Source organism: Allochromatium warmingii (assembly GCF_900107145.1).
Classification (GTDB): domain Bacteria; phylum Pseudomonadota; class Gammaproteobacteria; order Chromatiales; family Chromatiaceae; genus Thermochromatium; species Thermochromatium warmingii.
In genome coordinates, this window is sequence record NZ_FNOW01000010.1 from 1 (window position 1) to 57,671 (window position 57,671).

Consider the following 57,671-nt stretch of genomic DNA (forward strand, 5'->3'; position numbering starts at 1 on the left):
ATGCTCGGTGCGTTTTTTATTGCGACCGATCCCGTGACCGCCTGCACCACTAAAATCGGTCAGTTGATCTTTGGGGCCAGCATCGGCGTTCTGGTCTACATCATTCGCTCCTGGGGCGGCTATCCCGATGCGGTGGCATTTGCGGTCTTGTTGCTGAACATCGCTGCCCCGACCATTGATTACTACACTCAACCGCGTGTCTTTGGACATGGGAGACGGCGCACATGATCGCCAAAACGCAATCAATTCTGCTCTCCGGTGCCGTGCTTGGCGCGTTTGCTATCGGCGGGGTCACGCTGGTGGCCGTCACACATGGCGCGGTCGATTCACGCATTGCTGATAATCAACGTCAAGCGATGCTCGATCAGCTCAACACGATTTTGCCCGCCGAGCGCATCACTAACGATCCGTTACAAGATAGCCTGCAAGTCAGCGCCAGCGATCTGCTCGGCGCAGATTCCACGCCGGTTTATCGCGCCCGACAGGATGCCGCGCCAGTCGCGCTGGTGCTCGAATCAGTGGTGCCGGATGGCTATGCCGGGCCGATTAAGCTGCTTGTTGCGGTGCTGCACGATGGCACCTTGGGCGGGGTGCGCGTGGTCTCGCATCATGAAACGCCTGGACTGGGCGATAAAATCGAGGTAGCAAAATCCGATTGGGTGCTCGACTTCACCGGCAAATCCTTGACTAATCCGCCGCTGGAAAAATGGGCGGTCAAACGCGATGGCGGTGAGTTCGATCAATTTACTGGCGCGACCATCACGCCGCGTTCCATCGTCAACGCGGTGCGCGATACGCTGCTGTATGTCCAGCAGCAAGGCGAGGCGCTCTATCAGCCATCGCCGACCGCTGCGACGACCTCGGGCACTGGAGCGGGCTGATGTCGGGAACACTGACCTATGCACGCATTGTCCGCGAGGGCGTGTGGAGTAACAATCAATCACTGGTGGCGCTGCTCGGCCTCTGTCCGCTGCTGGCCACCACCACCTCAGCGACTAACGGGCTAGGCATGGGACTGGCCACGCTTGTGGTGATCGTCTGTTCAAACGGCACGGTGTCACTGATTCGGCAGCTCGTGCGCCCCGAAATTCGGATTCCGGTGTTCGTACTGGTGATCGCCTCATTTGTAACGCTGGTCGAGTTGACGATGCAGGCGTTTTTCTTCGATCTGTATCAGGTGCTGGGGCTGTTTATTTCGCTGATTGTCGTCAACTGCATGATTATTGGCCGTGCCGAAGCCTTCGCCTCAAAACAACGGCTCGACCGGGCGCTCGTCGATGGGCTGGCAGTCGGGCTAGGCGCAACGCTGGTGCTGACCGCGCTTGGTGCGCTGCGCGAGTTCGTCGGTCAGGGCACGCTGTTTTATCAGGCTGATTTACTGTTGGGCGATTGGGCAAGGGTGCTGTCGCTGAGTTTGGGCACGGAGTTTCAGGGCGCATTGATCGCCATTCTGCCGCCCGGCGCGTTTATTGGCTTAGGGCTGCTGATCGCGCTGAAAAATCTGTTCGATCAACGCGCCAAAAAAGGTCGCGCTGCGGCACAGGCAGCGGCACGCACGGCTGATCTGACCGCCGCTTGAGCCGACCCCGCAGCACGCCACCACCCGCACCAATACCCACGCCGACCGCCCCGCCAGCGCGGGGCGGTGAGGCGACGAACGGCGCAGGCGATAGCTCGGTTTATGTGTATCCTTGTGTGGATTTCCACAACTCGGATGTCTTGGATATGAGCCAGCACTGTCCGTCCCCGCCGCCGGTGTCGCCGCAACCTGTTGGACAGTTGCGCATCCTGTGGCGTCAGCTTGGTTTGCGCGAACATCTGGCGCTGGCGCTAATTGCTGTGGCATTGCTGCCAGTGCTGATTCTGTACGGCGCCCAACGCTATCAGCTCCAAGCCGATGCGCTCGAACAGACGCATCAGACGCTCAATCTGATTGCCGATGTCCAGCAGCGCCGCATCAATCTCGAACTGCGCCGCCTCGAAGACCTGACGCGCCTGATTGCCAGCCGCACCCAGATGCGCTTGAGTCTGGCCGCCTATGCGCAGGATCAAAACGCGACGCATCTGGAACTGATAACACGCATTCTCACTGATGCCAGCCAAGCACTGCCGGAGCTGCGCGGTATCTGGATTCGGGATCGCGCTGGGCACACGCTCACGCAGGTGGTCACTGCTGGCACCTCGGCACAGGCGCTCGATGCGGCGCAGATTCCCAGCCCCGATGCCGCGCCGATCCTATTGCGCCGCCTCACCACCCAACAGCCGGAACTTTGGCTCAACGGACAGCTCACGCTCAACGAAGCCGTTATCGGCAGTGTGCATCTGCTGGTGCGTCTGGAAAACATTCACGCCCTGCTGGAAGATTTCGACCATCAGTATCCGGGCGGCGAAACGGTGCTGCTGCTATGCAACAGTGCCGCCGCGCCCTTTGCGTGGAGTGCGCGGTCTGGCATCTGGCTACTGCGCACCGCCCCGAACACGCAACTGAATGCGCTGCTTAAACACATGGCATGCGACCCTGTGCCCGCCGCGTTTGTGGACACGCCAGCACCGCACACAGATGCGGCAACGCTGATTCACACCGCCCGCGCCCTCACGCTCGATGGAGCGCAGATTCTCGTCTACACCACCGCCCGCCAGATGACACAGCGGGCGCGGCAGCAGCGCACGCTGCTCGTTTATGTCACGGTGAGTCTACTGCTGCTGGCGCTCGGAGCCGCGATGCTACTGGCGCGGGCCATCGGTAATCCGATCCATAGCCTGACCGAAGGGATGCGCGGCCTGAGTCAGGGCGACTATCACACGCGCATCCGCGAACAGGGTTGGGGCGAACTGTGGCGCTTAACCCATGCTTTTAACGAAACAGCGCAGGCGCTACAACAGGCGATTCAGGCACGACTGCGCTCAGAACGCGAGCTGGTGACGCTGGCTAATACCGACGCGCTGACTGGATTAAGCAATCGCCGTCATTTTATTGAGCGCCTGACGCAGCATCTTGAATACACGCGCCATGCAAACGACAGCGGCGCGTTAATTTATCTCGATCTCGATGGTTTTAAGCCGGTCAATGACCAATACGGCCATGATGCTGGTGATGCGGTTTTGCGCATTGTTGCCGAACGCTTGCGGCGCGTGGTGCGCGAGCAAGATCAGGTCGGGCGATTAGGTGGCGATGAATTTGCGATTCTAGTGGCGCGATTAGATCGCGGATTTGAGCCGGAATCCGTCGCAAAACGGCTGCATGAAACACTGAATCAGCCGATGACGATTCAAGGACATGCGGTGCATGTTGGCTGTAGTTTGGGGATGGTGCATATTACACCTGACAGTCATCCGTCGCAGTTACTCAAAGCAGCGGATGCGGCGATGTATCAGGTGAAAGCCGGAAAAGCGCGGCGCGAAGCATGAATCACAGTCACGTAGCCGGAAATGTTGGGTTGTGTGCCGGTTGGATTGGTGATTGAACATCATTCTGGCGTTTGGCACACAACCTACATGGCTGAAAGCTCCCAACTAACAACATTCATCCTCAATTTGATCGAGCACTGCTAATCCATCCTGATGCCCGTGCTGTTCAAATAGCTCGCGGATATAATTCACCTGACTACCGACAAAAAATAATTCATCCTGCCCCATTTGCGCAATTTCATCGAGCTTACGCGCAAAATAGTCTGTCCAAGCTGCAGGCGCATGTGTTGGCAGAGCGAGGCAATCACGAATATAACGCACCACGCGCTGTGCTTGCTCATCGCATTCAATGCCTTCAAAAGTAATATAACGGTCGGTTTTTGCAGCCACCTGAGACACTGTTTTTTTGACCTCATTGTCAGAGTTGCGACACACCCACTGCGCCGCACTGATCGGCGACAGCGGGTGTTTTAAATACAACGTGGCCGTTGGCGCTCAACACGCGCATCGCACCACGCTTGACCGCTCAGGCTTAAGCAAAAATAACGCCATTATGGAACACGCGCCACCGGGCGCATTTCTTTATCGCACACACCGCCAACACTCACCTCGCGCCGCGTACCGGATTCCTGACAAGTTTCGCCGCGATCTTGAATACGGCAGTGCAATTCAACCGGATCACCGTCATAAAGCCAATTCGGGACTTTGCGATAGCGTCCGGTTCCAGCCGACCGACAGCCGCTCGGAATCCCATAAGGCGGACAGGCTGCCGGTGGTTTGAGTGATACTTTTCGCGCATCGACTAAAAATCCCGAATAACGATCTTCAATGCGCACGACATCACGATCGGGTTCAGCCGTCACGCGAAAAAGCTTAAAGGCATAGCCGCTTCCCGATTTGCTGCCAACTTCAATGCGCGTATTGGCAATTAAAGCAAAGTCATCGTCATTGCGGGCAATGGCGCCGCTCATGTATTCGACGCGATCATGATTGGGAAAACATTGGCCCATCGCCGGTGCATGATAATAATGACGAGTGCTGGTTAAATCGCTCAGGCTATTATCGGGAAAGACCGTTTTTAATCCAGCTTCACCGCCATATAAAATCTGTTCAGCATCGGCGACGCTTTGCGCATACATGGCTTGTAGTTTGGCATAGCGTTCTGTTTCAGCTAAATCTGAGCGCAAATAACAGGCCGTTAAACCGGAAATCTGCGTGAGATATTCGTCCCAGATATTATATTGCGCTGGTGCGGATGCCGCGCCCTGAAAATCTCCGGCAAAATTACAACCTTGACCGCGTTGACATTGCCCGATAGCGCGATTACGAATCGAAAGTGCAATCACATTGCGCTCGCAGGCTCCATAAGCATTACAGCCACGACCTAAATGCCCTTCATAAATCGCCGTGCGCAACACATAATCGAGATGTTTAGCGCGTGCGAGCGTAGCAGTCGTGCCTAAATCACTGCGGCGGGCGCTAAATGTCTCCCAAGCCTGCGCTAAAGCTTGACGGCGGCGGGTGAGCGTTTGATTGACAGCGGCGCATTCATCGGAATGATGAAATTCACGCACAATGCGATCTAATTCACTGTTGCCACTGCTGGCCATTTGGCGATCACTCGGGCGCGGCGGATCAAAAAACGGCGCTTTTTCCAGCGCATAGAGTTCGCGCACATTGATAACGTGGCGCACGCTGGCTGGACAATGATGATTGCGCACCATCAATTCTTGACGTTTGGCGACGGCGCGTTTGAAAACCTCGGTGGCATCGGCGGTAGCGGTACGTGGATCGACGACGACTTCAAAGCCGACATAGGGTGTTCCGGCACTGTCAGTCAGCGGCTCGCCAGCGCGGAGCACGAGACAGGGAATCAGCGAGGTGCCCTGCACTAGCGTTCCAGCGCGTCCAGCGCTGGTGCCGGCGGTGGCGAAACGGTCGGCGTCGTAGTAGGGCACCTCCATCGGGCCGTTGAATTTGTACACGGTCATCACGGGGGTTGCTGGAATCGCGGCCAGCAAATTGCATGACATCAGCAGCGCCAGGGCGCTAAACCAAATACGCATGAGTGGGAACCTATCGAATGTGGATGTGGAGGGATGGGGGGATTCTAGGCGAGCTGACGGCAGAATGGGCGGTTAGCTTCCAGCCGCCTGCTACCAGCAAAACGTTTGCAGGGCGCGGCCTTCAAACTTGAGAACTGCGTTACAATATGCCGTAATGCGCCCCCCGATTTGCGACCGTTGCGAGGCTTCCCATCATGTCAGCAATGCGCCTGTTTTTGCTTAGTGTTCTGTTGCTCGCCTCTGGTCTCACGCTGGCCGCTGACACGCGCCTACAACGTGTGCTTACAGCGCAGACTTTGCGTGTGTGCATTTGGCCCGATTATTACGGCATTTCATTTCGCAATCCCAAAACGCTGCAACTCAGCGGCCTGGATGTCGATTTAGCACACGAATTGGCACGCGATCTCGGCGTCAGCGTGGAGTTTGTCGATAGTTCCTTTGCGACACTCATCGACGATGTGTTGAGCGACCGCTGTGACCTCGCGATGTTTGCCATCGGCATTACGCCGGCGCGTCAAGCACAGTTGCATTTCACGGCGCCGCATCTGGCCAGCGATATTTACGCGATCACCACTCAGACCAATCGACGCATCCGCGATTGGTCAGACATCGATCAACCCGACACTGTGGTCGCGGTTGCCAAAGGCACACTCCACGAGCCGATCATGCGCGAAAAACTCCAGCAGGCTGAACTGCGCGTGCTCGATACGCCGCACGCTCGTGAACAAGAAGTGCAATCGGGTCGCGCTGATGTGTTCATCACCGATTATCCCTACAGTCGGCGGATGCTCGATCATCACGACTGGGCGCGGCTGGTGGCACCGCAGACGCGCTATCACGTCATGCCCTATGGCTGGGCGCTGGCTCCGGGCGATGACAGTCTGCACACACGGGTTGAAACTTTTATCAGCGCGATCAAAGCCGATGGGCGGCTGCTGACAGCAGCGCGGCGGCATGGTCTCGATAGCATCGTTGCGCCCTAGCTGCGCACACAGCCGATGCGGACTGGCGAGATGCAACGCCGCGGCCTGCTGTTGGCCGCACTCATTTTGTTGGCAAGCGGCTGGCTGGCCGCGTTTGGGGTCACGCTCTGGCGGTTGCATGATAAGGCGGTGAGCGATGGCTTTGCGGCGGCGCGGATGTATGCCCGCCATTTTGAAGATTCGCTGACTAAAACTTTGCAAGTGATTGATTTGAGCGTCGGCAATCTGCCGTCGCGTGTCACGCTGGATGATCCAGAGGCGATCACCGCGCATCTACACAGTCTGCTACGGCCCTCGCCGTTTTTGCGCTCGCTCTCTATTCTCAGGCTCGACGGGCAGGTGCTGGCCAGTTCCGATGCCCGCAATCGCGGATTAACCATTGATTTAGCGGGGTTTTATCCGGCCACTGCGCTCGGCGGTACCTCGCCGCGTTTGGGTCAACCCTGGATCGGGCGCGAGCTGGTGAATGCGCGTCCCAGCAGCGGCGCACCACTGCCGCTGCGTGCGTCCACGCTGCTGCCGTTTTTGCGCCGCTTCACCTTCGCCGGGCAGAGCTATTGGTGGCTGGTGGCACTCAATCCCGATGATTTTATTCAGCATTTTGCGCAACTGTTGCCGCCCGAACAGGGGCGGGTGCAACTGCTGCGCTATGACGGATTATTGTTGCTGTCGTCCAGCCCCGAAGACATCCCAGGGCGTCGCGATCAAGCGGGCGCGGTCGCGGCGCAGTTGGCGCAACATGAACTCGGTGAACTCGCGCAGACCTTGCCGGATGCCCGCCGCGTACTGACTGCCTATCGCACGTCGAGCCAGTATCCGGCGGTGATTGCCGTGCATCTGGATCGCAATTATCTCCAGCAACAATGGCTGACCGAAGTGTTGCGGCTGTCGATGATCGTCGTGCCGATCCTGATTGCGCTGTCGGTGACGATTCTGCATCTCTGGTTGCGCCGTCAACGTCTCGAACAACAGCGGGCGGAACTGGAGCGGCAGCGGCAGTTAGTCTCCAGCGTATTTGAAGCCAGCAGCGATGCGATCATGCTCACCACGCCGACGGGGGACATTCTCTCGACCAATCCAGCATTTGAGCGCATCACCGGCTACAGCGATGCCGAAGCGCGGGGCCGCAATCCGCGCTGTTTAGCTTCGGGTCTACATAGCCAGACGTTTTATCGCGATCTATGGGATGCGGTGATTAACCAGGGGCATTGGCGCGGCGAGATCATCAATCAGCGGCGCAGCGGCGAACTGTACACCGGACTCTTGACTATCGACGCGGTGCGTGATGAGCGCGGTCAGGTGCAACATTATGTTGGCGTGACCTCGGATATTACCGAGCGCAAACAGCATGAAGCCGAATTGCTTGCCGCAAAAGAACGCGCCGAAACCGCAGCGCGGGCCAAAACGACCTTTTTGTCCACCATGAGCCACGAACTGCGCACACCGATGCATGGCATTTTGGGCATGACCGAACTGTTGCTCGAATCCGATCTCAGCGAGCGCCAGCGCCGTCAGCTCGATACCGTCAAACGCTCGGCAAGCAATTTGTTAGCGATTCTCGCCGATATTCTCGATTACACGCGATTAGATGCGGAAGAGGTGCCGCTTCAGCCCGTGATCTTTGATCCGCTGCAACGGCTAGAGCAGATTGCCGCGTCATTTCGTGCTCAAGCAGAAAATAAGGGCTTGCATCTGAGCGTTGCGCCGCCCGCTGCGCCAATCGGTCTTATCACCGCCGATGCCCAAGCGATCCAGCACATTCTCAACAAATTGGTCGCCAATGCCATCAAATTCACGCATGAAGGCGAGATTGAGTTGCGCGTGGCGTTGGACACAGATGGGGCACAGTCAGGGACACTGTGGGTTGAAGTGCGCGATACCGGCATCGGCATCGACAGCACGCTGCACGAAGCGATTTTTGAGCCGTTTATCCAAGCCGACGGCTCGCACACGCGCCGCTATGGTGGCACCGGCTTAGGCTTGACGATTGCGCGTCGTTTAGCTGAAGCCTTAGGCGGTCAATTAACGGTAGACAGCGCACCTGAGCAGGGGAGTTGTTTTCGGTTAGCGGTGCCGGTGCAGCGGGGGCGTGCGCCGACACAGACGCTGGTTGCTGGTAGCTGAACGCTGGCGGCTGGCTCACCCCACCCGCGCCAAAACCACCGCTGGTTCGGCGGCCACCGTTGCCGGAGACAAGGATTCGGGATAAGCATCCGTCCAGCGCACCAACTCTAATCGTCCGTCGTGATGCTCAACCAGCGCGGTGCAACTTTCGACCCAATCACCGCAATTACAGTAGGTGACATCGCTCAGTTGGCGCATTTCGGCATGATGAATATGACCGCAAATCATGCCATCAAGCTGGCGCTGCCGCGCTTCACTCGCCACTGCGTGTTCATAATTGCCGATATAGCTCACCGCATCTTTGACGCGCTGTTTGAGATAGCCCGCCAATGACCAATATTTCAGGCCAAATAACGCCCGAATCCGACTAATCAGCCCATTGAGCGCCAATAATTGATCGTAAGCGTGCGAACCGAGCCGCGCTAACCACAGACTGTGCTGCACCACACCATCGAATTTATCGCCGTGTAGCACCAAAAACCGCCGTCCATCCGCCGTTGTGTGGATGACTTCATCACACACCCGCACATCGCCGAATTGCACATCGAGATGCTCGCGGAACAGCGCATCATGATTGCCCGGAATATAGATCACCTCAGTGCCAGTCCGCGCCTTTTCCAGCAGCGCCCGCACCACCTGATTATGTGCGTCCGGCCAATAGAGACCGCCCTTCATCGCCCACAGATCGACGATATCACCGACCAGATAGAGCTGTTTACACTGGGTTGCGTGCAGAAAATCCAGCAGAAACCGCGCCTGACAGCCGCGAAACCCCAGATGCACGTCCGAGATGAAAATGCTGCGATATTTCAGTGGATGCAGGCGCGTGATGTCAGACATAGCGTGTCCAGCCTCAGATGAAACCATTGGCCGCTATGCTCGCCAACATTCGTGACTAGCCGATTGAGGCTTAGTGAAGATGCGGTTAAATCCACGCCTCCCGATCTATATATACTAGCGACTTTGCCCGCAAGGGCGTTTGTTGACGCAATTTGGAGTATGACGATGGCGCACGGCGCAATCAAAAAAGTAGTGTTGGCCTATTCGGGCGGATTGGATACCTCGGTGATCCTCAAATGGCTACAAATAGAGTACGGCTGCGAGGTGGTGACCTTCACCGCCGACATCGGTCAGGGTGAAGAACTCGAGCCAGCACGGACAAAAGCGCAAGCTGCTGGTGTGCAAGAAATTTATATTGACGATCTGCGCGAAGAATTTGTCAGTGATTTCGTTTTTCCGATGTTTCGCGCTAATACGCTCTATGAAGGCGAATATTTACTTGGCACCTCAATTGCCCGCCCGCTGATTGCCAAGCGGTTAATTGAAATAGCTGCCGAAACTGGTGCCGATGCGATTGCGCACGGAGCAACAGGTAAGGGTAACGATCAGGTGCGGTTTGAATTAACCGCCTATGCGCTCAATCCTGAGATTAAAATTATCGCTCCGTGGCGGGAATGGGATTTGCTCTCGCGTGAAAAGCTGATGGCCTATGCTGAACAACATGGCATTGCAGTCGAAATGAAACGCGACGGCACCAAATCGCCCTATTCAATGGATGCCAACCTGCTCCATATTTCCTACGAAGGCTATGATTTAGAAGATCCTTGGGTCGAGCCAGGATCGGATATGTGGCGTTGGTCAGTGGCACCGGAACAGGCACCCGATCAGGCAACGACTATTGAAATTGGCTTCGAGCAAGGTGATCCGGTCGCCATCAACGGCCAGCGTTTCAGTCCAGCGGCTTTGCTTGCAGAACTCAATCGCATCGGCGGTGCAAATGGCATTGGTCGCGCTGATCTTGTCGAAAATCGTTATGTCGGCATGAAATCGCGTGGCTGCTATGAAACCCCCGGCGGTACCATTCTGCTCAAAGCGCATCGGGCGATGGAATCACTCACGCTTGACCGCGAAGCCGCACATTTAAAAGATGAACTCATGCCGCGTTATGCCAGCTTGGTTTATAACGGCTATTGGTTCACCCCTGAACGCAACATGCTGCAAGTGGCGATTGATGAGACGCAGAAAGTTGTTAACGGCGAGGTGCGATTGCGGCTCTATAAAGGCAATGTAATGGTGGTGGGCCGTAAATCAGCAAGCAATAGCTTATTTGATGCCGCGATTGCGACCTTTGAAGAAGATGCGGGCGCGTATAATCAAGCTGATGCAACGGGCTTTATTCGCCTGAATGCACTGCGGTTACGTGTTGCCGGACGTCAGCGGGGTTAATGATATTTAAACCGCACAGGCGCAAAGAACTCAAAGTCTTTTTAAGTATTTTTAAAAAATCTTTGCGCTCTTTGCGCCTTTGCGGTTCACAATTATTTTTGCTTCACAATTCTATAAAACCCTCACACACCCGAGACCCTCATTCAATGCACTTTGATCTGCTTAAACGCGACGGCCTTGCCCGCCGTGGTCGCCTTACTTTTGCACGCGGCACCGTTGAAACTCCAGCTTTTATGCCAGTTGGCACCTATGGCACTGTCAAAACCATGACGCCGGAAGAATTATTAACAGTTGGCGCTGAAATTATCCTCGGCAATACCTTCCATTTAATGCTCCGCCCCGGCACTGAGGTGATTCGTCGTCTCGGTGATTTGCACGGCTTTATGCACTGGGAAAAACCGATTCTCACTGATTCTGGTGGATTTCAAGTCTTTAGCCTCGGTGAATTGCGAAAAATCACTGAAGAGGGCGTTAAATTTAAATCGCCGATTGATGGCAGTCCGGTTTTTCTCAGTCCCGAAATTGCCATGCAGGTGCAGCGTGAATTGGGGTCAGATATTGTGATGATCTTCGATGAATGCACGCCCTATCCGGCCAGCGAAGAACAGGCGCGGCATTCGATGGAATTATCTTTACGCTGGGCTGCTCGTTCACGAGCAGCGCATGATGATAATCCGGCGGCGCTATTTGGAATTGTGCAGGGCGGAATGCACGAACGTCCGCGTGCTGATTCTCTTGCGGGATTGATGCAAATTGGTTTTGATGGCTACGCGATTGGTGGGCTATCAGTCGGTGAGCCGGAAGCAGATCGGTTGCGCGTGCTGGATTTTCTTGCTGATAAAATGCCAGCAGATCATCCACGCTATTTGATGGGCGTTGGCACACCTGAAGATATTGTTGCAGCGGTTGAGCGCGGTATTGATATGTTTGATTGTGTAATGCCAACCCGGAATGCGCGGAACGGTCATTTATTTACGCATCAGGGCGTGGTGCGTATTCGCAATGCCGTGCATCGCGCAGATGAAAACCCGCTCGATCCGCTTTGTGATTGCTATACCTGTCAGCATTACAGCCGCGCTTATTTACATCATCTTGATCGCTGTAAAGAAATTCTCGGTGCGCGGTTAGCAACAATTCATAATTTGCATTATTACCAAACGCTGATGCGTGGTTTACGCGAGTCGATTGCAGCGGGTCAACTAGCAGCCTTTGTCGCAGAATTTAAGCAGCGGCGTCAAATAATTGAATGTGCCTAAGTAGGTTCGGCAGAATCACGATGCTTTAGACGGCGGCTCAATATCAGAGCGATAATCAAACAAATCCGCCAAGCCTTCTAATTCTTCTTGAGCGTGTTTATCTTTAATCTCTTCAGGACTTAGCGCACGCGCAGCAGGCGGATTTGGTTTAATCGGCGCAGGTGTTGATGTTTGTGTTGGTACTGATTTAACCTCCTGCTGTTCTTCCTGTGCTAAGGCTTCAAGCATCGCATCAATATCACTACGCTCAGAATTTTCAGCTTCAAAAGACTCTAAATCAGCATCAGCGGGTATTGCTTGTTCAGCACCTGCTGCAACCGGATTCGATGTGTCTTGTATAGCAGGAGCAGGCGGTGTAGATAAAACAGGTGCTGCCGGTGCGTGTTCTTGTTCGCCGTGCTTAAACGCCGCTGTATATTCATCCATTAACCGTTCGAGTGTTTCTTTAGTGCTGGCTAATTCCAGTGCCAGCCGATCTTTTTCATGCTCTAAACCGGATACTTCATCGGCGCTCATCATGCCGTAGGGCGTCATTTCCGACCAAGGTTTAATCACCTTTGCCAATTCAATCGGCAGTTGCTTCAGCTTAGAGCTATCGCGCTTGAGATATAAATTCAGCATGACATTATAAAATGCCCGCTCACGTCCGATATATTCATCGACTTTCGCTGTGAGTTCATCGCCTTCGATATGATAAGTATGCTCAAAAAGCTGAGTCAGTGCATCACGATGCGAAATTTCATCGGCATCTAATTGACGAATCACCGCTTTAGCTTTCGTCGTCTCATCAAACTCTTGATTGCGTTGGCGCTTGAGCATCCAGAATAAAATGCCCCACGCTAAGATCGCAAACTCGCCGACTAAAATCAGCGCCGCAATATACAATGAGCTACTCACGAGCGCGATGTCCTCTTGCCGGAGCCAGCCGAATTAGCAGCAGTTTTAGCGATCACATCCTGAGCAGCAGGCCGCGCACGCTGCACCATCAGCCACCAGGTTAAACCCAGCGCCACCCCTAATAGCGCATTCCCCCCGAGTAAATACAGTGCGAGCCAGCCCCATGATAGCGGCGCTTCTGGCGTTGCTGATGGCTCAGGTGGTGCATCAAATTCAAAATTCACATTGCAGGGTTCGGGTTGAATTTCGAGCATGTCACCACTAAGTCGATTCGCAATAAAATGACTGGTAACGGTATAATCACCCGGACGCTGAATTGGAATTTTAATTAACAGCGGAAAGCGTTTACCTTTCGGCAATTCGACTACTTCACTCCAACCATTCGGGCCGCGAGCGAGTAAATAGCCCGATACGCTGAGCGTATCCAGGACATCTTGATCGGCAGCGAGTCGCAACAAAATCGCGGCAAAGGGCACAATATCACTTGGTAATTGCTGCTCATAGGTAATCGTCAGCGGTTTATCTTTTATTTTAAGCCGTTGAGTTAATTGACGCTGAAAAGTCCCGCCATCGATCACTAAATCCAGACGATAGACGCCCGGAATAAGCGTTTGTGTTTGCAAGGTAGCCGCAAAACGATTAGTTGCTGGATTAAATGACATCGCGAGCTGAGTGGGAGCTAAACGCGGTGCAGGCGGTTGTTCACCTTCTTCAACCTGCACTGGCGCAGCGGCATTAGCTGGTAATTCAAACTCAGGCGTAAGCGTACAGGTGGCATTGAGTAATTGTAATAAATCTGTGCGTGTAATTGGCTGCCCATGTTCAGTCAACCAACTTTCGAGCGCGACGGTTTCGCCGGGCATTACGGCATTGGGTACGGGCGCGGCTTCAATATTAAGCGCGGTGACAATGACGACGCGATTATCTGGATCTTCAACACCAAGAATCCGCCATTGCCCAGGCTTCGGATTGGCTAATGTTACTAAATCATAGCTGAGTTCAGCGCGCCATTTGACATCTGGTAGCGGCTGATCGGCGCGAATCCGCTCGCCGGTCGGTGTAATGAGTTCAGTTTTACCGCCTTGAGCGCGAAAGGCAAGCAACGTAAATTCGCGAACTTGTTCATCAATAGTAAATTGATTGCCAGCAATCGGCACAGTCGTCGGCGGGGCGCTTTCTTCGAGCATTCGCAAAAACAGGCGCTGTAATGAATCCGCATCCTGCGCAATTTCTAACCAGCCATCAGTTTCTTTCGCTAATTGCCGCATCAATGGCTCGTCGATTTGATTCGATAAGCCAATTGTATGTACCTTGACGCCCTGCGTTTTAAGTGCTGTGATTTGTTCAGATAAAATCCGTTCGCGTGAGGCGGCGCTTTCAGTAGCATCCTTTGAAATATCAACCAAACCATCGGTCAAAATAATTAAATGCCGTTCACCAGCGGCGGGCGCTTGCGTCCAATCAGCCGTTGCAGCACGAATGGCACCTTCAATATCGGTAAAGCGTCCGCGTGAATGAATCCGTGCTAACCGGTCGCGCAACCGCTTTTTCCAATCCGCGTCAACTATTGCTGGTGTCGCTAAAATTTCTTGTTGTTCAGCAAAGAGCCAAACGCCCGCACTGGTGCCGAGTGGAATTAATTCATTAACAATTTGTAATGCTGGTGCGCGTAAATTCTGCGGATCATTTTGGCGCATACTGCCGGAGACATCGATCAATAAGCGCACATCTGCTGGCGCAGCAAATGCAGTGAACGGCATGATTAACGCACCGGATAGCAGTAACCATTGCCAGAGACAGAAGGCGCGTATTAGGGCAACCACAGCTCGAAACAACCTCCGCTGAGTTGATGCGCGTTGTGCAGTTGAATGCGACCGCTGTGTTCACCGTGACGATGTAATTGCGCAATACGGGCGGCAAAATACAATCCTAATTGGGTATGCGTGGCGTCGCTCTTTTCGCGTAGGGCGCTAGGTCGATAATCGCGGAGTGTCGTTAAATAGTCAGGAAACCCAGGGCCGTCATCCTCAACGCGCAACACTAAATACTCAGCTTGACATTCAGCATTGAGCTGAATTTGACGACGTGCATAACGGCGGGCATTGCCGATGGTGCTATCTAAGACACTGCGGATCAATTCAGTATCGAAATAGCCTTCGAGGTCAGGATCACAGACGGCGAGCACTTCAAGATTTAGCGAACGACACACTGAAAGATTTTCGGCAATGAGTTCATTAAAAAACTCACTGACGTTATTGTCACTGATGCGCACTGATAACTGTTGCTGCCCTAATTTATAGAGTGTCAGCAATTGAATCAGACTGCCATTAGCACGACGCACTTCATGCTGTAAAACATTGGCTTGACTGGGATTAGCGATGCGATTGTCGGGATTGGCAATCAAATCATCGAGATTGGTTAAAATCAGTCCGAGCGAATTTTTTATATCATGGACTGATGAGGCGAGAATGTCGGAAAAATCAAGGCTATCCATCGCTTTTTAGCCCTGTCAAAAGTTTACGTAATCGTTTATTTAAATCGGCTAGTCGCCAATCATCTGGCGCTAATCGTTGAATGCGCTCAACATAATGATGCACGGTTTGCACGTCCTCTCGATTGATGCCGCGATGTTCCATATACATAAGCATCGCCATCGCTGCATTGAGATTGATGGTTTTGTTGCCCGGCATCTGTTCCGCCGCTTGACTCAAGAGCTTGATTGCGGCGTCAAACTGTCCTTGTTTAATCAAATGCACGCCTTCATTATTAGTTTTAATTAAGGCTTGCTGAATGGTGCGAATTTCGGTTTCGGCATCATATTTGAGATCCGATTCCTGACACAGGGTTATAATTTGCGCCAAGATTGCTTCATCGTCGTGATTGTTGGCAATCGCTTGCTGCAAAATCGGTGCAGCTTTATCACCCTGCCCGAGTTCAACATAGGTTTTTGCTAATTCGAGCGCGTAATCCGAGGCGTGCGCGGTTTCATTTAATCCAGCAAGCGCCTGTTCAGCAAGCGCGAGTGCGGCGGCGGCGCCTTCGTGATCGCCCTGATTGGCTTTAACCAGCGCATTAGCACTGGCGGCATAAAAGGTTGCTTCGGGTTGATCGGGGAAGGATTTGCGAATATCGCGAGTGACTTTTAAGGCTTCATCATGTTTGCCATTGACCGATTTGCTTTTGGCAAGTCCGGCAAAGATAGCGGGATGATTGAGCACCGAATGCTTGGCTAAGCCGACCGCTTGCGTATAGGCATGTTCGGCGACATCGCTATGACCATTGTTTAATGCTAAATCGGCGAGGGTGTGTTGACGCGGTATATTGCGTGGTGAAATCCGAATTGCTTCGCGCAAGGTGTTTTCGGCGGCGTCAAATTGACGTTGCGCAGTTTGACTTTTAGCGAGCCAATCATAGGCGCTGATAAACGTTGGGTCTTGAGCGATGAGCTGTTTAAAAATGGTTTCGGCTTGATCGAATTGTTTGCGCAAAAATGCGATCTTGCCTAAGCTAAAAACAGCCCAGGGCATTTCGCGCACAGCCAGCACCTGTTTTAAGGTGGCTTCGGCTTCATCGAGCAGATTGGTGTCGATGCAGATTTCGCTTTTGATTTTGAGCAATTCGCCCAGATTGCGCGGTTTATTGGCAATCAGGGCATTGATTTCACGCAATGCGCCGGGCTTATCTTTAGCAACTAAGGCTTTATTGACGGCTGCTAAATCCGCTTTACGTTCAAAGAGTTTCAGCAGTCGGGCTTCGAGCAATTCTTTGGTAAAGGGTTTAGATACATAGCTATCGGGTGCATATTCAACTGCGCCCATCACCATACCGCGTGCGTTTTCGGCGGTAATCATGACAAAGATGACATCAACACCGATCAAGTGTCGCAATCGTGCTTCTTCAAGCACTTGTTGACCATCTTTTCCAGGGCCAAGATTGTAATCACAGAGAATGACATCAAAGCGTTTTTGCTTCATTTTTTGAATGGCATCGAGGCCATCGCGTGCTTGCTCGACTTGGGTACTGCCGAGTGCAACCAGCATCGCTTTGATCGCCGAGCGCATTTCGCCCATATCATCGACGACCAAAAAGCTTTTTGGGGCAAATAGTGGGTTGGTCATAAATAAAGACTACTCGCGCTCAAGCGGGCCAGATGATTCGCGGGCAATGGCGCGATGTCCAATATCACGGCGATAAAACACGCCTGGCCAGTGAATCGTATCGGCAGTTTGATAGGCTAAACGCTGGGCATCGGCGACGCGCTCGCCGAGGGCGGTGACGCAGAGCACGCGCCCGCCCTGAGTCAGGGTGGTGTCGCCGACACGCTGCGTTCCAGCTTGAAAGACTTTAACGGCAGGTGGCGTGGGATTTTCCAGTCCACTGATGACAGCACCAGTTGCATAGTCATCGGGATAGCCGCCAGCGGCCAGAACGACGCCGAGTGCCGGACGTGGATCCCAGTCGGCCTGTGTCTGGTCGAGCTGTCCGGCGAGCGCGGCGAGGCAGAGTTCGACCAGATCCGATTGCAGGCGCATCAGCAGCGGTTGAGTTTCGGGATCGCCGAGGCGACAGTTGAACTCTAAGACGTTGGGTGTGCCGTCGGCGGCGATCATTAATCCGGCATAGAGAAAGCCGAGATAGGGCACACCTTCAGCGGCGAGTCCGGCGACGGTCGGTTCCATCACTTCGCGCATGATGCGGTCGTGAATCTCGGGGGTGACGATGGGCGCGGGGGAATAGGCACCCATGCCGCCAGTATTCGGCCCCTGATCGCCGTCATCACGCGCTTTATGATCCTGCGAGGAGGCCAGTGGCAGGATGTGCCGACCGGCGACCATCGCAATAAAACTGGCTTCTTCGCCGCTGAGAAATTCCTCGATCACCACCCGTGCGCCCGCTTGACCGAAGCGCCCGCCGTCGAGCATCTCGCGCACGGCGGTTTCCGCTGTGGCGAGATCGGCAGCAAGCACGACGCCTTTACCAGCGGCGAGGCCATCGGCTTTGACCACAACCGGCGCACCAAGCTGCTGTAAATAGGCCAGCGCCGGTGCCAGTTCCGTGAACACGCCATACGCTGCGGTCGGGATGCCGTGCCGCTGGAGAAAATCTTTGGCAAAGGCTTTCGAGCCTTCCAACTGTGCGGCCGCTTGACAGGGGCCAAAGCACAGGATGCCAGCGTCTGCAAGCGCATCAGCCAAGCCCAACACCAGCGGCGCTTCGGGGCCGATGATGGTCAGGCCAATCGCTTCACGCTGCGCGAATGCGACCAATCCGGCGATGTCCGTGACCGCAAGCGGGATATTCTCTACACCCGATTCAGTGGCGGTGCCGCCATTGCCCGGAGCAACGAAAACGCGCTCGGCGTGCGGCGATTGGGCGACTTTCCACGCCAAGGCGTGCTCACGGCCGCCACTGCCTACAATCAATATCTTCATAATAAAAAAGCTTTTAATGCTCAGAAGTTAGGTTGAACGCGACATCGCGATACAGCTCGGCTAACGCAAGTTCGATGTCCCAATGATTTAGGGTGATGACGCTATGCCATCCCGTTGATTCCGTGAGCGTCCAGAGCGGTGCGTGACCCTGACGGCTAAACAGTTCGGCGTGCGGGCGCGTTTGATCGAGCAACAGATAATCGGTCAGTTCGGGAATGGTGCGATAGTGCTCAAACTTCAGACCGCGATCATAAGATTCGGTAGACGCCGACAGCACTTCAACGATGAGCTGCGGCGCTTCGACATAGCGCGGCGTGCGGCGTCCGGCTTCGCACAGCACCATCAGGTCGGGATAGCAGAATTTATCCAGCGCCGCGAGATGTAGCTTCATATCGGAGCCATAGACGCGGCATGGGCGTCCGCGCAGCGCCAGACTCAGCGTGCCGAGCGTATTGGCCGCAATCAATGCGTGACTCTCACTGCCGCCGGCCATCGCAAACACGTCGCCGGCGAGATATTCGTAACGCCAGTCGTCGGCTTGCTCTAATTGAAAATAGGCCGCGTGGGTGAGCGGCGCATTCCGATCTGGAGCGGCGGCAGACATGATGCGGTTCTCCAAACGCGCCTTAGTGCCGGAAATGGCGCATTCCGGTAAAGACCATCGCCAAGCCGTGCTCATTGGCAGCAGCAATCACCTCTTCATCACGCATCGACCCACCCGGCTGAATCACCGCCGTGATCCCCGCAGCGGCGGCTTGGTCGATACCATCGCGGAACGGGAAAAAGGCATCGGAGGCCATCACCGATCCGGCGACGGTTAAACCGGCGTGTTCGGCTTTGATCGCGGCGATACGCGCTGAGTTGACGCGGCTCATCTGTCCGGCACCGACGCCGATGGTCATGCACTCGCGGCCATACACAATGGCATTGGATTTCACGAACTTCGCCACGCACCACATAAACAGCAGGTCGGTCAATTCGGCATCAGTTGGCTGGCGCGTGGTGACGGTGCGCAGCGTATCGGTCAGGCGCAAATCGGCCTCTTGCACCAATAAACCGCCGTGAACGCGCTTGAAGTCCAGTCGGGCACTTGGTTCGCTGTTCCAGTCACCGCATTCGAGTAATCGCACATTTGGCTTGGCGGCGACCACAGCGCGGGCATTAGCGGCGACACGCGGCGCAATAATCACCTCGACAAACTGCCGCTCGACAATCGCACGGGCGGTGTCGGCATCGAGTTCACGGTTAAACGCGATGATGCCGCCGAAAGCGGATTCAGGATCGGTCTGATAGGCGCGATTATAGGCATCGAGCAGGGTTGACCCGAACGCGACACCGCAGGGATTGGCGTGTTTGACGATGACACAGGCTGGCGCTTGGTCAAACTGTTTCACGCATTCGAGCGCAGCATCAGTGTCGGCGATGTTGTTATAAGACAGGGCTTTACCCTGAAGCTGAGTCGCGGTCGAGATACCGGCTTCTGTGACCTGATGCTCGACATAAAACGCCGCCTGTTGATGCGGATTTTCGCCATAGCGCATCGACTGCTGGCGCTTAAATTGCAGCGTCAGCGTGCGCGGGAAGTTGGTTTCAGCTCCGGCTTCGGCTTCGGTTTCAGCCTCAGCGCGGCTGGAAAGATAATTAGCAATCGCGCCATCATAACGGGCGGTGTGCTCAAACACCTTCGCCGCCAGATCAAAGCGCGTCGCGGCACTCACGCCGCCGCTGGCTTGGAGTTCCTCGGCGACGCGCTCGTAATCGGCAGCATCGACGATGACGGTGACGCTGGCGTGATTCTTCGCTGCTGCACGGAGCAAGGTCGGGCCGCCGATGTCGATGTTTTCAATCGCTGTGCCCAGATCGCAATTCGGATCAGCGACCGTCTGCTCGAACGGATACAGATTGACTACGACCAGATCAATCGGCGCAATGCCATGCTCGGCCATGATCGCGTCATCCAGACCGCGCCGACCGAGAATGCCGCCGTGAATGCGCGGATGCAGGGTTTTTACGCGCCCGTCCATCATCTCTGGAAAGCCGGTGTGATCGGAGACCTCGATCACGGTCAAGCCGTTGTCGGCAAGCAGGCGGGCGGTGCCGCCGGTTGAGAGAATCTCAACGCCCTGCGCTGCGAGCACGCGCACGAAGTCGAGTAGGCCGGTTTTGTCAGAGACGCTAATCAGAGCACGTTGAATAGGTTGCATCGGGTCGTCCAGGGTTCTCGTAAGCAGATGGATGTGCGAATGCTGCAAATATACTGAAACTGTGGTCGATGGTGGCGGGATTCGTTGCGCAGATACCCATCACGCGATGGCTTGGGCGCGATTGTCCCATTGAGCAATCGCCCACTGCCCTTGACCGGAAGACACTCCGAGTTCAATCGCACGGATCGCAGCGGTCATTGCGGCGATCTCAACCTGCGTGCGCAATCGTTCGAGCAGCAGCGGGGCGAGTTCTTCGATAGTGACATTCCGAATCGGCAACAACAACACATCGCGTTCAAGAAACGGAATGCGCTCATCCGCAAAATGCGCCAGCACCAGCCCGTCTTGACGCTCAATGCGCAGATAGGGCGATTCCAGCGGCAACAACACGCGCTCATCGAGCGCATCGCAGAGCACTTTAAGCGCACGCTTCAGGATCACATAATCGAAGGTCAGCCCGCCGTCCCCCACCTGCGCAGTGACTGCACAGCGCACACGGAAATTATGACCGTGCAGATTCTCGCGCTCCGTAGCCGAGAACAGGGTGAAATGGCCGGAGCTGAAATTGAGATAGTCTTTGCTGATCTCGATACGGGTCAGGATCGCGTCGGCCACAAGCGTCTCCATGAGGTGTTAATCCTAAAACAGTGTGACCTGTGCGGCGGGTGTGTCAAGCCATCGCCAACCGCGCCGCGAAACGGATCGAGACTTGACTTGAAATCACCTTAATCTTGCGCCCGCTTTCGGCTACACTCGCACACATGGCTAAGCATACAAAAACAGCATCTAACGGCGGTGCGACCATCGCCCTCAACAAAAAAGCCGGGCACGATTATTTCATCGAGCAACGGCTTGAGTGCGGACTGGTGCTCGAAGGTTGGGAGGTCAAGAGCTTGCGTGCCGGACGTGTCCAGCTCAAAGAAAGCTATGTCAAGATTCTTCACGCCGAGGGGTTTCTCATCGGGGCGCATATTTCGGCGCTGGCGACCGCTTCGACCCATATCAGCCCTGACCCGACACGCAGCCGCAAGCTGTTACTGAAGCGTTCGGAGCTGAATCGACTGATTGGCCTGACTGAACGCGCCGGTTACACGCTGATTCCGACCGCGCTGTATTGGAAACGCGGACGCGCCAAGCTGGAGATCGGTCTCGCAAAGGGTAAGAAACAGCATGATAAACGTGCCACCGAGCGCGACCGCGACTGGCAGCGCGAAAAAGAGCGGATTTTTAAGACGGGTTGAAACAGGTGTTGCTTTTTCCTGTTGCTCTGGAACCAAAGCTTCTCTATATTGACCAACAAATCACCTGGGGGCGACATGGCTTCGACGTGGGTCGCAAAACCTGAGGTGCATGCCGAGGTGCGGGAAACCTCGTAAAACTATCCGCAAACCAATAGTTGCCAACGACGACAACTACGCTCTCGCTGCTTAATCCCAGCGGGCCTCAGACCGCTGCCTGCCTATGGACGGCGGATTCCTGGGGTAAAAACACATAGGATCGTGGTGACGGGCGTCCGGACCTGAACCGCTAAAACCTAACGGAATCGCCGACTGATCGCCCTGCCCTTCGGGCGGCGGAAGGTTAAACACAATAGAACGGGCTAAGCATGTAGAACCAATGGCAGAGGGCTTGCGGACGCGGGTTCGATTCCCGCCGCTTCCACCATTTAAGCATCCAAGCACGTCCAGCACGATCCGAGAACCCGCCTAAGTGCGGGTTTTTTATTGATTAGTTGTCCGTATGGGGGTAACATCGTCCGCGAACATCCACTAGCACACGGGGGTAACTTTTCGGGGTAACCGAGATACCCCCATCGGGAGTTACCCCCATGCCACTGACAGATGCCGCTGTTCGTAACGCCAAGTCTACAGACAAGCCTTTCAAGCTGGCCGACGAGCGCGGCCTATTCCTGCTGGTGACACCGAGCGGGGGTAAGTGGTGGAGGCTCAAGTATCGCTTCAATGGCAAGGAAAAATTGCTGTCGCTTGGAACTTACCCCGATGTGGCTTTGAAGGATGCCCGCACCCGCCGCGACGAAGCCCGTAAGCTGCTGGCCGCTGGCGTCGATCCCGGTGAGCACCGCAAAGCGCAGAAATCAGCCCGTGAGGATCGAGCGGCCAACAGTTTCGAGGTCATCGCCCGTGAGTGGTACGCCAAGCACGCGCCGAACTGGGTTGCGGCGCATGGGGACAGGATCATTCGCCGACTAGAGCGCGATATTTTCCCTTGGATTGGCGGGCGACCAATTGCCGATATCGCCGCGCCTGAATTGCTGGGCGTCGTTCAGCGGATCGAAAAGCGCGGCGCACTCGAAACCGCACACCGCGCCTTGCAGACCTGCGGCCAAATCTTTCGGTTCGCCGTCGCTACCGGCAGGGCTGACCGTGACCCGTCCGGTGATCTTCGCGGTGCGCTATCGCCAGTGAAAGGGGCGCATTTTTCAGCCGTGACCGACCCCGCACGGGTTGCCGAGATATTGAGAATGATCGACGGCTATACCGGCACAGTCACTGTCTGCTGTGCCCTGAAACTCGCTCCGCTGGTGTTCGTCCGCCCCGGCGAACTGCGTAAAGCTGAATGGGCACATATCGATTTCGACGCTGCCGAGTGGCGCTATACGGTCAGCAAGACCGGTAACCAGCATATCGTTCCGCTCTCCACTCAGGCGCTCGCTATCCTGCGCGAACTCCACCCGTTGACCGGACGCGGGCGCTATGTTTTTCCCTCAGCGCGTGGCGGGGATCGCCCGATGAGCGATAACGCCATCCTCGCCGCCATGCGTCGCTTGGGCATTCCCAAAGACGAGATGAGCGGTCACGGCTTCCGTGCGCTGGCGCGGACGATTCTTGATGAGGTGCTGGGTTTTAGGCCTGATTTCATCGAACACCAGTTGGCTCATGCCGTGCGCGATCCGAACGGCAGAGCCTACAACCGGACGGCCCATCTGGACGCCCGCCACAACATGATGCAGGCATGGGCTGATTATCTGGACGGGATCAAGCAGGGGGCGAAGGTTATTCCGTTGAAGCGGGCGGGGTAGCCCAAACAAAAGCAAGCCCCGAGACGGCACCACCCGCCACGGAGCTTTGACCTTCACCGATCTGCATGGGGTTCGGCAATGGCTGGAAATAAGTCTATATCCGCTGTTGTGCTGATTGAAGGCCGCGAGGCAATTCCAGTTCGTACAATTCCATTTGTGACCGGATGGATGCTTTCTCCTGACGTGCTCGCTAATGCGCTGGCGCTGACCGATATGATTCAGCGTCTTGTCATCGAGCGACGCCCGCCCCATGACGATGATTTCATAAGTTTTGATGAAGGTGAGACATCGCCCCTTCCAACGATCCGCTATTCGGCGCTCACGGCTTTCTGTCTGATCGAAAATGATTCCATTGTCGAGATGAAGCCAAAGGAGTGGGACTTGGTTGTGGACGACTTGGCCGGCCTATCGGCGCGTCTTGATGGAACTGGAAAATCCCGAGAGGAGCAGCGCCCCATTTGGATTAGAGAATCTATCCCGTTGCTGCCTGCTGGTGTTTTCGTGTGGCGCGACGAATTTGAAAGCGCATTTAGCCGCGCTTATGGGCAATATCGACTGGCTATTGTCGGCGAGCGCGACGGAGATCGGGGCTTAACATTTAATCCGATCATTCCATGTGAATTGCATGGTGCCGTGCTGGATGGTTTTTATGCGCTGCCAGACCCTGCGACGAATTTGCTGGCGCTGTCGCCCGCTGAAACAACCCCTCATGGCAAGTCTGGCGCGGGGTATATATCAAAAAAACTGGCAGCACTGAATCAAGCAGCTACGCGCTTCTGGGCAAACGCTGACCCTAGCGATAAATCCACCCACCCAGACAACAATGAAGTTTCAAACTGGCTTATCAAGCGAGGTTATTCTGAGACGCTCGCCCAAAAGGGTGCATCAATCGTCCGCCCCGATTGGGCATCGGTAGGGCGTAAGCCAGAAGAATAGCGACCCCCGCTAACTCAGCAACGGCGCGGGCTGAAAAGGGGTGACACCGTTAAAGGTGACACCCTTTCTCTTTTTAATGCTTGTCGGATGCGATTGAATCGACTCGTGTTTCAACAACCGAGATCGAATCGCAATGGCGAATCAACTCCCCGAGACTGGGTTTCTCCGTCTCCCTCAAATAATCGGTGATAAAAAGGTCGGTACCCCCCCACTAATTCCTGTCGGCAAAAGCTGCTGGTGGGCAGGAGTCAAAACAGGTCGTTTTCCAAGCCCAGTAAAGCTAGGCCAGCGCGTAACGGTATGGCGCGTTGAGGATATCCGCGCGCTGATTGAAAACGCGCAGGGAGCCGCCTAATGCCTACCAGATCGCAGAAAATCCGCGCAGAACGGCGCGAGAAGCTGGCCAGACAGTGGCCGGAAATGAAAAAGCCTGTTGCGGGGCGCATCCACAACAGGCTTGCAAAGATTCAGAAATTAGGCGTATTTTGGAAAAAGGACGACAAGCCTTTAGCAGAGGTGCGTCGTCCCAGGGAGTTAGCAGCTCCCTGAGTAAAGTCCGACCCTAGCGGACAACGACGCAAAGACGATTGTACACCAACCCCCGTGCGCTCGCACGTTTGGCTCTTGCGTCACCTGCCCGTTGCGGTCGGTCTCCCCAACCAACTTGGAGATCGACACGATGAAAACCGCACGAAAAACCCGAGTCCGCTTCGGACAGTTCAACACACCTGAAGAGCTGCTGGCCGTCCGTGCGGACGCGCACGCTGGTCTGCATATCAATGCGCTCGAAGCAACACTAATCCGTGTTGCAGCGGTGCTCGATTTGCTGACCGCCGTCACCAGCGACCTAGCCAACGGCTCCGTTGTGAACCAGCAAATCCTTGCGGATGGCATTTGGACGGCTTCGGGGCTGGTGGCTGAAGCCCGCTTGATCGTGGAGCACGTAAGCAAGGGAGGTGCCGTGCAATGACCAAGCGCCCCCAAGGACAGGGGGCTTCGGCCCCCACTAGCACTAGCCCAACGCCGATCAAGTTACCAATCAACGGGCTGACCATCGACCCCGAAATCCAGCAGCGCACTCGCGTGGACGAGGCGCTGATTGCTGAGTATGCCGAAAACATCGGTGACTGGATTCACGCCGCGCCAATCGTGGTCTTCAGCGACGGCTATTCGCGTTTCGTCGCGGACGGTTTCCAGCGCACGGAGGCGGCCCGCCGCGCTGGTCTCTATGAAATCCCCGCGATTCAGTTCAACGGGACGCGACAGGATGCCTTGCGCTATGCGCTGTCAGCCAATGCGACGCACGGTCGGCGGCGCAGTCGTGAAGACCTCGAACGTGCCTACGCGACCGCCGTGCGTGAAGGGTTCTGTCAGGCGGCTGATACCGAATGCGTGGCTTCACTGCTGAAGTGTTCGGCGCGTTGGGCTTCAGAACTGACCAAGCTGGCGCGAGAAGCGGCGAAGATCGCACGCGACGCGGAGATTCAGCGTCTCGCTGAGGATGGCAAGAGTCAGCGGGAGATTGCCGAGCAGGTCGGCGTTTCTGTGGGTTCTGTCAATGCGACTGTTCAGAAATGGAATACTTCCAAAACTGAACGCATTGATCCGGTCGCCCCTCCCCTAGCCAACGACTACGCTCAGGGCGATACCGCCCCCGAGCCGATCATCGTCGAAGAGATCGAGGGCGACGATCTCGCCGCCATCCGCGACGAGACGGACAAGCTCCATGCCGAAACTGCCGCGCCAGCGCCCGCTACGCCCGCTCCCAAACCGCCGACGGCCAAAGATGCCATGCACGCGGCCCATCGCGTCACGGGGCTGTTGGGGCTGGTGCGGCAAGCGTTAGAGCAGGTCGAGGACGCCGAAGTCTCTTTGCTCGAATCGGATGCGCGGATATTGATTCGTGAGCTACGCACCGCGACGGATCGGCTCGTGGCGCGATTCGGCGCGGAGGAGGTGGGTCATGCGTAAGGATCACTACTCTCCACCGGCCAAGTGGACGCGAGAGTTTCGGGGGGCGCTCAAGTTGTCGGACGCGCACTTCAAGGTCTACAGCTACCTTGAAAACGCGCTCGAGTCCCACGCCACCGGCATCTATTTCATCACCTTGTCGGCGATTGCCGAGATGGTCTGCGATGAACGTGATTTCGTGGCCCGAATCATGGAGGAGCTGGAGTCGGCGGGGCTGATTTTATGGGACGCCAAGGCCGATGTGGTCTATGTGCCGTGCGTCTGTGGCGAGCAATTTCGCTGGAGTGGACGCGCAGGAAAAGATCCAGAAAAGGATTTTCGCGTGACCGATGGGCGGCGGCATATCCAGTCGCTTCCAACCTCATATTTGATCGAGCTTTTCCTATCGCGCTGGCCGATCTTCAAGACCGACGAAGGGGCTTACCAAGGGGCTTACCAAGCCCCTTCACAAGGGGCTTACCAAGGGGCTACCCAAGCCCCATACCAAGCCCCAACTACAACTACCTTTTCAACTTCAAAGATATTAGACCCCTCCCAGACCCCCCCGACGCCCGACGCGCCGAAATTTCGCCCGCTCGATGATGACGGCATCGACATCGACATCAACGAGGAGGTGACGCCATGAAGCGGGTCACCACGCTCGAATACTTGCAACGGCTGACGCATGACGCTGGCTGGATCGAGCTATGTCGGATCGTCCGAGGGGTAGAAGCTGTCTGGGATGACCGGCCCGAGGTGATCTTGAACCAAGCACGGGAATGGGCCGGGGCTGGCAATCTGTTCACGACTTTGCAACGCATCGACCGTGACGCGCTGGTCGGCTATCTCACCGAGCAGCGACAGGCAGATCCCCGCAAACGGCCCCGCACGCCCGATCATGCGGTGAAACGCTATTGCCGATTGTTCTTCGACTTCGATCCGGTTCGACCGACCGGCACCAGCAGCACCGCCGACGAACTTGACGAGGCGCTGATTCGCGCTCAGGGGCTTCGGGATCGGTTGCTGGCGCTTGATTGGCCCCTTCCGGCGATAGCGATGTCCGGCAACGGCTGGCATCTGCAATATCGGACGGCGCTGCCCAACACACCGGAGACCCGTGAGCAGTTGGCGCTGATCTATGCCGGATTGCACAGGGAGTTTTCGGACGATGTGGTCGAGTTCGACCGGGCAGTTCGGAATCCGGCGCGATTGTGTGCGTTGTATGGCAGTGTGAAACGCAAGGGGCCGAATACGGCTGACCGACCTCATCGGCGTTCGGCGATTTGGTTGCCCAGTGACTGGAAACAGGTGCTCCCGAAGCAGGTCGCTGCATTGGCCGATTACTTCGCTCGCCAATCAAGTCAGACGCGCTCGACCGGCACGGCAGCCCGTAGCGCGACTCGGATCGAGGGACAGGGCAATTACGCATCCCTCGATGTGGTGCGCTGGTTTCAAGCGCATGACGCCTATGTCGGTCATTTGGAGGGCAACAAGCACGGGGTGCGCTGCCCGTGGTCGAGCGAGCACACCAGCCCGTCACCGAAAAGCGGCTCAGATACCATCGTTTTCGAGTCTGACGGCGGCTGGCCCGGGTTCTATTGCCATCACGCCCACTGTCAGGGGCGGACGATCCGCGATGTCATGGCGTTGTGGGGGGATGCCGACGCCTTCTGTTCTGAGGCCTTTCAGTCACGGAGGGCCGCGTGATGTTCGATCTCTACCCACATCAGGCGGCACTCATTGACGAACTGCGGGCGGGATTTGCCCAAGGCCATAAGCGCCAGCTTTTGGCGCTCGCCACCGGAGGGGGCAAGACTGTGGTAGCAGCGCATCTGGCGCGGCTGGCTGTGGAGAAGGGCCATAAGGCGCTGTTTGTCGTGGATCGCATCGAGCTAGTCGGTCAGGCCGTGCGGACGTTCAGCGAGATCGGGCTGACCGTCGGCGTCTTGCAGGGCGAGAACACCAGCTTTTCGCGGGATGACGACATCATCGTTGCCTCGATCCAGACCATCCGGGCGCGACAAGCTCCCGATTGGGCACATGTGGTGTTGGTTGACGAGGCCCACATCCTCCACAAAACGCACATCCAGCTCATGGAACGCTGGACGGCAATTCCTTTCATCGGCTTGAGTGCGACGCCCCTTCGCAAGGGATTGGGGCGGTATTTCACCAATTTGGTGCGCGGCCCGTCGATCCGCTGGTTGACCGACAACGGATTCCTCGTGCCGGTGCGCGGTTTTGCGCCAGCTTCGGACGCTGTGGCTGATGCGCTGAAGGGCGTCAAGGTTCGTGGTGGCGATTACATCGAAGCCGAACTAGGGCGAGCGATGAATCAGGCGGCGCTCGTCGGGGACGTCGTGACGACTTGGCAAGAACGCGGAGAGGACAGGCAGACGTTGTGCTTTGCGACCAGCATCGCGCACAGCAAGGCGCTTCGTGATGACTTTGAGGCGGTCGGCATCAGCGTTGGACATCTTGACGCTTACACCGCGACCGACGAGCGGCGCGACCTGATCGCCCGATTTAAGACCCGCGACATCCGCATTCTGACTAGCGTCAACGTGCTTGGGATCGGCTTTGATGTGCCGAGTGCGTCGTGTTTGATTCTGGCCCGCCCGACACTCTCGGAAGCTTTGCACATGCAGCAAATGGGGCGCGGAATCCGACGTGCCGAGGGCAAGGTTGATTGCCTGATCCTCGACCACAGCGGGAACACGCTCAAGCACGGGTTGCCGGTGCATTTTGAGGTTCAAGACTTGAATACCAGCGAGAAGGGCACGGGCGAGGTGCGCAAGCCCCGCGACAAGGATGCTTTGGTGGCGTGCTCGCACTGCGGGGCGCTGATGGAGCGTGTGCAAGTGACCTGTTCCGAGTGTGGCATTGACCGGCCGCAACGCAAATCGAAGGTGATGACCCGCGACGGCGATCTCGTGGAATTTGGTGCGGCGGATATGGGGCTGGTGGCTGACATGGACGAACGGCGGCGTTTCTATCGGGGAGTCATGGGCCACGCCATTCTGAATGGGAAAAAACCCGGCATGGCGTTTCACCTAACCGTTGAGCGATTCAAGGGCTGGAAGCCGCCGTACCAGTGGCAAAACTTAGAGCCTGACCTTGACCCGCCGGAGGATGTGACACGCTGGATTCGTGCCCGAAACATCCGCTGGGCCAAAGGCCGCGGGCGAGCGCACGGTTAGAAGGCGAGTTGGCCGGACTCACCATCCGGACCTTTTTTGGGGGGAATTTATATGTTGACTGAAGAGCATCGCGCTCAACGGCGGCGCGGCATTGGTGGATCGGACGTAGCTGCGATTGCGGGGCTGTCACCGTGGCGCACACCGCTGGACGTTTACCTCAGTAAGGTCAGGGACGTGGAGCAGTCGGACAGCGACGTCATGCGCTGGGGGTCGATCCTAGAAGCGCCCATCGCCGACGAGTACGCTCGACTGACAGGCAACCGGATTCGGCGCATCAATCGCGTGCTGGCGCATCCAGAACACTGTTACATCTTGGCGAGTCTCGACCGGCAAATTGTCGGGCATCCCGATGGCCCCGGTGTGTTGGAGATCAAAACGGCGGGGCGCTGTTCCGCCGAATGGTATCGTGCTGATCGGCAAGACTGGCGCGTGGTGCTGCCTTTGCGCGAGCTATGGCCGACTCTCGGTTCGTGGGACGGCTTGGAATGGACGGCGGAACTGTCGTTATCTGGGTTCGCGGCTGTTGTGCGAGAAGCGGCAGCGAGCAGACCGCTCAAAACGCCCGTAGCGACGCTGGCAAGTCATGGCTATGGTGTTGGAATACCCATCCGGCGCAATCGCTCTAATGGCCGCTGGCGCTGGAATATGCGTCTAGCAGTTGTCTAGCTACAAATCTAGCAGTCGGCTAGACCAGTGCTAGATTTTGGCTAGAATGCTGGCTAGATCAATGCTAGAAACGAGCTAGATATGAGCGAACAGCTTGCTTTGCGCTTTGCCGCTGGCACGAAAGAGCGCATCCGCGCCTTGGCTGGTGATGGCGAATCCATGACCAGCGTGCTTTTGCGCGGGATTGCTGCTTTGGAAGGTCAGGGCGCGATTGACGGCACCGAGCCGGAGCAACCACACAATGACCGTCTTGCAGTCATCGAGCAGCGTCTGGATGTGCTGGAAGCTGGTCTTGCGCCCGCCGACGATGGGGTGGCCGGCTACCCCCTCATCGTCAAAGAGGGCGCAGTTCGGATGCAGGCAACAGGCAAGGCACCGGCTGAGATCCGCAAGGCCATCGAGCAGGCTTGTGGTCGGTCGCCTGACCCGAAGCATTTGGCTCGAACGCTGCGTCGTTGGGCATCGCAGACGACTATTTGACACCTGATTGAAGCAGGTTTGAACAGTATGGCGAAGTTTCAGAAAGGTCAGAGCGGAAATCCAGCGGGGAGACCACGCGGAATTGTGACTCAGGCGAAACTGCGCGAGGCGATCCTCGGCGACATCCCTGACATTCTTTCGACTTTGGTCGAAGCAGCAAAAGACGGCGATGTCGCCGCCGCCAAGCTGCTGGTTGACCGCACCATTCCGGCGCTGAAGCCGACAAGCGATCCCGTGACCTTCACACCGGGCGCAACCCTTACCGACACAGCCCACGCGATTATGCAGACCATCGCTTCGGGGCAGATGACGACCGATCAAGGGACGGCGCTGATCTCAGCATTAACGGGGCTGGCGCGGGTGATCGAGGTCGATGAACTCAGCCGCCGCATTGAGGCGCTGGAACGGGGCCACACCCATCAAGAGGTACCAAACCATGAGCAACCTCAAAGCACGAATTGAAAAGCTGGAAGATCGCATCAGGCCCGGAACCGTGTTGATCGTCCTGGCCGAACGGGGCGAGACCTCAGAAGAAGCCATCGAGCGGGCTGCCCGTGCTTGGCGGCGTTCGGCTGAGTCCTTCCCTGTGAAAATCGTGCTCGACTTTCACGGGGGAGCGGCGAAGCTGTAACGCATTACAAACGGGTTACTAACCTGTTACGCGGGTGTCCAGCAGGAGTCCCCTGAGACTCCCGCGGTATTCCCCTGAGTGTCCCCGGGGACATTTTCCGGCAGAGGGTCAGATTTGAAATCAACTCGCCGTTTGCTGGGGGGTAGCATCATCCTGATGGGGGTAGCTTTGGGGGTAACTCACAAAGCAAGCCAGCAGGAAAGACTTAAATATCAGCATCTTGGCTTCACTGTTCGGTAGTCGCCGCTTCCACCACCAATTTAAGCGTCTACAGATAGGGCGCTTACAAAAAACCCGCTGATCGGAGTCAGCGGGTTTTTTTTGCGTGATATATTGGGAATTTACGAGATTTATTTGAAACGCAACACAAAAAAAGCCGAGGTTTTCACCTCAGCCTTTGATACGCAAAAATATGGCGCTCTCTAGGGGATTCGAACCCCTGTTACCGGCGTGAGAGGCCAGCGTCCTAACCACTAGACGAAGAGAGCGGTACGTCGTGCAAGAATGGCGTATTATACGCGGCTTGCTGCTTGAGACAAGCGGCTTTTGAACGTTTGATGACTCACGGATAATCCTCGAAGATCCCATGCCGGATTCCGATCCTCATTCCGCTCCGCTTCGCCCCGGTCAACCGCGGGTGATACCACGCCCCGAACATATTCTTTCGCGTGCGCAGATCAGCGAGCAGGCGTTGCGCGTGCTCTATCGCCTACGGCAGGAACAGTTTCAGGCCCATCTGGTTGGTGGTGGGGTGCGCGATCTGCTGTTAGGCCATGAACCCAAAGATTTTGACATCGCCACCGATGCCACGCCGGAGCAGGTGCGTGATGTGTTCCGCAACTGTCGGCTCATTGGGCGGCGTTTTCGTTTGGCGCATGTGTATTTTGGGCGCGACATCATCGAGGTGGCGACATTTCGCGGCACCGGCTCAGATACCGATGTTGAGGGCAGCGCCGACGCGGATCGCCAGGTGCGCAACGGCTTGATCGTGCGTGACAACATCTACGGCACCATCGAGGAAGATGCGCTGCGGCGCGATTTCACCATCAATGCGCTCTATTACGATATCGCCGATTTTGCGCTGATTGATTATGTCGGCGGACTCGATGATCTCCAAGCGGGCCGCTTGCGGCTGATCGGCGATCCGGTCAAACGCTATCGCGAAGATCCGGTGCGGATGCTGCGGGCGGTGCGCTTTGCCTGCAAGTTGGGGTTTAGCATCGAGCCGCTAACCGAACGCCCATTGTTCGAGCTGGGGCATCTGCTGCGCGATATTCCAGCAGCGCGGCTGTTTGATGAACTGCTCAAGCTGTTTCATTCCGGCTATGGGCTGGAAGTATTTGAAAAACTGCGTCATTACGGGTTATTTGGGCATCTGTTTCCCGCGACTGAAGCCTGTTTAGCCTGCGAAGAGCAGGATTTTCCGATCACCTTTGTCAGTCGTGGTCTGGCCAATACCGACACGCGCTTGGCGGAAGATAAGCCGGTGACGCCGGCCTTTCTCTACGCAATTTTGCTCTGGGAACCGGTGCGGCGACAGTGGGGTGAATTGCAGGCGCGGGGGTTAGAGAGTCACGAAGCAATGCAGGTTGCCGCTTCGCGGGTCTGCGTCGAACAACAGCCATTGGTGGCGATTCCAAAGCGTTTTGGGCTGCTGATGCGCGAGATTTGGACGCTGCAACCGCTGCTCGAACGGCGCGATGGAAAGCGCCCCTATCGGCTGATCACCCATCCGCGTTTTCGGGCGGCGTATGATTTTCTTGTACTACGGGCGCAGGCCGGTGAAGCGGATCCCGAATTGGCGACCTGGTGGACACGTTTTCAGGATGCCAGCAGCCAAGAACGCGCCCGCATGACCGATCCGAGTGCCCGCCGCAAACGCCGCTCGCGCCGCCGTAAGCCGGCGATTGCGAGTAGCAGCGAGACGGCGAGCTGACGCGCTCCGCTGTTTTTTCGATCCATCCATCTATCTATTTGCCTGTCTTTCGGAGCGAACCAATGGCCGTTGCCCCCGTATCCGTTGCTACGCTGGCTGCGATGAAGGCGCGTGGTGAGCGGATCGTCAGTCTGACCTGTTATGACGCCTGTTTTGCGCAGTTACTCGACCGCGCTGGCGTGGATGTGCTGTTGGTTGGGGATTCATTGGGGATGGTATTGCAAGGACACGCAACGACAGTGCCGGTGACTGTTGCGCAGATGGCCTATCACGCGGCAGCGGTAGCTCGCGGACGAGAACGGGCGCTATTGGTGGTCGATTTGCCGTTTATGGCCGCTGCGACACCAGAACGGGCGCTCGACCAAGCGGCGCAGTTGATGCAGGAAGGCGGCGCACAGGTCGTGAAGCTAGAAGGCGGTGCTTGGTTGGCTGACACGGTGCAGCGGCTGACCGAACAGGGCGTACCAGTCTGTGCGCATTTAGGATTGCTGCCGCAGTCGGTGAATCGACTCGGCGGCTATCGCTTTCAGGGGCGGGATGAGACCTCAGCCGAGCGCATCCGCCGTGAAGCGCAGTTGATGGAAGAGGCGGGCGCGAGTCTGCTGGTGCTCGAATGTGTGCCGGCGGCGCTGGCGGCTGAGATTAGCCAAGCGTTACAGATTCCGGTGATTGGCATCGGCGCGGGCGCGGGCTGTGATGGTCAGGTGCTGGTGCTGCACGACATGCTTGGGTTAAATCCTGGGCGACCGCCGCGTTTTAGTCGGGATTTTATGGCGGCTGGACGTAGCGCGATTGGCGAGGCGATAGCGGCCTATGTCACGGCGGTGCGCGAGGGCAGTTTTCCGGCGGCGGCTGAGACGCCGTATTGATTATTTTTTAAACCGCACAGGCGCAAAGAACACCAAGTTTTTTATTTAGAAAATCATTAAAAATCTTTCTTTGTGTTCTTTGCGCCTGTGCGGTTATTCATTCAAATTCATTTAATTCAAATTAAAACATGGCTGACACCACAATCGCACCGCTGCTCCAAGTCGAGCGCGTGGCCGACCTGCGCGATCAGGTGCGCCGTTGGCGGGCCGCCGGTGAGCGCATCGCCTGTGTGCCAACAATGGGCAATCTGCACGCCGGACATCTCAGCTTAGTCCGCGCAGGTCGCGCCCGTGCGGATCGCGTCGTGACGAGTATTTTTGTCAATCCGCTGCAATTTGCCGCCAATGAAGATCTCGACGCCTATCCGCGCACCCTCGATGCGGATTGCGCCCAGCTTGCCGCGACGGGCTGTGATCTGCTGTTTACGCCAACTGTGGACACACTCTATCCGCACGGTCAGGACGGTCACACACGGGTCGAGGTGCCGGGCCTTTCCGATTGGCTCTGCGGCGCGAGTCGGCCCGGGCATTTTGTCGGCGTGGCAACAGTGGTCTGCAAGCTGCTCAATCTGATACAGCCAGATGTCGCGCTCTTTGGCGAGAAAGACTTTCAACAATTGCTGGTCATCCGCCGTTTGGTTGAAGATTTGGCGCTGCCGGTTGAGATTATCGGCGTGCCGACCACCCGCGAAGCCGATGGCTTGGCGATGAGTTCGCGCAACGGCTATCTAACGCCCGCAGAACGCGCATTGGCTCCGGCGCTCTATCGCGTGCTGAATCAGACCGCCGAGGCACTGCGGGCAGGCGAAGTGCTGGCGCAGGCCGAGCACGCCGGACGCAACGCCCTCGCTGCCGCCGGACTGCGCCCCGATTATTTGAGCGTGCGCCGCGCCGAGGATCTCGCGCCAGCTGGCGCGGCGGATCGGGCGCTGGTGATTCTCGCCGCTGCCTATCTCGGACGGGCGCGGCTGATTGATAATCTGCGCGTGAACTTGGATTGATTAAGGATTGATTGATGTTGCTGCATTGCAGCAACGGCTGCTGTAGACTTGCACCAACTGCAATAGAAATATGACGACTGGGGCCGACTGGCCATCGAGAGGATTGAGTCAATGCATCTGACCTTGCTGAAGTGCAAGCTCCATCGCGCCTGTGTAACGCATTCGGAAGTTGATTACGAAGGTTCCTGCGCGATTGATGAAGAACTGCTGGAACTGGCTGGCATTCGTGAATACGAACAGATCCAGATTTATAACGTGACCAATGGCGAACGCTTCACCACCTACGCGATTCGCGCTGAAGCTGGTTCGCGGGTTATTTCGGTGAATGGTGCGGCAGCGCATAAAGCGGCCCCGGGTGACCGCGTCATTATTTGCGCGTATGCAACCTTAAGCGAAGCCGAGGCCGATGTATTTCAGCCGAGCCTCGTGTATCTCAACGAGCATAATCGCGTGATGCGCACCGGCAACGCCATTCCGGCGCAGGCGGCCTGATAGAGATTTAGAACCGCACAGCACGCAAAGAACCCAAAGTTTATTTATTTAACTTGGCGTTCTTTGCGCTTTTGCGGTTATTTTTCCAGCAACGCTTAACCGCATTTAAGCAGCCCGGTTGCTCCGCACACCAATCAAGGCACCCGGATCAAATCCCTGCATTCCAACCTCATCTGCGGTCATACCAACGGTTTCAGCACTGTCTAAAATCCGTTGAAGAATCTCATAATAAGCCATTTGCCGCCCTTGATCATAACGGTCAGCACCGTTTACGGCTTCAGCATCGCGGCGTAAACGCTCAACTGCATCTAATACGACAAAACGATAGTCATCGGGATTCGCCATTGCGTTCCTCCAAAATACCACGCAAAACGATGATCTGTTCTTTGAAATCAGCGATTTCTTCCGGCCAGTAACGCTCAATCAAGTCAGCGCGATGGTGATGAGATAAATCCGGTTTAAGATAGCATTGCGGATTGCGAATTTTATCTTCATGCAAACTGATTCGCTTTTCTAAAGAACGAATTGACTTCTCAATCTCGGCTGTCCGCGCATCTTTAAACCGCCGGTACAGACCGTTATTGCGTCCGCCGGATTGAGCGATGTCATAAGCCGATGACTTCACGTCCTTCAGTATAGTTTTTTCTGGTGCAGCGATTGGATACGATGCTTTGCCGCTCATTTATGTGACGAAGCTAAAGCTTCGTCACTAGATTGAGATCAGACTTTGCGTTCTTTGCGCCTTAGCGGTTATGTTTTATCAAACTTTCACCCCTTCATCGACGAAAAGAACTCATCATTGGTCTTCGTCGCCTTGAGTTTATCGTGCAAAAACTCCATTGCTGCTAACTCATCCATCGGATGCAGAATTTTGCGTAGAATCCACATCTTCTGTAATTCCGCCTGACCCATCAATAATTCCTCGCGGCGCGTGCCAGAGCGATTGATATTGATTGCTGGAAAAATCCGCTTTTCGGCAATGCGTCGATCCATGTGGATTTCCATATTGCCGGTGCCTTTAAACTCTTCGTAAATTACATCATCCATGCGCGAGCCGGTATCCACCAGTGCCGTCGCTAAAATCGTCAGCGATCCGCCTTCCTCGACATTTCGCGCCGCCCCGAAAAAGCGTTTAGGCCGCTGCAACGCATTGGCATCTACACCGCCGGTCAATACCTTGCCCGACGAAGGAACAACGGTGTTATAGGCGCGTGCCAGCCGCGTAATTGAATCAAGCAAAATCACCACATCACGCTTGTGCTCAACTAAGCGTTTTGCTTTTTCGATCACCATTTCGGCAACCTGAACATGCCGCGTCGCCGGTTCATCAAAGGTCGAAGAAATCACCTCACCACGCACCGAACGCGCCATTTCGGTGACTTCTTCCGGGCGCTCGTCAATTAACAGCACAATCAAATAGCAATCAGGGTGATTATGGCCGATTGACTGGGCGATGTTTTGCAGCATCATGGTCTTACCGGCTTTTGGCGGCGACACAATCAAGCCGCGCTGACCTTTGCCAATCGGGGCAACTAAATCAATGGTGCGTGCGGTAATATCTTCGGTGCTGCCATTGCCAATTTCCAGCGTCAGGCGTTTTTGCGCAAACAGCGGTGTAAAATTCTCAAACAGAATTTTATTTTTTGCGTTTTCGGGACGGTCATAATTAATATCATTGACCTTCAGTAACGCGAAATAGCGTTCGCCGTCTTTCGGCGGGCGAATTTTGCCCGAAATCGTATCGCCAGTGCGCAGCGCAAAGCGCCGAATTTGACTCGGCGAAACATAAATATCATCTGGCCCGGCAAGATAGGACGCATCCGCCGAGCGCAGAAAACCGAACCCATCCGAAAGGATCTCCAGCACCCCGTCGCCATAAATATCTTCGCCTTTTTTGGCCTGCGCCTTAAGAATAGCGAAGATTAAATCCTGCTTACGCGAACGGCCGACGCCTTCGATATCCATGGATTGCGCCAGCGCCACCAGATTGGGCACTGGCATCTTCTTGAGTTCAGTTAGATTCATCACGGTTGTTTGTCAGAACAGAGGTCAGGGTTGGCAGGCTACGCCTCTCGCGGGAGGCGCTGTCATCGAGGTGAGCAATGAGAGAGTGAGCCGACCGGAGAGGAGGGGCATCCGACTGGATGCCCCGCGTGGATTCGGTTCGTGGTCGAGCGTTCGTGACCGACGCGGGAGTGCGCCGACGGTTGAGCCGAACGGCTCAGAGGTTACTGTCGATAAAGGCCGTCAGTTGTGACTTTGACACAGCACCGACTTTCGTCGCCTCGACTGCGCCGCCGCGAAACAGCATCAGCGTTGGGATACCGCGAATGCCGTAGCGCGGCGGGGTGCTCGGATTGTCGTCGATATTGAGCTTGGCGACCTTGACGCGCCCAGCGTACTCAGCGGCGATTTCATCAAGAATCGGTGCAATCATCTTGCACGGGCCGCACCAATCAGCCCAGTAATCGACAAGCACGGGATCCGCGCATTTCAGAACCTCTTCCTCGAAGGAATCATCGGTCACTTGGACGATGCGTTCGCTCACTGGAGTCGTCTCCCATTTTCTAGTTATCGTGGTTGGATGGATTGGCGCAGAGCTTGAAGGCAGGCCGGAACGGCGGCGCGTGTGGCTTGACAGGCGGAGCGGGGCGGACACATTGGCGTTGATCGTCGCCCTTGAGTAAGATGCTATTTGATCCAAAGCGAAGGTAATTTGCAAGCCTTGCCGTTGGTGAGGCGGCGAAACCGCTCAGCAGACCCACCCGGATGTTCACCGACTGATGACCGACACCCATCTCACTTCGACCCGCTTCGATAGCCTCGCGCTCGACCCCCGCATTTTGGCCGGTCTGGCTGAGGCGGGCTTTACCCAGTGTACGCCGATTCAGGCGGAAACGCTGCCGGTGGCGCTCACGGGCCAGGACATCGCCGGCCAAGCGCAAACCGGAACTGGCAAAACGGCAGCGTTTTTGGTTGCGCTGATGCAACATCTGCTCAATCGCACCCCAGCGCCGCACCCCGATGGGCGCAGTCGGCCACGGGCGCTGGTGCTGGCTCCGACGCGTGAACTGGCAGTGCAGATTCATCAAGATACGCTGCTGCTGGCCAAGCATACTGGGTTGCGCTCGACCGTGGTGTTTGGCGGCACCGGCTATCAGGAGCAACGCGAGGCGCTGGCGCAGGGCGTGGAGATTGTCATTGGCACGCCCGGACGCTTGATTGATTATTACAAACAGCAAGTCTTTGATTTACAAGGCATTGAAGTCGTCGTGCTCGATGAAGCGGATCGCATGTTCGATCTGGGCTTTATTAAGGATATTCGCTATCTATTCCGGCAGATGCCGCCGGTTGAGCAGCGATTGGGGATGCTGTTTTCGGCGACGCTCTCCTATCGCGTCACTGAATTAGCGTATGAACACATGAATCAGCCGCGTTTGGTCAAAATCGAAACCGAACAGGTAACGGCGGATCGCGTGCGTCAAATCTGCTACATGACCGCAAATGAGGAAAAAATACCCCTGCTGCTAGGTCTGATTCGTGGCTGGCCGGAAGGTCGGATTATCGTCTTTGTCAACACCAAGCGCGAAGCGGATCGCGTCTGGGGCTATCTTCAGGGTAACGGTATTGATACGGCGGTGCTTTCAGGCGATGTGCCGCAACCGAAACGGCTGAAGCTACTGCGCGATTTCACCAACGGTAGCTTGCCGGTGCTGGTCGGCACTGATGTCGCGGCACGCGGTCTGCATATTCCCGATGTGACCCATGTCGTGAATTACGATCTGCCGGAAGATCCGGAAGATTATGTGCATCGCATTGGGCGCACGGCACGGGCGGGCGCGGCTGGGGATGCGGTCAGCTTTGTGTGCGAAACCTATGCGTTTTGTTTACTGGATATTGAGCAATACATTGAGGCTAAAGTGCCGGTTGCGCCGGTCGATCCGGCGTTGCTGGCCGAGGTCGATCCGCGCAGTCGCTTACGTCCAGAACGCGCTGACCGCGAGGAGCGGCGCGATAGTCGCGGGCGTCTTGGGGAGCGGAGCAGCAGTCGTCGCGTTGGGCGTGAGCCGCGTCCTGAGCGTGAACGTCCAGAACGTCCAGCGCGTTCGCTGGTGCCTCCGCCGCCCGCTGCACCGGAGCGTCTGGATCCGCCAATCCGCGATCTCAGCGAAGCTGCGCCGAGTGTAGTCAATACGCTACAACTGCGCTTTAAGCCGCTTGATGAGCGATTTTTTGAACAGCTCGTCGATGAGTGGCCGGTGCGTGTTGGCGCTGAGATTGAGATTCCTGATATGCCGCAAGTGCGCCGGATTCGACGGATGCGCGGGCAGCTTGAACCAGCGGCGCTGACCAGTCCACCCATCGCGCCGCGTGCCGTGACTGCCGCAAGTGCGCCGACTGAACGGTCAGCATCGGAGCGTGATAACCGGTCGGCGGTGACTGACACGGCAGTGACTGAAGCGCGTGCGAACAAACGGCGGCGGCGACGCAAGCCGAATCGTGACGCCCATCCACATTCCGTGAGCGGTGAGCCTGTGGTCGATCAAGCGCCCGAAGCGGTGGATTGAGCGGCGCTGCGCAGAGTGGGCAAGAGTGCGGAAAAATCGTTGATTGCGGCAAAGTCGTCGAGCTGGCGCGGTGGCTGTTTGGAATCCGGAGCCGTCACCGCAAGCAACCAGCGCAGGCCGGCCGCCCGCGCCGCACGGAGCACGCTGGCATTGTCGTCGATAAACAGCGTGCGCTCTGGATCGAAGGGTTCAAGCTGCTGGAATGCGGGCCAAAATTCCGGCGCTTCTTTAGCGATTCCGAGATCGTGCGCGGAAATCACACGCTCTAAATGCCCAGCTAATGACGTGCGCTCGAATTTAAGCGCCAGCGTTTTTTGATGGGCATTGGTGACCAGCACCCGCCGTTTGCCGAGTGCGGCCAGCGTCTCTAAAAACTCCGTGACGTGCGGATGCACGGCAATCAAGTGCTCAACTTCGCGTTTGAGCAGGACGATATCTAGGCCGAGTTCGCGGCTCCAATGATCGACGCAATACCAGTTAAGCGTCCCTTCGATATCACGATAACGTGCGAGTAATTCAGCGCGGGCCGTTGCAAATGGTAGGTTACGGGCTTCAGCGTAACGGCGCGGGACGTGTTCAAGCCAAAAATGATTGTCGAAGTGCAAATCAAGCAGCGTGCCGTCCATGTCAAGTAGCACGGTGTTGATTTGGGGCCAGGGGATGGGATAAGCATTCATAATGCTGTCATAATGTATTTAACTCAGCACCAATCTCCAGCAAGCGATTATTGATAGCCTCAGCGTCCAAAACATGAGTCAACACATAACAGCCGGGGAAATTCATCAAACGTTCAGGGATGGCCCAAAGCTGTGGAACAACGATAGGCAAGGCCGCTATACGACAGCGATTGAGCGTATGGCTCCAAGTTTCAGGCCCAATTTTTGGGAACCACGCTAAATGCGGTGACAAAAAATGCAACCGTGCGGTGAGTTCTGATTCGGCATAAGCGCCATGCGCAATCAAGGGTGCTTCAGCTAAACAAGGTAGTGGCCAGGTAAAATCACCCAAATAATGGAATTCTAGCGGCAGCGCCCGTTTAGCAGCATCATGTGCGCAGGCGGCCAATACATTTAGGCCATTAGCCGGTGATAATGGCCCAACCACAACAATTCGTAACGGTCGATCTGCTTGCCATGAACGCGGTTGCACGGGCGGATACTGGTTTTCTGTTGTCTCGCTGACCGTGTGGGTGATAGATAACCAAACGCGACGAAAGAAATGCGGCAACGCACTCACATCAATCTTATTTGATGAGCTTTGTTCAAGGTTCAATTGCAACCAAGCATTATAAGTTGCTGTTCCCCGAAACAACGGAGGAGCCATGCGAAATAGCAAACTTTTAACACGATAGCGCGTTTGGGCTGAGAGCGGCAGACGCCACCAAAGCGGCTTCAGTCGCGCCAAAATCAAAGATCGCATCGCCCGCCAAGATCGCAAATGAACGATTGCCTGCGATGTTTGTGTCAACACGGGAATATGTTGGGCACTTTGCTTTGTTCCAATTGCAAGTGGGATCACTAAGGTTTTAACTAAAGCAGAATTGTGTATCAATGGTTGTGCAGCTTGCGGTGCTGCAATATTTAGATACTCGGCGCTATAGATGAAATCGGTATCGATCTGCACTGATGTGTCTGTTAGTTCGGTTTTGCTATCTAGCATTGCTAGCGTATTCAGCTCTGCGCCAAACGCTAACAAGCGATCATTGATCGCTTCAGCATCTAAATCATTAGGCAATAAATAAGAGCCAGGGCGATTTGCTAGGCGCTCGGGGAAAGCGCCAAGTTGCGGAGCTACGACAGGCAAAGCAGCCATAAGGCAGCCACTGAGTGTATAGCACCAAGTTTCAGGGCAGATGGCCGGAAACCACGCCAAATGCGGTGATAGAAAATGCAATCGTGCAGCAAGTTCTGATTCAATATAAGGGCCATGCGCAATCACAGGGGCTTCTGCTAAGGAAGGCAACGGCCAGGTTGAATCACCCAAGTGATGAAATTCTAATGGCAGCCCACGTTTAGCCGCATCGCGTGCGCACGCTGTGAGAACCATAAGACCCTTAGCGGGCGGCAAGTGCCCCACTACCACTACGCGCAGTGGGCGATCTGCTTGCCAGGTTCGTGCTCGCACCGGGGGATAGTATGTTAGAGCTGGCAATTGATCGTGTGCGGCTACCCGCACATGCAGTTCAGGCCAAATTCGCCGTATACGCGCAGCCGTGTCATGGCTTGGAACCAAAATGCGATCTGCACCAGCCAGCCAGTGCCCCCATGCCTGACGCCATGTGCGAATATCATGCGTTGGAAGCTGCGGATCAGCGGCTAAACACCGTTCGCACTCATGCTCAGCCGGTTGATCGCAAAACTGGCTCCTGTCGTCGAAGAGCGTGATGCGCGGACAGAGCATAAAGAAATCGTGCAGTGTCAAATCATACGGAATCGACAGGGCTTGCAAAATCTGTTGCGCTTCGGCTTCCAGACCAATTAAATGATGGACATGCGCACGTTCAATATAAAGTGTACGCAACAGCGCAATCAGCCGCTCAAAATCGAGCGTGCGTTGAAAAGTGATGGCGGCTACTTCTCCGCAACGTTGCCAAGACAACGTTAACCCGTCTTCGCCCGCTGGACGCAAAACTAATACCTCTGCTGCGTCTTCCAGCCAACGCGCTAGATCTTGAACATGACGTTCCGTACCACCGCCAAGCGCATGGGTTATGAACAGTAGACGCCGTCGTGACGAACGCGCTAGACGGCACCAATCGACGCGCTCACGCCAGCTACGCGCTGGATCACGGCGAATGTGATCACCCACTAGCAAGTCATAGGTAGGATGATGTGCTCGCATCACCTGCCCTGCTTTCTCAACTAAAGCAGCCTTATCTGCACCAAAGCTAACGCCACCACGATGGATAACGAAAACATCGGCGGCTAGACGATGACGCCAGCCGCGATAGTGAGCACGCATACTAAAATCGTTTTCTTCACCGTAACCGCGTCCGAAGGTGGCGACATCGAACAAGCCAACCGTGTCTATGCAAGCGCGGCGGATATAGGTGCAAAAACCGACCGACGTGGGGATATCAACTCCAGCACCCGGGTTGATATCACGAATCAGCGCATCCAGCGTGGCCAGATCCCAGCCATCAGGGAGCGGGTTGTCAACGCAAAACTGTGGGTAAGCGCAGATAGTCGCGCCGCTGTTAGCAAAGGGCGTAACTGTACCAATGTCCGTGCTGGCATAGGCGGCGACTCTTAGCCGGTCGAGCCAATCGTTGGCGACTTCAGCATCGCTGTTGAGCAGCACAACATCGCGCTCTGGATGTAGCTCAATACCGCGATTGACTGAAGCCACGTAGCCGAGATTCTGCGTATTCTCTAGCAGCGTGATCCGTCCCTGCGTTGCAAGCGAGCGCAGCCAAGCCCGTAGCTCTGGCTCTGGGCCAACGTCATCAATTACAACGATTTCATAGGGCGTTGTGACCGACGCATTGAATAAACTGTCGAGACAGGCTTGCGTTTCGGCGAATCCGGCATAAACCGGAACAATCACATCGACGCGTGCGACTGAGGCAACCGAAGCGGTTAACACTGGCGCAGTCTTTGAAATAGCCGCATGGCTCGGAACGCAATCGACGATAAATTGATAGGTTTCCGCATCGTCACTGGTGCGCAGAAACTCAACAACCTCACTCGGTAACGCATCTAAAACAGCCGGTGCAAATTCACTCTGTTCAATCGGCAGATGCACGCAATCAAATGTGAGTGATTGCCAGCCGCTCGTTTCTAGCAGGCGCTGGAGTGATGTACGGGTGAAAAATCGCAGATGGGTGTGATCGAGTAATCCTTCTGGCCGATAGCGCAGTTCGCCGCCGAGCAATTCAGCTAATAAGCCAATATGTGCCACGTTTGGAATAGAGAGCAGCAAATGACCGCCGTCTTTCAGCAATCCACTGAGCTGGCACAGAAGCTGTTCCGGTGCGACCAGATGTTCGAGAACATCAGCACAGAGAATGCGGTCATAGCGCGTTGCACCGACGAGCGTTGTGACATCAGTCACATTCAAATCCGCGACCCACAGCGAACGAAAGGCACGGCGTCCTAGACTAGCGGATTGGCGGTCGTACTCGATACCATCGACATAACAGGCGCACTGTTCGCTCAAATAAGTGGCCAGAACCCCTGGGCCAGTGCCGATATCCAGTACCACAGCGCCAGCAGGCACGAGACGCGCAAGCTTGGCGAGTGAATCCTGCGCGTTGGGGTCAAATGTGCGGTGATATTGATGAGACATGAAGCCTTCTCGTGACTAAATTAGCGGATCCGTTCGAGCGCAATATGCGTCATCGGAAGACCGACTAATCCGCTGGCGACGCTACTCGTGTGGGCATGGAATAACAGGGCATCGTGCGCCCAATGATGATGAATATGCTCGGCTTGCGTGCCTTCAGCAACGCCGATGTCAATGGCATAGTCGCCGCAGGGCAGAATCGGCATATCAAAGACGAAACGGGCTTCGGCGTGTTCACCAGCGGCCAGCCGGAGCGGATCGGCGGCGCGTGTCAGGTCGGTGTTATCACCAAACAGTAATTGTCCGAGACGATCTTTGACGAAAAAACCGACAATCAGGCGGCGGATATCGGTCAGCGCTGTAACTTCAATCACCAGTTGCACCGTGCTGCCGCCAATGACCCAACTCAGCGGCGCATCCTGCGCGTCGCGCAGTTCAACATGCACCGTCTTGGCTCCACCCGCGCCATAAGCGCGGGCGTCGGGTGAAAACGCAAACAGTTCGATGTCGTTACGATACGGGCTGTGATGGAGATAATCGAGCCGTTGATCGCGCTGCGGCAGGCGTGAACGCACGATTGGCATTGACGTCGGTGCCGGTGTGTTTTGGTCACTGACGCCGAGTTCACGGCGCTGTTGATCGGAGATATCAGCGAGATAACATTCACTTACCGTTTTGGCTGGCCCCTCTTGACGCACGCGCCCCTGTTCTAGCCAGATTGCCCGATTGCAGAGATTGAGAACGGCGCTGACATCATGGCTGACGAACAGCAGACTGCCGGTTTCGCGGAACTCGCGCAGAAAGCGCATACATTTTTGGGCAAAAAATCCATCCCCAACGGCCAGCGCCTCGTCGATGATCAAAATATCCGCATCTACATGGGCGATGACGGCAAACGCCAAGCGCACAAACATGCCGCTCGAATAGGTTTTAACCGGCTGGTCGATAAACGCGCCGATGTCGGCAAAGGCCGCGATGCGATCAAACCGTGCATCGACTTCAGCGGGCGTCAGGCCGAGCACACCACCATTGAGATAGACATTCTCGCGCCCGGTGAACTCAGGGTTAAAACCGGCTCCGAGTTCGAGCAGCGCCGCGATGCGGCCGCGTGTTTCAACCGTACCCATGGTTGGGGTCAGGGTGCCGCAGAGAATCTGCAACAGGGTCGATTTGCCCGAACCGTTGCGCCCGATCAGACCGAGGGTTTCACCACGTCGCAATTCAAGCGACACCTCACGCAGTGCCCAAAATTCGCGGTAGTAGCACGGTGGCGGGCGTCCTTGTAAACGTCGCAATCGCGCCATCAGCGGCTGTTTGAGCCGATCTTCGGGGCGGTCATAGACTTGATAACACTTACCGAGATCAGTGGCACGGATCATGCGATCAGCATGATGAGATGATTCAAACGACATCAGCAAATCCTCGGCGCGTGCGCTGGAACCACCAAAATCCACCCCAAGCGATAAGCAACCCAATCACGAGATAGAGCGCCAGCCCACCCCAGTGGGGCCAGTGCCCGAACAGCAGCACCTGTCGCCCTTGTTCGATCACGAAAGTGAGCGGATTGAGATAGAGCAGGGTACGTGCTGGTTCGGGCAGTGCCGAGAGCGGATAAAAGGTCGGCGAGAGAAAGAGCATCACGGTTGTCAGCAGGCCGATTGCCTGACCAATATCGCGTAAATAGACACCCACCGCCGCAAGAAACCACGCGCAGCCGATGATCACGAATACCAATGGCGCGACTACCAGCGGCAACGCCAACGCGGTCAGTGACAGACTGTGCGTGAGCAGCAGTTGTCCGGCAAGCAGCACAGCAAGACTGATGCAAAAATGAAACAGCGCCGAGCCGAGCGCCACCCAGGGCAAGATTTCCAGCGGAAAGACAACGCGCTTGACATAGCTGACATTTTCCAGAATCAGGCGCGGAGCGCGATTGACGACATCGGCAAACAGTCCATGCACAATCAATCCAGCAAACAGCACCAGACTAAAGGCCGCATGACTGTCAGCAGCCGGGCCGTCCCAGCGTGCTTTGAACACCACAGAAAAGACAAAGCTGTAGACCAGCAGCAACAGCAGCGGGTGCAGTAGCGACCACGCCAGTCCGAGCAGTGAACCGCGATAACGGCCACTCACATCGCGTCGCGTCAGTTGCACAATCAGCGAGCGATGCTGCCAGAGGCTGGCAAGCAGGGTGCGGAGCGTTGTTGAATGGTAGTGATGGGGATTCATGCGGTTTGAGTTTAGGGCAGTCGAGAGTCGAGTCGAGGCGGATTCGGAACCGCATGGCAGTGACTTGGTATAATCAAGCAGCTGAGACCTGACAGTCTAACTGTAAGGTGCCAGCAGCGGCAATCAGACGCATCGGTGTGCGTCTGTTTCAGAAATGCAACAAGCTCATTTTTGGTGCAAGCACGCAACAAATCGACCTTGATTCAGCACAACCAACTGGTTAATCTATCGACATTTAGCACGTAGAACGCATCCCTATGCAGATGCTGTTGCGCGACATCTGCAACACGGCGTTGATCGGTAAATCTGACTTTGGTTTAGTCGGTTGTGAAGTACTTGACTTGACTTTAAGTTGTTTGCGCTTGTGCGCAACCTCAGTTATTGGTAGCGTGCTTTGCTAAACGACTCTATCAGATAGGCCTGATAGATGGCTTTGATCTGTTTTATGCAAGACACCAACTGTGCTACCTGAGTCTTGAGCTTCTCCTCACCCACCCCCCTTGTCCTTGTAAGGATTGAAACATGGCTACTTCTTTGGCTTTTGACCTGTTTTATTACCTTGACCAGCGCAGCGATGTACTGTTCTACATGGCTGAGAACAAGTTGGAGCCAGATTTCGCGCTCTGGCACTTTAACAACTATGGCTGGCGCGAGGGAACCAATCCGAACGCTTCGTTCGATGTTAAGACTTATCTTGACACGTATCCTGATATTAAAGATGCAGACGTTAACCCCTTCCAGCATTTTTGGGACTATGGTGCTGCTGAAGGACGTAACCCAAACGCTGAGTTCCTCGAACAAAATATCGGAGCTAATTTCGATGCTGAGACTTATCTAGCAGCAAATCCTGATGTGAAAGCAGCTGTTAATGCCGGTACGATGCTGACTGCTTATCAGCATTATGTGTTATATGGTCAGTTTGAGGGGCGTGAAGGGCGTGTATTCGATGCTGAAAGCTATCTGGATGAGAATCCTGATGTTGCAGCGGCAGTCAATGCAGGCACGATGACGGCATATCAGCATTATGTGCTGTATGGTCAAGCAGAGGGACGTGAAGGTCAGTTCAATGTTATCGGTGAAGAAATCGGCAACGCGCCTGTCGTGACTGACGCTGAGTTTGATTTGGCACTCGGTGACCAAACTGTTGGTCAGGTGGTCGTCACGGATGCAGACGGCAACGACACGATCACGGCGCTGGACATTGTGGCTGGCAATACTGACCGTGACAACGACGGGACTTTACCGTTTGCAATTGCCACCAATGGCGACTTAACGGTTACTGACCCAGACGATGTTGTGGCAGGTAGCACGGTTGAGCTGACAGTTCGGGCGACTGATAATACGGATCTAAAGGGTGAAGGCACCGTCACGGTGAATGTTGCCGCCACTCCTGCGGCCAATGTTGTTGACTTCGATGCGACCCCTAATGCAACGGCAACGAGCGGTGTTGATATTTTTGTCTACGACTATACCAGTGTCAGTGGGCGTGCTGTCGGTTTAGATGGTTTGGTGAGTGTTGCCGGTTTCGATGCCGAGCAGGACATCATCCGCTTGGTCGATGAAGCCGGTACCATCACTGATTTGGCTGGGATACAGGCATTAGGTGGTTTGGTGGTTACATCAGATCCCTTTGAAAAGCAAACAACGCTTGACTTTGATCCGAACGCAGGTAGCGCACAGGTCATTACCCTAACTGGCATCGAACACACGCTAGAGGATTTAAACTTTCAGTTTGCTGGCAGTAGCAGTAACAGCCAGCCCATCGTCGCTGATGCGGAATTTGATCTGAATCTTGGTAGTCAAGCTGTTGGTCGAGTTGTGGTCTCAGACGCAGATGGCAACAACACTATCACGTCACTGCAAATTATCGCGGGCAATACGGACAGCGACAGCGACGGTAATTTACCATTTGCGATTGCAGTGGATGGCAGTTTAACGGTCAACGATCAAGGCGATCTGAGTGCAGGCAGCACAGTTGAGTTGACCGTTCAGGCAACTGATAATACGGGTTTGAAGGGTGAGGGCGCTGTGACAGTCAATGTCACTGGTGCAGCGGCTGCAAACATCGTTGACTTTGATACAACGCCTAACGCAACGGCAACGAGTGGTGTTGATATTTTCGTCTATGATTATACGAGCGCCAGTGGGCGTGCTGTCGGTCAAGACGGAAGTGTGACTGTGACCGGATTCGACGCGACACAGGATAGCATTCGCTTAGTAGACGCGGCTGGCACGATCACGGACTTGACCGGGCTACAAGCATTAGGTGGTTTTGTGGTCGCACCAGATCCATTTGGCAATCAAACCACACTGGATTTCGATCCGAACGCAGGTGCGGCACAAGTCATTACCCTAGTTGGCGTCCAACACGCGGTAGCAGATTTGAGCCTTGCGTTCGCCTAAGTTGTGCCAAAATGGCCGGAGTGAAATGCTCCGGCCATAATGAGTTTGAAAAATTTAGGTTCTGTACAGATTAGGATGCTGCCTACTCAGTACAGCCTATGTGAATTTAACGAGGACTAATGTATGGCCATTGCAGCCTATGGTTCGGGCAACGATAACATCGTCGCAAGCTCCAGTTATGACACCTATACTGGAGGTGGTGGTGACGATTTTTATTATATCGGCGAGGGATTAGCGCCCGGAAATTATACTTTTCGTGATGGCGAGGGAACCAATACCATTGTATTAGCTGATGGCGTATCAATCGAAAGCTCTATCTTCGTTCAAGGTGGTGCGCGTATTACGCTATCGGACGGTAATACATTTAATATTACTGGCGATATTAGCCATTGGCAGTTTGCCTTTGGTGGTAACATTCTGGCAGCCGATCCGAAAGCTGGTGCTTCAGTGCTGAATTTCACTGATGCCGCTGAGGAACTCGGAGTTACATTACCGCTCGGAAACGATCTGAATGCTCCAGCCGCGCACGGCGGTTCTGGTACAGTTAGCGCCAATGGTTTCACTGGAGAAACGACTGAAAACATTGTTGATTTGACGCTAGTTCCAGAAGCTGTCGCAACGAATGGTGCCGATATTTTCGTTTATGAATACAGCTCTGCCACTGATCGTGCGATTGGCGAAGATGGCGAAGTCAGTATTGTTGGTTTTGATGCAGCACATGACAGCATTCGCCTAGTCGATACAGCGGGCAAGATCACTGATATCGAAGGATTAGCGACATTAGGTGGTTTTGTCGTGGCACCTGATCCATTTAATAATGCAACCCTGCTTGATTTCGATCCTAAGGCTAATGAAGCGCAAGTTATCGAGCTATTAGGTGTGCAATTGACGCAGAGCGAGATCACATTCGACTGTGTTGTTTGAACGCATAACATTTAGTCAACGATGCCAGAAACGACAAGCGTTTTTGGTATCGTTTCTGTTTTACTTGCGCCATATATAGCGTAAGCGGTTATTCCACAATTCTTCACTTTTCCTCACCCCCTACAATCTCCCTGAAGAGGATCCTGACATGACTACTGCAGCATTTGGTATTGGCAACGACGTTATCACTGCAACCTCTAGCTATGACACCTACACCGGTGGCGGCGGCAGTGATCGCTATTTGATCAGCAATGATCTGGAAGTCGGTTCCTATACGTTCCGCGATTCTGAAGGTGAGAATTCCATTTTCTTTGAAGCTGGTACAGTCATTGACTCGACGATTTTTACTGCTACTGGTGCCAAGCTGCGTCTGAGCAATGGGACTGAGATCACGGTGATCGGCGATGTGTCGAAGTGGTCTTTTGTCTTTGGCGGTAATTTCACTAACGGCAGCACCGATCAAGCGACGGTGATGAGCTATGCGGAGATGGCCGCCGCGTTTGGGGTTCAAGATGTAGCGACTGTCACGAATCCTGACAGTGCGGATGCGCAGGGAATCGGTGGCACGACAACGAATTTGGGCATTCAGCCGAATGATGCCAGTTCGATTTTCACGCTCACTGAATTGCGTCAGGAGCTGCCGGATAGCATTCCCACTCAGGTGATGAACTACTGGGGTGATCCTGAAACCGGCGAAGGTGTTCCGGTTGCGTTGCTGTGGGGAGCGATCAACGATTATTTGTCCGATGCTGATGATATAAAAGATAACCTTTTTGACATTAATGACAGTTTGTCAGAAATTCGACTGATTACGCTTGCTGGCTTTGGGCCGAATGATACAACTAATCGAGATGATAATGTTGCTAAAGACGGCGATTACACAGGCGACTATCAGATCAATGTAACGTTGTCTGATGGCACAATTAATCAGGCTATCGTCACGCTGACTCAAGCGCAGTTTGAGTACTTGAACGGCCTGTTGTTTGATGCGGATGGCAATAGCCGTATCTTTGAGAAAGAAGTCGTTTATCAAGTTCAGGCGCGGGATAGCGACGGCAATTTAATGTTCGATGTTAACGGGGATGAAATCCTCGTTGATGCGGTAGTCGAAGGTGGCTACATCGAATATCCCGTCATTCTCACAACATCTCAGAACAACGGCGGTACCGAAGAGCCTGGCTATACTGGCAGCACGAATGACACCATTGTTGCCGCACGTTTGGAATTGCTGCACGGTGCCTACATTGACGGCGGCGCAGGTATCAATACGCTGGAAATTGATGCTAAGGGTTATTTTGCACAGCCTAAGGCGTTGCTGAATATTCAGCATATTACGGTGCAAAATCTGCCGAATGTTTATACGTATACGAACAAGGAAGGTGAAAACGCAGACATTGGTGATAACGAAAACATCAATGGCTATCCTGATGTTGCGGAAACTAATCCTGGTTCGCCCAATTCGATTCTCGATCTGTCGCGTGCTGTCGATATTGAGACGCTGACGGTTACTGAAGGCAATTTCGAAGGTTTAACAGCTCAGGCAGCGTCTGGCACACTGACGATTGCTGGTATCCGTAATGGTGTTACTACCACTCTGGATGGTGGTTTTCAGCACGACGTTACGTTGCATTACAGCAGCGTCAGTGATGCAGCGGGCACCAATCTGGTGTTCCATAACCTGAGCATGGGCGATGCGCTGAATGACCAGACCGACCCGGTTCTGAGCGTCGCGCATAACGCTGAAACCCTGAATATTCACTCCAGTGGTGCAGGCAACTTTCTGCACATGGGAAATCTGGGTGGTCAGTTAAGCACCCTGAATATCACAGGCGAAGCGCATCTGTTCATCAAGGGGGATCTGAACGCCTCATTCCACAATGATAATCCCGTTGTTATTGATGCGTCTGAGAACAGCGGCGGCGTTAATCTGAATCTGACTGATTCGCAGAACGTCACTTTTGTTGGTTCGCAAGCTAACGACCGATTCAGCGTCACCACCAGCGAATCAGATACAAACCCCTTCAATGACGAAACCGTCCTTATTGAAGGCGGCGCGGGCAATAATTATTACGAAGTTATTGGGGCTGACAAGGTTACTATCACAAATGGTGATGGCAACAATAACTACGAAATTCTGCGCGATGGCGGTACTTCGACCGATCTGCTGACCATCACCACTGGTAATGGTGATAATCACTTTGAGATTGATCAGGTTGCTACGGCAGTTCTGACGGCAGGCAATGGTGACAATCGCTTCGATATCACCTCCAACAATTCCTACGATTATCTGGTTGATGATAGCGTAGAGTTCAAGAGTGATATCACGATCACGGTAGGTGATGGTGAAAACAGCTTCGATATCGCTGCTGACGCTAACATTGGTACTGTTCATGTCACGGCAGGCAATGGTGGCAATGCGATCAATATCGAAGCCGCTACGATCAATGTGACGACCGGCACCGGCGCGGATGATATTCGCGTTGAAGGACGTGACATCACGATCAATGCAGGCGGCAGCGGTAACAACATTACGCTGGTTGGAACGGATGACGATTATACGAATGACATTTCGGAAGACAGCGGCGCACTGATTAAGATCAATGCTGGTACTGATTCAGTTATCAATCTGGGCAGTGGTACTGATCCGCAGCAGGCGGCTAATGATGATTTCCCAGGCGTGGGTGCGGTCATCGCTAAGGAAGGTTCCAGCATCACCGGCGAGAACCTCACGCTGGTTGTCGATACCATCGCTGATCTGCGTGCAGCGACTCTGGAAGGCATCACGGCTATCGTTTTAGATGACGATGCTGTTGCTTATGAAAAGAGTGATTCAGCTAACGCAGAAAATGGTGATCGTGCGCTTCTGACTCTCACTGACCAACAGCTTGGCAACCTGCTGGCTGATGGTGTCACGGTCAGTGTCGAAGGCAGTATCTTCCACACCAGCGCCCATATTAAGGTCATCGTCACTCAGGATCTGGATCTCACGTCGGCTGATTGGGCGGCGCTGCTGGCCGATCTGCCCGCAAGTGTTGATCTGATGTTCGAGATCAACGATACCGCCCAGCTCACCATCAGTGCGCAACAACTGCACACGAAGGTTGCACCGAACGGGATTAGCATCACCAATGATGGCAACACTGACCAGCTTGCTGGCAAGGTGCTGATTACCGATGCGGGCTTGGACTTCGATCCGTTCAATACTAACGATCAAGTCCGTACCACCATCGATAGCCGTGAATATATCGGCGGTTCGCTGGCGACGGGTGAGTTCGGCTTTACCCAAGCCAATGCTGATTTGACTGACGGCATCCAGCGCGATGAATGGGGCTATAACGTCCTCGTTGATCGCACGATGAACGGCTACAACCGTCCAGCCGATGCACCGTCCTACAGCCGCTTGGTCATCAATACTGACGATCAAGATGGTGTTTTAACGCCCTTCAGCACGATTGAAACCTTCCTGCGAATCGTGGGTGAAGCCGATATGGCCTTCACGCCGGTCGAAGGTGGTATCGATGATTGGGGTCGTCCGGTCGAGGGTGGATCTGCTATCGCCCTGGGTATCGACAACGGCGAGCCGACCAACACCTACATGGTGGATTTCTCCGACGCAACTGGTGCTATCACTAACCTGACGCTGGCCAACTTCGAAAAGGCCGACGCCATCTACGGCAATGGCACCACCGAAGCCAAAGCGCGTGTGAATGTCGAGTTAGGCGGCGATGTAGCTACGGACGAACAAGGTTTGGTCTCCAAAGGCGTGCAGACCTATGTAGTCACTCAAATCAACGATACCCGTGATGATGACGGTGATGCAGATACTACTACTGCCACCTTCTACACCTGCGCCACGACGCAAGACCTCGAAACTCTGGGCTTGCAGGGCAACTACGATAAGACCATTACCTTTGCTAACACCGAACAGGGTGTCAACTTCCTGATGGAAGTGGAGTACAGCAAGGCTTATGGCTATGCGGTCGGTAGCTTGGTCGGTAAGTTTGCCCGTGACGGTGCGGATGCGGTTGTCAACATTGTTGCTGATGAAAATGCTCCAGCCTCCGCAGAGCAAAAAGTTGCCGGTATTGAACTGACCAATGCCACCAGCGCCACCATCAATGTGACCGGTGGTGACATTACTATCGAAGCTCTAAGCGGTTCGGTAGCAGACTATGTCTTCGTCGCAGAAGCCAGTAGCATTACGCTGGATTCTGACTTTGAACTTGCGCTGCCTGGTTTAAGCAGCATCGACGCTTCTGCCGTTGCCGCTGATTTCACCGCAACCTTGACTGGCGCAGCGGACGGTGCTGGCTTCGACTTCACCGCCAGTGCTGGCATCACCACGCTAACTCTGGACACTGTGACCGCTGGTCATCACTCCAGCTTCACAGCGGTAGATACTGCAACCTTCAAGCTGATCGTTGCGGAAGGCACGACCGATCTGTCTGCTGCCACTTTGACGGGCGTGGATAGCGTGGCCCTGAAGGATAAGGCCGTTGTCGCCCTGTCTCAGGCGCAAGTGAATGCGATTGGTCAGGTCAATATCACTCTGGCTCATCCGGGCGTTGATGGTGCCGTCCATGTCACCGATCTTGGCGCTCAAGCCTTCGATTCCACTGCGTTTGGCGATGGTGTGGCGGTGGAAATCACTATGGCAGAGGAGGGAACCTCGGTTCTCGATTCTACGACCGACCTTTCTAATGTCCGCGCCTTCGACATGAACGGTGCAAACGTCACTATGACCGCTGCCCAACTAATTCAGTTGGCTACCAGCTTGGCGGCCACTGGTGATATGAATGCTTTTATCAGCGACCTTGACGGCGCGGTTCTGAACATCACCGACGTTACTCAGGCCCATGCAGATTGGAGCATTGAGTTCAATGGTCAGGTGTTTAACTTCAGTGATCTATTAGTTTACTTCTCGACGTACGACGGCTTAGCGGGCACCCTGACCTTAGCCGAGAGTGTCAATCTGTCTGCTGGTGCAACCTTTGGTGCCCTGAACTTCGATGTAGTCATGGGCGATAACCTGACCTTAGGCATCGCCACGCAGGTGCAAGCCGACGGTCTGGTTGTCAATGGCGGTGTTGGTTCCACCATTGATCTGCTGTTCAGCGGTCTGGATAACACAGACGCGGATCATATCGACGCCTCTGGCTACAGTGTTGCCACGTTGCGCTTCCTTGCCAGCTTGCTGACCCCTGAAGAAAGCAACATCGACAGCATCTTCCGCCAACTGCCGGAAACTGTGGTTAAGTCTATCTACAACAACGGTGTTGATTTGGTAGACCAGACTGTCACCGTAGAAGCTGGCACCTTCACTCAGGGCTTCATCCTAGATCACCTGACCCAGGCCAACATTGAGCTGGAAGATGTCACCATCAATCTTAATGGTGGCACCAACGTTAATGGCAATATTTCCCTGATGGTTACGGATAAAGAGGATGGCTCCATCCAGACCTACCTCAAGACGCTGACCATCAACTCCACTGGTACTGAGCCGAATCCGCAGAATGGTAATACAGCCAACATCATCACCGGTAATCTAACCAGCCAGGGCATTGATGGGGTAACGAATGACAACGCCCTGCTGGATATCACCATCAACGCCGGGCAAGCACTGCAATTGGGCGGCATTGTTTTTGAATCGGTCGTCAACACCAATGAGGTGGCTCAACTCACCGTCACCGGCACTGCCAACGTGCGCATCGGTGAGCTGGACACCCAAGACGACGATGTTGATGGTCTGAACGTCGTCAACACCGGCACCGGCACGCTGACGGTCGGGATCGACGCGGGCAAGATCGATGCGGCTGATGACCTGAGCTTCACCGGCACTGGCCCCATCGTGCTCAGCATCGCGAGTAACGTTGATCTGAGCGATGACATCCTCACGGCTGTCACGCGCATCAATCTGGAAGCTGGTGCAGAACTGACCCTGACGATGGCTCAGGCCGACGCCATTGGTGCGGCTGACTTCACCATTGCGGCTGGCAATAACGCTACCCTGAACCTGAAGGGCTTGAACGACGAACCCTTCGCCGTGGCCAACTACGCGGATGGCATCGTCATTGGATCGCTGACCATCGCCAACCTGCCCGTGGTGACGCTGCACGAGGATACCAATCTGACTGGCATTAACAGTCTGGTGGTTCCAGCAGGCACGGTGCTCAATCTGACAGCGGCACAGTTCCAGCAACTGACGGATGCGGGTGAGATTACCGGTGTTGGCGGGACGACGGACTTCACCGTCAACATCACCGACCTGACTCAGGCCGATGTGGCGGGTGGATTCGACCTGTCCGGTATTACGGCTGGTACGCTGACCCTTACGTTAGCGCAAGATGTCAGACTGCTAGCAGCCGATGATCTCAACGACGCAGACATCAACATCGGCGGCTTCACCTTCACCCTGCCGCAAGTCAGCATGGCGGATGGGCTGAACATCACCGGCACCGTCGGCAGCGTGCTTAAGTTCGTCGATATGCAGGTTGATCCTGTCGTTCCGCCCGCTACTTCTTCAGCCGACTATATCGACGCTTCCGGCTTCGCGGTTGATGAGCTGCACATGACCGCGCTGTTAGTTGCTGGCCAGAACGTCGATCAGATCTTCCAGGGCTTGGCTGAAAGCGTAACCAAAGTCGTGACCGACGACTATGGCTATGTCGATGGCACGAATCAGATCGTCGTGATCGAGGCTGGTAGCACCGTTAATGATGATGTCGCTTTCATCAAGGAAGAAGCTGAGGTCGAGATTCGCGAATTTACGCTCAATCTCGAAGGCGGTGTGGTACTCGCAGGCGATGTCAATCTGTCTACGGTTGATGCCCAGTCGCTGATTCCGCTGCGTTTGCAGACGGTGACTATCAACTCGACCGGCACAGCCGAGAACGTCGCCGCCGGCGGCACCGCGAACGTGATTAAGGGCGATTTGACCTCGGTGGCCTTCGCTAACCCTGGTTATATCCCCAACAACCTGCTCAATGTCGCCATCACTGCCGAGCAAGCGTTGAACATGGGCGGCATTGTGTTTGAGTCGGTGACGAACGCCGACCATGATGATGGTATTGCCGTCAACGATAACACCGCCGCTACCGCCACGCTGACCGTCACCGGCACGGCGGCTGTCGATGTCGGCACACTCGACACCAGCGACGACGATGTTGATGGTCTCAACGTGGTCAACAATGGCACCGGCACCCTGTCGGCGATTGTCAACGCAGCTAACATTGACCAAGACTTGGACAACAACGACGCTCTGAGCTTCACCGGCACCGGCGATATTGCGCTGACGGTTGTGGGCAACGTCAACCTGTCCGACGACACACTGGACGCAGTACGTGCTATTGACGTGGTTGAAGACGGCGAACTGACGCTCTCCTATACGCAGTTCACTGACTTGGGTGTTGCGGCTGTGACCGTGATTGATGGCAGCGATGCTGGCACCGTAATTGGTAATGCCACGC

General features: G+C 55.1%; 48 protein-coding genes, 1 tRNA gene and 1 other RNA gene (1 of these 50 running past the window's edge). 30 read left to right on the forward strand and 20 right to left on the reverse strand.

Annotated elements, in window-relative coordinates:
* From BLW10_RS04600 to BLW10_RS04615, 4 genes are all read left to right on the forward strand, one after another.
* A partial coding sequence (locus BLW10_RS04600; RefSeq protein WP_177168981.1) for an RnfABCDGE type electron transport complex subunit D occupies positions 1 to 228 on the forward strand: 228 nt, incomplete at its 5' end.
* On the forward strand, positions 225 to 881 hold the full coding sequence (gene rsxG / locus BLW10_RS04605; protein ID WP_091332629.1) for an electron transport complex subunit RsxG: 657 nt from the start codon (positions 225 to 227) through the stop codon (positions 879 to 881). The genes BLW10_RS04600 and rsxG, both read left to right, overlap by 4 nt.
* Positions 881 to 1,579, forward strand: coding sequence for an electron transport complex subunit E (locus BLW10_RS04610; protein ID WP_091332630.1), 699 nt, complete (start codon positions 881 to 883; stop codon positions 1,577 to 1,579). The genes rsxG and BLW10_RS04610 overlap by 1 nt, the downstream gene beginning before the upstream one ends.
* On the forward strand, positions 1,576 to 3,408 hold the full coding sequence (locus BLW10_RS04615) for a GGDEF domain-containing protein (protein WP_143117005.1): 1,833 nt from the start codon (positions 1,576 to 1,578) through the stop codon (positions 3,406 to 3,408). The genes BLW10_RS04610 and BLW10_RS04615 overlap by 4 nt, the downstream gene beginning before the upstream one ends.
* Before the next feature lie 105 nt (positions 3,409 to 3,513).
* On the opposite strand, the gene cowN is transcribed toward BLW10_RS04615, so the two are convergent.
* Positions 3,514 to 3,798: a N(2)-fixation sustaining protein CowN gene (gene cowN, locus BLW10_RS04620; protein WP_245709094.1), complete on the reverse strand. Its 285-nt coding sequence runs from the start codon at positions 3,796 to 3,798 to the stop codon at positions 3,514 to 3,516.
* 161 nt (positions 3,799 to 3,959) lie between these two features.
* Positions 3,960 to 5,474 carry a hypothetical protein gene (locus BLW10_RS04625; RefSeq protein ID WP_091332632.1) on the reverse strand — a complete coding sequence of 505 codons (1,515 nt, stop codon included), beginning with the start codon at positions 5,472 to 5,474 and terminating at the stop codon, positions 3,960 to 3,962.
* Between the two features lie 194 nt (positions 5,475 to 5,668).
* Between BLW10_RS04625 and BLW10_RS04630 the strand changes: the two genes are divergently transcribed.
* Positions 5,669 to 6,457, forward strand: coding sequence for an ABC transporter substrate-binding protein (locus tag BLW10_RS04630; protein WP_245709096.1), 789 nt, complete (start codon positions 5,669 to 5,671; stop codon positions 6,455 to 6,457).
* 30 nt (positions 6,458 to 6,487) lie between these two features.
* Positions 6,488 to 8,581 (forward strand): PAS domain-containing sensor histidine kinase, encoded by a 2,094-nt coding sequence (locus BLW10_RS04635; RefSeq protein ID WP_177168982.1) that lies wholly within the window; start codon positions 6,488 to 6,490, stop codon positions 8,579 to 8,581.
* 15 nt (positions 8,582 to 8,596) lie between these two features.
* On the opposite strand, the gene BLW10_RS04640 is transcribed toward BLW10_RS04635, so the two are convergent.
* Complete coding sequence (locus BLW10_RS04640) at positions 8,597 to 9,421, reverse strand: UDP-2,3-diacylglucosamine diphosphatase (RefSeq protein WP_091332635.1); 825 nt, start codon at positions 9,419 to 9,421, stop codon at positions 8,597 to 8,599.
* 165 nt (positions 9,422 to 9,586) lie between these two features.
* On the opposite strand from BLW10_RS04640, the gene BLW10_RS04645 reads away from it, so the two are divergent.
* Positions 9,587 to 10,807: an argininosuccinate synthase gene (locus BLW10_RS04645; protein ID WP_091332709.1), complete on the forward strand. Its 1,221-nt coding sequence runs from the start codon at positions 9,587 to 9,589 to the stop codon at positions 10,805 to 10,807.
* Between the two features lie 146 nt (positions 10,808 to 10,953).
* A complete protein-coding gene (gene tgt, locus BLW10_RS04650; protein WP_091332636.1) occupies positions 10,954 to 12,063 on the forward strand; it encodes a tRNA guanosine(34) transglycosylase Tgt in 1,110 nt (369 codons plus the stop codon).
* Positions 12,064 to 12,078: 15 nt separating this feature from the next.
* Here the strand turns inward: tgt and BLW10_RS04655 are convergent, their stop codons facing one another.
* From BLW10_RS04655 to BLW10_RS04690, 8 genes are all read right to left on the reverse strand, one after another.
* Entirely contained in the window at positions 12,079 to 12,960 is an 882-nt protein-coding gene (locus BLW10_RS04655) for a hypothetical protein (RefSeq protein WP_091332637.1), read from the reverse strand.
* Positions 12,957 to 14,720 (reverse strand): vWA domain-containing protein, encoded by a 1,764-nt coding sequence (locus BLW10_RS04660; protein ID WP_091332638.1) that lies wholly within the window; start codon positions 14,718 to 14,720, stop codon positions 12,957 to 12,959. The genes BLW10_RS04655 and BLW10_RS04660 overlap by 4 nt, the downstream gene beginning before the upstream one ends.
* Positions 14,721 to 14,770: 50 nt before the next feature.
* Positions 14,771 to 15,454 carry a sensor histidine kinase gene (locus BLW10_RS04665; RefSeq protein WP_091332639.1) on the reverse strand — a complete coding sequence of 228 codons (684 nt, stop codon included), beginning with the start codon at positions 15,452 to 15,454 and terminating at the stop codon, positions 14,771 to 14,773.
* Positions 15,447 to 17,078: a tetratricopeptide repeat-containing response regulator gene (locus BLW10_RS04670; protein ID WP_091332640.1), complete on the reverse strand. Its 1,632-nt coding sequence runs from the start codon at positions 17,076 to 17,078 to the stop codon at positions 15,447 to 15,449. Before BLW10_RS04670 ends, BLW10_RS04665 begins: the two co-directional genes overlap by 8 nt.
* Positions 17,079 to 17,087: 9 nt before the next feature.
* Positions 17,088 to 18,392, reverse strand: coding sequence for a phosphoribosylamine--glycine ligase (gene purD, locus BLW10_RS04675; RefSeq protein WP_091332641.1), 1,305 nt, complete (start codon positions 18,390 to 18,392; stop codon positions 17,088 to 17,090).
* Positions 18,393 to 18,405: 13 nt separating this feature from the next.
* On the reverse strand, positions 18,406 to 18,996 hold the full coding sequence (locus BLW10_RS04680; RefSeq protein WP_177168983.1) for a Uma2 family endonuclease: 591 nt from the start codon (positions 18,994 to 18,996) through the stop codon (positions 18,406 to 18,408).
* A gap of 22 nt (positions 18,997 to 19,018) precedes the next feature.
* Positions 19,019 to 20,596, reverse strand: a complete 1,578-nt coding sequence (purH, locus tag BLW10_RS04685) for a bifunctional phosphoribosylaminoimidazolecarboxamide formyltransferase/IMP cyclohydrolase (protein WP_091332643.1) — start codon at positions 20,594 to 20,596, stop codon at positions 19,019 to 19,021.
* A gap of 99 nt (positions 20,597 to 20,695) precedes the next feature.
* Positions 20,696 to 21,223, reverse strand: coding sequence for a 6-pyruvoyl trahydropterin synthase family protein (locus BLW10_RS04690; protein ID WP_091332644.1), 528 nt, complete (start codon positions 21,221 to 21,223; stop codon positions 20,696 to 20,698).
* 134 nt (positions 21,224 to 21,357) lie between these two features.
* Here BLW10_RS04690 and smpB point away from each other — a divergent pair, with 134 nt between their 5' ends.
* From smpB to BLW10_RS13700, 14 genes are all read left to right on the forward strand, one after another.
* Positions 21,358 to 21,837, forward strand: a complete 480-nt coding sequence (smpB, locus tag BLW10_RS04695) for an SsrA-binding protein SmpB (RefSeq protein WP_091332645.1) — start codon at positions 21,358 to 21,360, stop codon at positions 21,835 to 21,837.
* 66 nt (positions 21,838 to 21,903) lie between these two features.
* Positions 21,904 to 22,261: a transfer-messenger RNA gene (ssrA, locus tag BLW10_RS04700) on the forward strand.
* Positions 22,262 to 22,424: 163 nt separating this feature from the next.
* Positions 22,425 to 23,636 carry a tyrosine-type recombinase/integrase gene (locus tag BLW10_RS04705; protein WP_091332646.1) on the forward strand — a complete coding sequence of 404 codons (1,212 nt, stop codon included), beginning with the start codon at positions 22,425 to 22,427 and terminating at the stop codon, positions 23,634 to 23,636.
* Positions 23,637 to 23,744: 108 nt separating this feature from the next.
* Entirely contained in the window at positions 23,745 to 24,572 is an 828-nt protein-coding gene (locus BLW10_RS04710; protein WP_091332647.1) for a hypothetical protein, read from the forward strand.
* Between the two features lie 354 nt (positions 24,573 to 24,926).
* Complete coding sequence (locus tag BLW10_RS04720) at positions 24,927 to 25,121, forward strand: hypothetical protein (protein WP_091332649.1); 195 nt, start codon at positions 24,927 to 24,929, stop codon at positions 25,119 to 25,121.
* Between the two features lie 130 nt (positions 25,122 to 25,251).
* Positions 25,252 to 25,542, forward strand: coding sequence for a hypothetical protein (locus tag BLW10_RS04725; RefSeq protein WP_091332650.1), 291 nt, complete (start codon positions 25,252 to 25,254; stop codon positions 25,540 to 25,542).
* Positions 25,539 to 26,543: a ParB N-terminal domain-containing protein gene (locus BLW10_RS04730; RefSeq protein WP_091332651.1), complete on the forward strand. Its 1,005-nt coding sequence runs from the start codon at positions 25,539 to 25,541 to the stop codon at positions 26,541 to 26,543. Before BLW10_RS04725 ends, BLW10_RS04730 begins: the two co-directional genes overlap by 4 nt.
* Entirely contained in the window at positions 26,536 to 27,168 is a 633-nt protein-coding gene (locus BLW10_RS04735; RefSeq protein WP_091332652.1) for a hypothetical protein, read from the forward strand. Before BLW10_RS04730 ends, BLW10_RS04735 begins: the two co-directional genes overlap by 8 nt.
* On the forward strand, positions 27,165 to 28,229 hold the full coding sequence (locus BLW10_RS04740) for a hypothetical protein (protein ID WP_091332653.1): 1,065 nt from the start codon (positions 27,165 to 27,167) through the stop codon (positions 28,227 to 28,229). The genes BLW10_RS04735 and BLW10_RS04740 overlap by 4 nt, the downstream gene beginning before the upstream one ends.
* On the forward strand, positions 28,229 to 29,719 hold the full coding sequence (locus tag BLW10_RS04745) for a DEAD/DEAH box helicase (protein WP_091332654.1): 1,491 nt from the start codon (positions 28,229 to 28,231) through the stop codon (positions 29,717 to 29,719). The genes BLW10_RS04740 and BLW10_RS04745 overlap by 1 nt, the downstream gene beginning before the upstream one ends.
* Before the next feature lie 51 nt (positions 29,720 to 29,770).
* Positions 29,771 to 30,385 carry a YqaJ viral recombinase family protein gene (locus BLW10_RS04750; RefSeq protein ID WP_091332655.1) on the forward strand — a complete coding sequence of 205 codons (615 nt, stop codon included), beginning with the start codon at positions 29,771 to 29,773 and terminating at the stop codon, positions 30,383 to 30,385.
* 81 nt (positions 30,386 to 30,466) lie between these two features.
* On the forward strand, positions 30,467 to 30,865 hold the full coding sequence (locus BLW10_RS04755; protein ID WP_091332656.1) for a hypothetical protein: 399 nt from the start codon (positions 30,467 to 30,469) through the stop codon (positions 30,863 to 30,865).
* 27 nt (positions 30,866 to 30,892) lie between these two features.
* Positions 30,893 to 31,327, forward strand: a complete 435-nt coding sequence (locus BLW10_RS04760; RefSeq protein WP_091332657.1) for a DUF5681 domain-containing protein — start codon at positions 30,893 to 30,895, stop codon at positions 31,325 to 31,327.
* Entirely contained in the window at positions 31,302 to 31,496 is a 195-nt protein-coding gene (locus BLW10_RS13700; RefSeq protein ID WP_143117007.1) for a hypothetical protein, read from the forward strand. The genes BLW10_RS04760 and BLW10_RS13700 overlap by 26 nt, the downstream gene beginning before the upstream one ends.
* 413 nt (positions 31,497 to 31,909) lie before the next feature.
* On the opposite strand, the gene BLW10_RS04765 is transcribed toward BLW10_RS13700, so the two are convergent.
* A tRNA-Glu gene (locus BLW10_RS04765) sits at positions 31,910 to 31,984 on the reverse strand.
* Positions 31,985 to 32,082: 98 nt separating this feature from the next.
* Here BLW10_RS04765 and pcnB point away from each other — a divergent pair.
* From pcnB to panD, 4 genes are all read left to right on the forward strand, one after another.
* Positions 32,083 to 33,432, forward strand: coding sequence for a polynucleotide adenylyltransferase PcnB (pcnB, locus tag BLW10_RS04770; RefSeq protein WP_091332658.1), 1,350 nt, complete (start codon positions 32,083 to 32,085; stop codon positions 33,430 to 33,432).
* 62 nt (positions 33,433 to 33,494) lie between these two features.
* On the forward strand, positions 33,495 to 34,301 hold the full coding sequence (gene panB / locus BLW10_RS04775; RefSeq protein WP_091332659.1) for a 3-methyl-2-oxobutanoate hydroxymethyltransferase: 807 nt from the start codon (positions 33,495 to 33,497) through the stop codon (positions 34,299 to 34,301).
* Positions 34,302 to 34,429: 128 nt separating this feature from the next.
* Entirely contained in the window at positions 34,430 to 35,302 is an 873-nt protein-coding gene (panC, locus tag BLW10_RS04780; protein ID WP_091332660.1) for a pantoate--beta-alanine ligase, read from the forward strand.
* Between the two features lie 111 nt (positions 35,303 to 35,413).
* Positions 35,414 to 35,794: an aspartate 1-decarboxylase gene (panD, locus tag BLW10_RS04785; RefSeq protein WP_091332661.1), complete on the forward strand. Its 381-nt coding sequence runs from the start codon at positions 35,414 to 35,416 to the stop codon at positions 35,792 to 35,794.
* A gap of 105 nt (positions 35,795 to 35,899) precedes the next feature.
* On the opposite strand, the gene BLW10_RS04790 is transcribed toward panD, so the two are convergent.
* The 4 genes from BLW10_RS04790 to trxA all read right to left on the reverse strand — a co-directional run bounded on the left by BLW10_RS04790 (position 35,900) and on the right by trxA (position 38,342).
* Complete coding sequence (locus tag BLW10_RS04790; protein ID WP_091332662.1) at positions 35,900 to 36,139, reverse strand: hypothetical protein; 240 nt, start codon at positions 36,137 to 36,139, stop codon at positions 35,900 to 35,902.
* The gene (locus BLW10_RS04795) at positions 36,123 to 36,476 is read right to left on the reverse strand and encodes a hypothetical protein (RefSeq protein WP_091332663.1); all 354 of its coding nucleotides are present in this window, start codon (positions 36,474 to 36,476) and stop codon (positions 36,123 to 36,125) included. The genes BLW10_RS04790 and BLW10_RS04795 overlap by 17 nt, the downstream gene beginning before the upstream one ends.
* 86 nt (positions 36,477 to 36,562) lie before the next feature.
* A complete protein-coding gene (gene rho, locus BLW10_RS04800) occupies positions 36,563 to 37,819 on the reverse strand; it encodes a transcription termination factor Rho (RefSeq protein ID WP_091332664.1) in 1,257 nt (418 codons plus the stop codon).
* Between the two features lie 196 nt (positions 37,820 to 38,015).
* On the reverse strand, positions 38,016 to 38,342 hold the full coding sequence (trxA, locus tag BLW10_RS04805; protein WP_091332665.1) for a thioredoxin TrxA: 327 nt from the start codon (positions 38,340 to 38,342) through the stop codon (positions 38,016 to 38,018).
* Positions 38,343 to 38,577: 235 nt separating this feature from the next.
* Here trxA and BLW10_RS04810 point away from each other — a divergent pair, with 235 nt between their 5' ends.
* Entirely contained in the window at positions 38,578 to 40,362 is a 1,785-nt protein-coding gene (locus BLW10_RS04810) for a DEAD/DEAH box helicase (protein WP_091332666.1), read from the forward strand.
* Here the strand turns inward: BLW10_RS04810 and yrfG are convergent.
* From yrfG to BLW10_RS04830, 4 genes are read right to left on the reverse strand one after another with little or no spacing between them, the layout of a single operon-like run.
* Positions 40,338 to 41,039 (reverse strand): GMP/IMP nucleotidase, encoded by a 702-nt coding sequence (yrfG, locus tag BLW10_RS04815; RefSeq protein ID WP_091332667.1) that lies wholly within the window; start codon positions 41,037 to 41,039, stop codon positions 40,338 to 40,340. The two genes, BLW10_RS04810 and yrfG, sit on opposite strands and share 25 nt — an antisense overlap.
* 7 nt (positions 41,040 to 41,046) lie before the next feature.
* Complete coding sequence (locus BLW10_RS04820) at positions 41,047 to 44,649, reverse strand: methyltransferase domain-containing protein (RefSeq protein ID WP_091332668.1); 3,603 nt, start codon at positions 44,647 to 44,649, stop codon at positions 41,047 to 41,049.
* Positions 44,650 to 44,669: 20 nt separating this feature from the next.
* Complete coding sequence (locus BLW10_RS04825) at positions 44,670 to 46,058, reverse strand: ABC transporter ATP-binding protein (RefSeq protein ID WP_245709097.1); 1,389 nt, start codon at positions 46,056 to 46,058, stop codon at positions 44,670 to 44,672.
* Positions 46,048 to 46,878 carry an ABC transporter permease gene (locus BLW10_RS04830; RefSeq protein WP_091332670.1) on the reverse strand — a complete coding sequence of 277 codons (831 nt, stop codon included), beginning with the start codon at positions 46,876 to 46,878 and terminating at the stop codon, positions 46,048 to 46,050. The genes BLW10_RS04825 and BLW10_RS04830 overlap by 11 nt, the downstream gene beginning before the upstream one ends.
* A 522-nt stretch (positions 46,879 to 47,400) precedes the next feature.
* On the opposite strand from BLW10_RS04830, the gene BLW10_RS04840 reads away from it, so the two are divergent.
* The 3 genes from BLW10_RS04840 to BLW10_RS04850 all read left to right on the forward strand — a co-directional run.
* Positions 47,401 to 49,281 carry a cadherin repeat domain-containing protein gene (locus tag BLW10_RS04840; RefSeq protein ID WP_143117008.1) on the forward strand — a complete coding sequence of 627 codons (1,881 nt, stop codon included), beginning with the start codon at positions 47,401 to 47,403 and terminating at the stop codon, positions 49,279 to 49,281.
* A gap of 123 nt (positions 49,282 to 49,404) precedes the next feature.
* Positions 49,405 to 50,205, forward strand: a complete 801-nt coding sequence (locus BLW10_RS04845) for a hypothetical protein (RefSeq protein WP_091332674.1) — start codon at positions 49,405 to 49,407, stop codon at positions 50,203 to 50,205.
* A gap of 148 nt (positions 50,206 to 50,353) precedes the next feature.
* A protein-coding gene (locus BLW10_RS04850) for a beta strand repeat-containing protein (protein WP_091332676.1) crosses the window boundary here: on the forward strand, positions 50,354 to 57,671 show its 5' portion. It continues 5,471 nt past the right edge of the window; only the first 7,318 of its 12,789 coding nucleotides appear in the window; its start codon is at positions 50,354 to 50,356; the stop codon falls past the right edge of the window.

What these genes read in the sequence shown, in the direction of transcription:
- rsxG (WP_091332629.1), top strand. Translation starts at nt 225, where the DNA reads ATGATCGCCAAAACGCAATCAATTCTGCTCTCCGGTGCCGTGCTTGGC.
- BLW10_RS04610 (WP_091332630.1), top strand. Translation starts at nt 881, where the DNA reads ATGTCGGGAACACTGACCTATGCACGCATTGTCCGCGAGGGCGTGTGG.
- BLW10_RS04625 (WP_091332632.1), bottom strand. Translation starts at nt 5,474, where the DNA reads ATGCGTATTTGGTTTAGCGCCCTGGCGCTGCTGATGTCATGCAATTTG.
- BLW10_RS04630 (WP_245709096.1), top strand. Translation starts at nt 5,669, where the DNA reads ATGTCAGCAATGCGCCTGTTTTTGCTTAGTGTTCTGTTGCTCGCCTCT.
- BLW10_RS04635 (WP_177168982.1), top strand. Translation starts at nt 6,488, where the DNA reads ATGCAACGCCGCGGCCTGCTGTTGGCCGCACTCATTTTGTTGGCAAGC.
- BLW10_RS04640 (WP_091332635.1), bottom strand. Translation starts at nt 9,421, where the DNA reads ATGTCTGACATCACGCGCCTGCATCCACTGAAATATCGCAGCATTTTC.
- BLW10_RS04645 (WP_091332709.1), top strand. Translation starts at nt 9,587, where the DNA reads ATGGCGCACGGCGCAATCAAAAAAGTAGTGTTGGCCTATTCGGGCGGA.
- tgt (WP_091332636.1), top strand. Translation starts at nt 10,954, where the DNA reads ATGCACTTTGATCTGCTTAAACGCGACGGCCTTGCCCGCCGTGGTCGC.
- BLW10_RS04660 (WP_091332638.1), bottom strand. Translation starts at nt 14,720, where the DNA reads ATGCCGTTCACTGCATTTGCTGCGCCAGCAGATGTGCGCTTATTGATC.
- BLW10_RS04665 (WP_091332639.1), bottom strand. Translation starts at nt 15,454, where the DNA reads ATGGATAGCCTTGATTTTTCCGACATTCTCGCCTCATCAGTCCATGAT.
- BLW10_RS04670 (WP_091332640.1), bottom strand. Translation starts at nt 17,078, where the DNA reads ATGACCAACCCACTATTTGCCCCAAAAAGCTTTTTGGTCGTCGATGAT.
- purD (WP_091332641.1), bottom strand. Translation starts at nt 18,392, where the DNA reads ATGAAGATATTGATTGTAGGCAGTGGCGGCCGTGAGCACGCCTTGGCG.
- BLW10_RS04680 (WP_177168983.1), bottom strand. Translation starts at nt 18,996, where the DNA reads ATGTCTGCCGCCGCTCCAGATCGGAATGCGCCGCTCACCCACGCGGCC.
- purH (WP_091332643.1), bottom strand. Translation starts at nt 20,596, where the DNA reads ATGCAACCTATTCAACGTGCTCTGATTAGCGTCTCTGACAAAACCGGC.
- BLW10_RS04690 (WP_091332644.1), bottom strand. Translation starts at nt 21,223, where the DNA reads ATGGAGACGCTTGTGGCCGACGCGATCCTGACCCGTATCGAGATCAGC.
- smpB (WP_091332645.1), top strand. Translation starts at nt 21,358, where the DNA reads ATGGCTAAGCATACAAAAACAGCATCTAACGGCGGTGCGACCATCGCC.
- BLW10_RS04705 (WP_091332646.1), top strand. Translation starts at nt 22,425, where the DNA reads ATGCCACTGACAGATGCCGCTGTTCGTAACGCCAAGTCTACAGACAAG.
- BLW10_RS04720 (WP_091332649.1), top strand. Translation starts at nt 24,927, where the DNA reads ATGCCTACCAGATCGCAGAAAATCCGCGCAGAACGGCGCGAGAAGCTG.
- BLW10_RS04725 (WP_091332650.1), top strand. Translation starts at nt 25,252, where the DNA reads ATGAAAACCGCACGAAAAACCCGAGTCCGCTTCGGACAGTTCAACACA.
- BLW10_RS04730 (WP_091332651.1), top strand. Translation starts at nt 25,539, where the DNA reads ATGACCAAGCGCCCCCAAGGACAGGGGGCTTCGGCCCCCACTAGCACT.
- BLW10_RS04735 (WP_091332652.1), top strand. Translation starts at nt 26,536, where the DNA reads ATGCGTAAGGATCACTACTCTCCACCGGCCAAGTGGACGCGAGAGTTT.
- BLW10_RS04740 (WP_091332653.1), top strand. Translation starts at nt 27,165, where the DNA reads ATGAAGCGGGTCACCACGCTCGAATACTTGCAACGGCTGACGCATGAC.
- BLW10_RS04745 (WP_091332654.1), top strand. Translation starts at nt 28,229, where the DNA reads ATGTTCGATCTCTACCCACATCAGGCGGCACTCATTGACGAACTGCGG.
- BLW10_RS04750 (WP_091332655.1), top strand. Translation starts at nt 29,771, where the DNA reads ATGTTGACTGAAGAGCATCGCGCTCAACGGCGGCGCGGCATTGGTGGA.
- BLW10_RS04755 (WP_091332656.1), top strand. Translation starts at nt 30,467, where the DNA reads ATGAGCGAACAGCTTGCTTTGCGCTTTGCCGCTGGCACGAAAGAGCGC.
- BLW10_RS04760 (WP_091332657.1), top strand. Translation starts at nt 30,893, where the DNA reads ATGGCGAAGTTTCAGAAAGGTCAGAGCGGAAATCCAGCGGGGAGACCA.
- BLW10_RS13700 (WP_143117007.1), top strand. Translation starts at nt 31,302, where the DNA reads ATGAGCAACCTCAAAGCACGAATTGAAAAGCTGGAAGATCGCATCAGG.
- pcnB (WP_091332658.1), top strand. Translation starts at nt 32,083, where the DNA reads ATGCCGGATTCCGATCCTCATTCCGCTCCGCTTCGCCCCGGTCAACCG.
- panB (WP_091332659.1), top strand. Translation starts at nt 33,495, where the DNA reads ATGGCCGTTGCCCCCGTATCCGTTGCTACGCTGGCTGCGATGAAGGCG.
- panC (WP_091332660.1), top strand. Translation starts at nt 34,430, where the DNA reads ATGGCTGACACCACAATCGCACCGCTGCTCCAAGTCGAGCGCGTGGCC.
- panD (WP_091332661.1), top strand. Translation starts at nt 35,414, where the DNA reads ATGCATCTGACCTTGCTGAAGTGCAAGCTCCATCGCGCCTGTGTAACG.
- BLW10_RS04790 (WP_091332662.1), bottom strand. Translation starts at nt 36,139, where the DNA reads ATGGCGAATCCCGATGACTATCGTTTTGTCGTATTAGATGCAGTTGAG.
- BLW10_RS04795 (WP_091332663.1), bottom strand. Translation starts at nt 36,476, where the DNA reads ATGAGCGGCAAAGCATCGTATCCAATCGCTGCACCAGAAAAAACTATA.
- rho (WP_091332664.1), bottom strand. Translation starts at nt 37,819, where the DNA reads ATGAATCTAACTGAACTCAAGAAGATGCCAGTGCCCAATCTGGTGGCG.
- BLW10_RS04810 (WP_091332666.1), top strand. Translation starts at nt 38,578, where the DNA reads ATGACCGACACCCATCTCACTTCGACCCGCTTCGATAGCCTCGCGCTC.
- yrfG (WP_091332667.1), bottom strand. Translation starts at nt 41,039, where the DNA reads ATGAATGCTTATCCCATCCCCTGGCCCCAAATCAACACCGTGCTACTT.
- BLW10_RS04820 (WP_091332668.1), bottom strand. Translation starts at nt 44,649, where the DNA reads ATGTCTCATCAATATCACCGCACATTTGACCCCAACGCGCAGGATTCA.
- BLW10_RS04825 (WP_245709097.1), bottom strand. Translation starts at nt 46,058, where the DNA reads ATGTCGTTTGAATCATCTCATCATGCTGATCGCATGATCCGTGCCACT.
- BLW10_RS04830 (WP_091332670.1), bottom strand. Translation starts at nt 46,878, where the DNA reads ATGAATCCCCATCACTACCATTCAACAACGCTCCGCACCCTGCTTGCC.
- BLW10_RS04840 (WP_143117008.1), top strand. Translation starts at nt 47,401, where the DNA reads ATGGCTACTTCTTTGGCTTTTGACCTGTTTTATTACCTTGACCAGCGC.
- BLW10_RS04845 (WP_091332674.1), top strand. Translation starts at nt 49,405, where the DNA reads ATGGCCATTGCAGCCTATGGTTCGGGCAACGATAACATCGTCGCAAGC.